Source organism: Nocardia sp. NPDC059236 (assembly GCF_042754085.1).
GTDB lineage: Bacteria > Actinomycetota > Actinomycetes > Mycobacteriales > Mycobacteriaceae > Nocardia.
This window is the reverse complement of the sequence record NZ_JBHZAF010000015.1, coordinates 56,615-114,285: the sequence shown is the minus strand read 5'-3', so window position 1 is coordinate 114,285 and position 57,671 is coordinate 56,615. Positions and strand designations below refer to the sequence as shown.

At 69.6% G+C, this 57,671-nt stretch carries 50 protein-coding genes (2 of these 50 running past the window's edge); 26 read left to right on the top strand and 24 right to left on the bottom strand.

The features are described from left to right. Positions 1 to 946 carry the 5' portion of a hypothetical protein gene (locus ACFXIV_RS32725; RefSeq protein WP_379401202.1) on the bottom strand. The gene continues 398 nt to the left of window position 1, outside the view, so 946 of the gene's 1,344 nt are visible here — the first part of the coding sequence; its start codon is at positions 944 to 946; its stop codon lies off the left edge, out of view. A gap of 75 nt (positions 947 to 1,021) precedes the next feature. Here ACFXIV_RS32725 and ACFXIV_RS32720 point away from each other — a divergent pair, with 75 nt between their 5' ends. Then, positions 1,022 to 1,570 carry a helix-turn-helix domain-containing protein gene (locus ACFXIV_RS32720; RefSeq protein ID WP_379401203.1) on the top strand — a complete coding sequence of 183 codons (549 nt, stop codon included), beginning with the start codon at positions 1,022 to 1,024 and terminating at the stop codon, positions 1,568 to 1,570. Here ACFXIV_RS32720 and ACFXIV_RS32715 read toward each other — a convergent pair. Further along, entirely contained in the window at positions 1,486 to 1,968 is a 483-nt protein-coding gene (locus ACFXIV_RS32715; protein WP_379401205.1) for a DUF6596 domain-containing protein, read from the bottom strand. The two genes, ACFXIV_RS32720 and ACFXIV_RS32715, sit on opposite strands and share 85 nt — an antisense overlap. Positions 1,969 to 2,009: 41 nt before the next feature. On the opposite strand from ACFXIV_RS32715, the gene ACFXIV_RS32710 reads away from it, so the two are divergent. From ACFXIV_RS32710 to ACFXIV_RS32690, 5 genes are all read left to right on the top strand, one after another. After that, complete coding sequence (locus ACFXIV_RS32710) at positions 2,010 to 2,351, top strand: YidH family protein (RefSeq protein WP_379401206.1); 342 nt, start codon at positions 2,010 to 2,012, stop codon at positions 2,349 to 2,351. After that, positions 2,348 to 2,677 carry a DUF202 domain-containing protein gene (locus ACFXIV_RS32705; protein WP_379401207.1) on the top strand — a complete coding sequence of 110 codons (330 nt, stop codon included), beginning with the start codon at positions 2,348 to 2,350 and terminating at the stop codon, positions 2,675 to 2,677. Before ACFXIV_RS32710 ends, ACFXIV_RS32705 begins: the two co-directional genes overlap by 4 nt. A gap of 44 nt (positions 2,678 to 2,721) precedes the next feature. After that, positions 2,722 to 3,402 carry a DUF3159 domain-containing protein gene (locus ACFXIV_RS32700; protein ID WP_379401208.1) on the top strand — a complete coding sequence of 227 codons (681 nt, stop codon included), beginning with the start codon at positions 2,722 to 2,724 and terminating at the stop codon, positions 3,400 to 3,402. 147 nt (positions 3,403 to 3,549) lie between these two features. Next, positions 3,550 to 4,881, top strand: a complete 1,332-nt coding sequence (locus tag ACFXIV_RS32695) for a hypothetical protein (protein WP_379401209.1) — start codon at positions 3,550 to 3,552, stop codon at positions 4,879 to 4,881. Positions 4,882 to 4,926: 45 nt separating this feature from the next. After that, positions 4,927 to 5,589 (top strand): DedA family protein, encoded by a 663-nt coding sequence (locus tag ACFXIV_RS32690; protein WP_379401210.1) that lies wholly within the window; start codon positions 4,927 to 4,929, stop codon positions 5,587 to 5,589. A 28-nt stretch (positions 5,590 to 5,617) separates the two neighbouring features. On the opposite strand, the gene ACFXIV_RS32685 is transcribed toward ACFXIV_RS32690, so the two are convergent. Then, positions 5,618 to 7,789, bottom strand: a complete 2,172-nt coding sequence (locus ACFXIV_RS32685) for an MMPL family transporter (RefSeq protein WP_379401211.1) — start codon at positions 7,787 to 7,789, stop codon at positions 5,618 to 5,620. Positions 7,790 to 7,889: 100 nt separating this feature from the next. On the opposite strand from ACFXIV_RS32685, the gene ACFXIV_RS32680 reads away from it, so the two are divergent. From ACFXIV_RS32680 to ACFXIV_RS32660, 5 genes are all read left to right on the top strand, one after another. Further along, on the top strand, positions 7,890 to 8,585 hold the full coding sequence (locus tag ACFXIV_RS32680; RefSeq protein ID WP_379401212.1) for a TetR/AcrR family transcriptional regulator: 696 nt from the start codon (positions 7,890 to 7,892) through the stop codon (positions 8,583 to 8,585). Positions 8,586 to 8,698: 113 nt separating this feature from the next. Beyond that, positions 8,699 to 10,384 carry a metallophosphoesterase gene (locus tag ACFXIV_RS32675; RefSeq protein ID WP_379401213.1) on the top strand — a complete coding sequence of 562 codons (1,686 nt, stop codon included), beginning with the start codon at positions 8,699 to 8,701 and terminating at the stop codon, positions 10,382 to 10,384. A gap of 90 nt (positions 10,385 to 10,474) precedes the next feature. Then, positions 10,475 to 11,434: a cytochrome c oxidase assembly protein gene (locus tag ACFXIV_RS32670; protein WP_379421371.1), complete on the top strand. Its 960-nt coding sequence runs from the start codon at positions 10,475 to 10,477 to the stop codon at positions 11,432 to 11,434. A gap of 66 nt (positions 11,435 to 11,500) precedes the next feature. Beyond that, complete coding sequence (locus ACFXIV_RS32665) at positions 11,501 to 11,794, top strand: hypothetical protein (RefSeq protein ID WP_379401215.1); 294 nt, start codon at positions 11,501 to 11,503, stop codon at positions 11,792 to 11,794. Between the two features lie 259 nt (positions 11,795 to 12,053). After that, positions 12,054 to 12,740, top strand: coding sequence for a hypothetical protein (locus ACFXIV_RS32660; RefSeq protein ID WP_379401216.1), 687 nt, complete (start codon positions 12,054 to 12,056; stop codon positions 12,738 to 12,740). Positions 12,741 to 12,971: 231 nt separating this feature from the next. On the opposite strand, the gene ACFXIV_RS32655 is transcribed toward ACFXIV_RS32660, so the two are convergent. Next, entirely contained in the window at positions 12,972 to 13,256 is a 285-nt protein-coding gene (locus tag ACFXIV_RS32655) for a DUF2631 domain-containing protein (protein ID WP_379402439.1), read from the bottom strand. 93 nt (positions 13,257 to 13,349) lie between these two features. Here ACFXIV_RS32655 and dxr point away from each other — a divergent pair, with 93 nt between their 5' ends. Further along, entirely contained in the window at positions 13,350 to 14,489 is a 1,140-nt protein-coding gene (dxr, locus tag ACFXIV_RS32650) for a 1-deoxy-D-xylulose-5-phosphate reductoisomerase (protein WP_379386583.1), read from the top strand. 22 nt (positions 14,490 to 14,511) lie between these two features. Continuing rightward, positions 14,512 to 15,714, top strand: a complete 1,203-nt coding sequence (locus ACFXIV_RS32645) for a M50 family metallopeptidase (RefSeq protein ID WP_379402440.1) — start codon at positions 14,512 to 14,514, stop codon at positions 15,712 to 15,714. Here the strand turns inward: ACFXIV_RS32645 and ACFXIV_RS32640 are convergent. Next, complete coding sequence (locus ACFXIV_RS32640; RefSeq protein WP_379421370.1) at positions 15,689 to 16,363, bottom strand: endonuclease V; 675 nt, start codon at positions 16,361 to 16,363, stop codon at positions 15,689 to 15,691. The two genes, ACFXIV_RS32645 and ACFXIV_RS32640, sit on opposite strands and share 26 nt — an antisense overlap. A 256-nt stretch (positions 16,364 to 16,619) precedes the next feature. On the opposite strand from ACFXIV_RS32640, the gene ispG reads away from it, so the two are divergent. From ispG to ACFXIV_RS32625, 3 genes are all read left to right on the top strand, one after another. Beyond that, the gene (gene ispG / locus ACFXIV_RS32635; protein WP_379402519.1) at positions 16,620 to 17,753 is read left to right on the top strand and encodes a flavodoxin-dependent (E)-4-hydroxy-3-methylbut-2-enyl-diphosphate synthase; all 1,134 of its coding nucleotides are present in this window, start codon (positions 16,620 to 16,622) and stop codon (positions 17,751 to 17,753) included. 233 nt (positions 17,754 to 17,986) lie between these two features. Continuing rightward, positions 17,987 to 18,850, top strand: coding sequence for a GNAT family N-acetyltransferase (locus tag ACFXIV_RS32630; protein WP_364623910.1), 864 nt, complete (start codon positions 17,987 to 17,989; stop codon positions 18,848 to 18,850). A gap of 87 nt (positions 18,851 to 18,937) precedes the next feature. Further along, a complete protein-coding gene (locus ACFXIV_RS32625) occupies positions 18,938 to 20,737 on the top strand; it encodes a penicillin-binding transpeptidase domain-containing protein (RefSeq protein WP_379402443.1) in 1,800 nt (599 codons plus the stop codon). Positions 20,738 to 20,756: 19 nt separating this feature from the next. Here the strand turns inward: ACFXIV_RS32625 and ACFXIV_RS32620 are convergent, their stop codons facing one another. From ACFXIV_RS32620 to ACFXIV_RS32585, 8 genes are all read right to left on the bottom strand, one after another. Then, positions 20,757 to 20,954, bottom strand: coding sequence for a hypothetical protein (locus ACFXIV_RS32620; RefSeq protein WP_379402444.1), 198 nt, complete (start codon positions 20,952 to 20,954; stop codon positions 20,757 to 20,759). 223 nt (positions 20,955 to 21,177) lie between these two features. After that, entirely contained in the window at positions 21,178 to 21,687 is a 510-nt protein-coding gene (locus tag ACFXIV_RS32615; protein ID WP_379421376.1) for a peroxynitrite isomerase, read from the bottom strand. Between the two features lie 75 nt (positions 21,688 to 21,762). Further along, on the bottom strand, positions 21,763 to 22,584 hold the full coding sequence (locus ACFXIV_RS32610; RefSeq protein WP_379402446.1) for an ABC transporter permease: 822 nt from the start codon (positions 22,582 to 22,584) through the stop codon (positions 21,763 to 21,765). Between the two features lies 1 nt (position 22,585). After that, complete coding sequence (locus ACFXIV_RS32605) at positions 22,586 to 23,419, bottom strand: antibiotic transporter (protein WP_379402447.1); 834 nt, start codon at positions 23,417 to 23,419, stop codon at positions 22,586 to 22,588. Further along, a complete protein-coding gene (locus ACFXIV_RS32600) occupies positions 23,416 to 24,456 on the bottom strand; it encodes an ATP-binding cassette domain-containing protein (RefSeq protein WP_379402520.1) in 1,041 nt (346 codons plus the stop codon). Before ACFXIV_RS32600 ends, ACFXIV_RS32605 begins: the two co-directional genes overlap by 4 nt. A gap of 65 nt (positions 24,457 to 24,521) precedes the next feature. Beyond that, the gene (locus tag ACFXIV_RS32595; RefSeq protein WP_379402449.1) at positions 24,522 to 37,730 is read right to left on the bottom strand and encodes an amino acid adenylation domain-containing protein; all 13,209 of its coding nucleotides are present in this window, start codon (positions 37,728 to 37,730) and stop codon (positions 24,522 to 24,524) included. A 37-nt stretch (positions 37,731 to 37,767) separates the two neighbouring features. After that, a complete protein-coding gene (locus ACFXIV_RS32590) occupies positions 37,768 to 38,175 on the bottom strand; it encodes an AMP-binding protein (RefSeq protein WP_379402451.1) in 408 nt (135 codons plus the stop codon). Between the two features lie 147 nt (positions 38,176 to 38,322). Beyond that, positions 38,323 to 39,186: a helix-turn-helix domain-containing protein gene (locus tag ACFXIV_RS32585; RefSeq protein ID WP_379386563.1), complete on the bottom strand. Its 864-nt coding sequence runs from the start codon at positions 39,184 to 39,186 to the stop codon at positions 38,323 to 38,325. Between the two features lie 262 nt (positions 39,187 to 39,448). On the opposite strand from ACFXIV_RS32585, the gene ACFXIV_RS32580 reads away from it, so the two are divergent. Together ACFXIV_RS32580 and ACFXIV_RS32575 are read left to right on the top strand one after the other, a co-directional pair. Further along, positions 39,449 to 39,808 (top strand): DUF4254 domain-containing protein, encoded by a 360-nt coding sequence (locus ACFXIV_RS32580; protein WP_040859778.1) that lies wholly within the window; start codon positions 39,449 to 39,451, stop codon positions 39,806 to 39,808. A gap of 321 nt (positions 39,809 to 40,129) precedes the next feature. Continuing rightward, positions 40,130 to 40,492 (top strand): hypothetical protein, encoded by a 363-nt coding sequence (locus tag ACFXIV_RS32575; RefSeq protein WP_379402452.1) that lies wholly within the window; start codon positions 40,130 to 40,132, stop codon positions 40,490 to 40,492. 132 nt (positions 40,493 to 40,624) lie between these two features. Here the strand turns inward: ACFXIV_RS32575 and ACFXIV_RS32570 are convergent, their stop codons facing one another. Beyond that, a complete protein-coding gene (locus ACFXIV_RS32570; RefSeq protein ID WP_379402453.1) occupies positions 40,625 to 41,260 on the bottom strand; it encodes a LysE family translocator in 636 nt (211 codons plus the stop codon). Between the two features lie 277 nt (positions 41,261 to 41,537). Here ACFXIV_RS32570 and ACFXIV_RS32565 point away from each other — a divergent pair, with 277 nt between their 5' ends. After that, the gene (locus tag ACFXIV_RS32565) at positions 41,538 to 42,020 is read left to right on the top strand and encodes a hypothetical protein (RefSeq protein WP_379402454.1); all 483 of its coding nucleotides are present in this window, start codon (positions 41,538 to 41,540) and stop codon (positions 42,018 to 42,020) included. After that, positions 42,017 to 42,370: a hypothetical protein gene (locus tag ACFXIV_RS32560; RefSeq protein ID WP_379402455.1), complete on the top strand. Its 354-nt coding sequence runs from the start codon at positions 42,017 to 42,019 to the stop codon at positions 42,368 to 42,370. Before ACFXIV_RS32565 ends, ACFXIV_RS32560 begins: the two co-directional genes overlap by 4 nt. Positions 42,371 to 42,382: 12 nt before the next feature. Here ACFXIV_RS32560 and ACFXIV_RS32555 read toward each other — a convergent pair whose 3' ends face one another. From ACFXIV_RS32555 to ACFXIV_RS32520, 8 genes are all read right to left on the bottom strand, one after another. Beyond that, on the bottom strand, positions 42,383 to 44,083 hold the full coding sequence (locus ACFXIV_RS32555; RefSeq protein ID WP_379402457.1) for a hypothetical protein: 1,701 nt from the start codon (positions 44,081 to 44,083) through the stop codon (positions 42,383 to 42,385). 173 nt (positions 44,084 to 44,256) lie between these two features. Next, entirely contained in the window at positions 44,257 to 45,054 is a 798-nt protein-coding gene (locus ACFXIV_RS32550) for an ABC transporter permease subunit (RefSeq protein ID WP_379402458.1), read from the bottom strand. Between the two features lie 3 nt (positions 45,055 to 45,057). Continuing rightward, on the bottom strand, positions 45,058 to 45,951 hold the full coding sequence (locus tag ACFXIV_RS32545) for a 2-aminoethylphosphonate ABC transporter permease subunit (protein ID WP_379402459.1): 894 nt from the start codon (positions 45,949 to 45,951) through the stop codon (positions 45,058 to 45,060). Next, positions 45,948 to 46,121, bottom strand: coding sequence for a hypothetical protein (locus ACFXIV_RS32540; protein ID WP_379402460.1), 174 nt, complete (start codon positions 46,119 to 46,121; stop codon positions 45,948 to 45,950). Before ACFXIV_RS32540 ends, ACFXIV_RS32545 begins: the two co-directional genes overlap by 4 nt. Next, the gene (locus tag ACFXIV_RS32535) at positions 46,118 to 47,299 is read right to left on the bottom strand and encodes an ABC transporter ATP-binding protein (RefSeq protein WP_379402462.1); all 1,182 of its coding nucleotides are present in this window, start codon (positions 47,297 to 47,299) and stop codon (positions 46,118 to 46,120) included. The genes ACFXIV_RS32540 and ACFXIV_RS32535 overlap by 4 nt, the downstream gene beginning before the upstream one ends. Before the next feature lie 41 nt (positions 47,300 to 47,340). Continuing rightward, the gene (locus tag ACFXIV_RS32530; RefSeq protein ID WP_379402463.1) at positions 47,341 to 48,405 is read right to left on the bottom strand and encodes a 2-aminoethylphosphonate ABC transporter substrate-binding protein; all 1,065 of its coding nucleotides are present in this window, start codon (positions 48,403 to 48,405) and stop codon (positions 47,341 to 47,343) included. A 109-nt stretch (positions 48,406 to 48,514) separates the two neighbouring features. Beyond that, entirely contained in the window at positions 48,515 to 49,201 is a 687-nt protein-coding gene (locus tag ACFXIV_RS32525; RefSeq protein ID WP_379402465.1) for a phosphonatase-like hydrolase, read from the bottom strand. Between the two features lie 25 nt (positions 49,202 to 49,226). Continuing rightward, on the bottom strand, positions 49,227 to 50,342 hold the full coding sequence (locus ACFXIV_RS32520) for a TIGR03364 family FAD-dependent oxidoreductase (RefSeq protein ID WP_379402466.1): 1,116 nt from the start codon (positions 50,340 to 50,342) through the stop codon (positions 49,227 to 49,229). Between the two features lie 160 nt (positions 50,343 to 50,502). Between ACFXIV_RS32520 and ACFXIV_RS32515 the strand changes: the two genes are divergently transcribed. Continuing rightward, positions 50,503 to 51,234, top strand: coding sequence for a GntR family transcriptional regulator (locus tag ACFXIV_RS32515; RefSeq protein ID WP_379386890.1), 732 nt, complete (start codon positions 50,503 to 50,505; stop codon positions 51,232 to 51,234). Positions 51,235 to 51,240: 6 nt separating this feature from the next. Here the strand turns inward: ACFXIV_RS32515 and ACFXIV_RS32510 are convergent, their stop codons facing one another. Then, positions 51,241 to 52,254 carry an LLM class flavin-dependent oxidoreductase gene (locus tag ACFXIV_RS32510; protein ID WP_379402467.1) on the bottom strand — a complete coding sequence of 338 codons (1,014 nt, stop codon included), beginning with the start codon at positions 52,252 to 52,254 and terminating at the stop codon, positions 51,241 to 51,243. A 128-nt stretch (positions 52,255 to 52,382) separates the two neighbouring features. On the opposite strand from ACFXIV_RS32510, the gene map reads away from it, so the two are divergent. The 4 genes from map to ACFXIV_RS32490 all read left to right on the top strand — a co-directional run bounded on the left by map (position 52,383) and on the right by ACFXIV_RS32490 (position 55,764). Then, positions 52,383 to 53,246, top strand: a complete 864-nt coding sequence (gene map / locus ACFXIV_RS32505; RefSeq protein WP_379402468.1) for a type I methionyl aminopeptidase — start codon at positions 52,383 to 52,385, stop codon at positions 53,244 to 53,246. Positions 53,247 to 53,254: 8 nt separating this feature from the next. Beyond that, positions 53,255 to 53,596: a hypothetical protein gene (locus ACFXIV_RS32500; RefSeq protein ID WP_379402469.1), complete on the top strand. Its 342-nt coding sequence runs from the start codon at positions 53,255 to 53,257 to the stop codon at positions 53,594 to 53,596. Beyond that, on the top strand, positions 53,593 to 55,134 hold the full coding sequence (locus tag ACFXIV_RS32495; protein ID WP_379402471.1) for a cobyric acid synthase: 1,542 nt from the start codon (positions 53,593 to 53,595) through the stop codon (positions 55,132 to 55,134). Before ACFXIV_RS32500 ends, ACFXIV_RS32495 begins: the two co-directional genes overlap by 4 nt. A gap of 66 nt (positions 55,135 to 55,200) precedes the next feature. Beyond that, positions 55,201 to 55,764: an alpha/beta fold hydrolase gene (locus tag ACFXIV_RS32490; RefSeq protein WP_379402472.1), complete on the top strand. Its 564-nt coding sequence runs from the start codon at positions 55,201 to 55,203 to the stop codon at positions 55,762 to 55,764. Here the strand turns inward: ACFXIV_RS32490 and ACFXIV_RS32485 are convergent. Beyond that, positions 55,744 to 56,682, bottom strand: a complete 939-nt coding sequence (locus ACFXIV_RS32485; RefSeq protein WP_379402521.1) for an alpha/beta hydrolase — start codon at positions 56,680 to 56,682, stop codon at positions 55,744 to 55,746. The genes ACFXIV_RS32490 and ACFXIV_RS32485 overlap by 21 nt on opposite strands. A 263-nt stretch (positions 56,683 to 56,945) precedes the next feature. On the opposite strand from ACFXIV_RS32485, the gene mqo reads away from it, so the two are divergent. Next, positions 56,946 to 57,671 carry the 5' portion of a malate dehydrogenase (quinone) gene (gene mqo / locus ACFXIV_RS32480; protein WP_379402473.1) on the top strand. It continues 807 nt past the right edge of the window, so the window shows 726 of its 1,533 coding nt (coding positions 1-726); the start codon lies at positions 56,946 to 56,948; the stop codon falls past the right edge of the window.

Below are 57,671 nucleotides of genomic sequence, written 5' to 3'. Positions count from 1 at the left end.
GGTCCGCGGCCGGGGTTTCGGTTGACAGCGCGGGACTTTCGGTCCGTGCCGCCCGGGCACGCATGCTCTCCAGCAACTCGCCGATGTCCTGCTCGGGCTCGACCGCCGCGATGTGCCGCAGCGCGCGCAGGATGGACCGCGGCAGCGGCACGGTATCCCCGGCCAGCACCGCCACCCCGGCAATGCCCGGGTCGGCGGCCGCGATGCGCGGCGCGGCCTTGCCGCCGCCACTGTGCCCGGCCACGAAGATCCGGGCCGAGTCGACCCCGGGCTCCCGGCGCAGCACCTCGACCGCCGCCAGCGCATGCGGCAGGTACTCCTCGACCATGGTGAACCCCGCCGCACTCTCGATTTCGCTGTGCGCGTGGGTCAATTTGTCGAAACGCAGCACGGCGACACCGCGACTGGCGAGCCCCCACGCCAGGTCCTTGAACGGTTTGTTGGGTCCGGTGGTGAGGTCCCGGTCGGCGGGCCCGGAGGCCACCAGCACCACGGCGGGCCGGGATCCGCTCCCGACCGGCACGGTCAACGTGCCGGTTACCGCGGTATCTCCCGCGCCGAGGGTGACGTCCCGTTCGCGGAATCGGCGTGGCACCGCGTAATCCGGTGGCGTCCAGCCGGATTCGGCCGGTGCGGCGAGCCGGAGCCCGTGCAGCCGGCCCGCCGCGTCCACCGCCAGGTGTACCGCGAGCGCACCCCGCTCGCAAGTGACCGGCAACTGCACCGGCGTCAGCCCGTCGGCGGCGGGCCGGGTGACTGCGGCGCCGACCGACCGGACCGCGCCGATCTTGGCGATCTCACCGGTCCACCCGGCCCGGACGGTCGCCGCGGACACCACGGCCGCCAGTCGCGGCGCGAACAGCTCCGCCAGCTCGTCGAATCGCTCGTTCCGCAGCAGGTCGGCCACGGTGGCGGCCAGGGTCTCGGGATCGATGTCAACGGTCATGTCCCCGAACCTTTCTCAATCAGTGCAAACATTCTTATGATTGAGAAAGGTAGCAGCCTATGAGAAGGTTGGGAAGTGGAAACCTTCGAGCTGCTGGCACATCCGGCGCGGCTGCGCATCGTGCACGCCCTGCGCGGCGACCGCACCCTGACCACCGGCGACCTCTGTGCCCGCCTGCCGGACACCTCGAAAGCGACCGTGTACCGCCACGTCGACGCCCTCACTGCCGCCGGCATTCTTGAGGTCGCCGAGGAGCGGCGGGTGCGCGGCGCGGTCGAGCGCCGCTACCGGCTGCGTCAGGAGAACGCGGCCATCAGCGCCGAGGCCGCCGCCGCACTGCCCGCCGACGGCTACCGTCCGGTCTTCGCCCTCGCGATGGCCGTGCTCGTCGCCGAATTCAATGCCTACCTCGACGGCGAGAACGCGGATCCGGCAGCCGATCTCGTCGGTTTCCGCCAGCACGCGCTCTGGCTCGACCGTGACGAACTCGAGCAGCTGATCGCGGAGCTGCGCGCGGTGATCCTGCCGCGCCTGGCCAATCAGCCCGGCTCCGGGCGCGACCAATACCTGTTGAGCCCCATCCTTTTCCCGATCGAACAGGCGCCCGCCGACCCGGCCGGCTGAATCAGCCTCCGACCTCGCCGATCCCGGTGGGCCGTGCGGCGCAGCTCGGCCAGCCCGGCCGCGATCAATTGCCGATCCCAGCGGCCGCGATCCTGTTCCTCGAGCGGAACCAGCGTCCCGCCGGCCCCGGTCCGCGCGACGGCACGCGATTGCTGCAGCAGGACAAGGGCATTCAGCCCGCCCGCCTCCGGATCATCGGGCATGAGCTCGACCACCAGCGCGGCCAGCCGCTGCGCCTCCGCGGCGGCGGGCGGTGGTGAGCAGCCGAGCAGATCATCCAGCCACACCCGGAACGCGCGCAGGCCGTCCTCGTCGACGACGTCGTCGACCCGGCTCTCATCGGCGCGCGGCCGTGGAACTGATGCAGCTCGAGGGCATCGGCCTGTCCGAGTGCTCACACTGTGCTGCTATTGCAGTTATTACGCAATAACTTGGAGGGGTGGCTTCCGAAGAGCAGACCGAACTCGACTACCGATTCACCCTCGCGAACGAACGCACCTTCCTGGCCTGGATCCGCACCGCGCTGGGCCTGCTCGCGGGCGGCGTCGCCGTCCACACGCTGGTCGAAGGCTTCCGCATCCACGGCGTGCGCGCGGCCATCGCCATGTCGGCCATCGTGCTGGCGGTGGTGCTCGCGGTCGGGGCGTACGGGCAGTGGCGCAAGGTGGAACGGGCCATGCGGGCGGGCGAACGGCTGCCGGGCAATGCGCTGATCCCGGTACTCGCGGCCGGTGTCGCGCTGATCTCCGCTATCGCCGTGGTCGGCGTGCTCAGCCTGTGAGCACGCCGGCGATCGCCCGCGATCCCGGACTGGCGACCGAGCGCACCGCGCTGGCCTGGCGGCGCACCGCCATTTCCGCCATCGCCAATGCCGCACTGTTCACGAAGGTGGCCGCCGAGGGCGGGATCGGCTGGCGGCCGACCGGTCTGCTGCCGCTGAGCGCGGCCGTGGTCATGATGCTGGTGGCGGCAATCGCCATGGCGCGCAGCCGAAGTCTGCACCGCGGCGCGCATCGCGGCACCGGGCCGCTGCTGCTCCTGGTGTCCGCGGGTGTGGCGGCGGTGGGGCTCGCCGCGATGGCGATGGTCCTCGCGCACCGGGCCTAACGGGATTTCGCCCGCCGCACGGCATTTTCCCGGACCGTTCGTGATTGCAGTACTTCTGCAGTAGGTTCGGCCGCATAAGTGGTACAGGTCACCGGCGCACCGACCTGAAGGACGCGTGGAGCAAGTTCCTCGAGCATCACGGGCCGCGGCACGTCGCCGACGGCGCGGCGCCCGCGGTCGGATTCCTGCTCGGATACAAGCTTTTCGACCCGTGGATCGGGATCGCGGTCGCGCTCGTGGTGGCCGTCGCGCTGGGCGGCTACCGCCTGGTCCGCGGCGATTCGGTCAAGGTGGTCGGCGGATCCATCGCAGTGGTCGCGCTGTACTCCGTGTTCGTCATGTGCACAGGTCGCGGCCGGGACTTCTATCTGCCCGATCTCCTCGGCTGCGTCCTGCTCTCGGCGGCGTTCGGCGCGAGCCTGTTCGCGCGCCGCCCGCTGAGCCTGTGGATCACCCAGCGGCTGCGCCTGGAACCGGCCGGCCCGCCCGCCGAGCACCTGGCCCTGCACCGGCGAATCACTCTGGGCTGGCTGATCTTCTGGCTGGTGCACCTGGCGGTGATCGTCCCGTTCTACCTCGCAGACCAGGTGGTCCTGCTGGGCGTGGCCACGCTGATCCTGGGCAAGCCGTCCATCATCGTCATGATCCTGGTGACCTGGCTGCTGCTGCGCCGGTCGGCGCAGGGCCGCCTCGCGCCGCAGCGGACAGCGGTCGAAACCGCCTGAGCCGGGCATGCTCACCGGCCCGGAGTGAGCGAATCGCGGGTGGCAGGACGCGGCCGCCGACCTCCCGGATCGATAGCGTGATGATTGCTAATCTGGCGCCATGAGTGCTGGTCAGCGGCTGGACGGATCTCGGTCCACCGGATCCCGATGAGGGTCCGGGGCGGCCGCGACGCCATCGAGGCGGGCACCGCGTTCCTGGCGGCGCTCGTCGCCGGGCTGTCGCTCATGGTGCCCATCGACTTCGCGTGGACCTCCCGCAGTTCGGCGCTGCACCTGGATCTGCTGGTCTTCAGTCTGCCGCAGGCGATTGCGGCGGGGGCGCTGGCCGCGATCGTGACCGCGGTGCTGTCCACCGCGCTGGGCGGGCAGAGCCTGCGCTGGGGCGTGGCGCTGGGCGGCGCGGCGCTGCTGTTCGTCAATCACCTGCTGGGGGGCCACGCCGTGCTCGGCACCTCGCTGGCCACCCTGAACTTCCTGGATTCCATTGCCGGCGGGCTCATTCTCGGCGGTTCGGGGGCCGGGGTGCTGTCCCGCTCCCGCGTCGAATCCCGGTACACCTGGGCGACGTCGGCGTGGCTGCTGGGCGCGCTCGGCAGCGTGGTGGTCGCCCAGGACCTCATTCCGGAACCCCAGTCCAAGCTGGCCGATCCGCACTTCCCGCAGAACTGGCCCGCCCTCGACGCGCCCCCGCTGTGGCTGATCGCGCTGGCCCTGCTCGTCATCGGATTCCGGTTCCTGCGCGAGCCGGGCGCGCATCCGGTGGAAGCGCATTCGATCCAGCTGCCCATCGTCCCGATCATCGCGGGCGCCTTCATGATCGGCGTCGACCTGGTCGGGTCCGGGGTGCTGGCCCGCCACGGCGACAGCCCGCTCGCGATCGCGGCGACGGCCGCGGCGACGGCGTCCGGGGCCCTGCTCACCGCGCTCATGCTGCCCAAGCGGGACGGCGTCCAGGTGCTGCTCGCGGTGGCGCTCGCCGGGACGGGCAGCGCCGTCCTCGTGACGAGCATTCCGGGATGGTCGATCTGGGGTCTCTTGGTGCTGGTCGCCGGCGGGCTGGTGGCGGGTATCCGCTGGCCCGGTGTGCGGGCCGCCGCGGTCGGCATCATCGGCCTGTCCGTCTATGCGGTGCTGACGGTCGTGGCCGGGCATCCCGTCGTCCTCACCGTGCTCGGGCACGCGCTGCTCGCCCTGCTGGCGGGCTACTGTTTCGGCGCGGTCACCCCGCGCTACGGCTCCACCCGGGTGCTCGGCATCGCCCTGATCTACGTGCCTTCACCGGTGCTCGCGCTGCGCGACTACGCCCGGCGCGGGCACTGCCTGCTGATCGACCCCGGAAAGCCTTGCACCATCGCCGATTTCACCTCGTTCGCACCCGGCTGCGCGGCCATCGCGCTCGCGGTGGGCTGTGCGCTGGGCCTGTGGGCGCTGCTGCGGCGGCGGCCCGAACAGGCTCGGGTGGCGGCGTCCGCGAGCTGAGCGTCCCGAGCACCCGGGTCGAGCGGCCTGGGTACCGTGGCGGACATGAATTCGCTGCTGCACCGGATATTGGATATCGCGCCGATCTGGGTGTACCTGGTCGTCACCCTGCTGGTGTTCGCCGAGGACGCGATCTTCGTCGGCTTCGTGATCCCGGGTGAGACGGCGGCGGTGCTCGGCGGTGTGGCCGCCAGCCAGGGACATGTGCTGCTGTGGCTGATGATCCTGCTGGTGGTGGCCGCCGCCATCCTCGGCGACAGCGTGGGCTACGAGGTCGGCAAGCACGTGGGCCCGCGGCTGCTGCAGGCCTCGATGCTGGACCGGCATCGCGGCCGCCTCGACCGCGCCCAGGACTATCTGGCCCGGCGCGGCGGCTGGGCGGTGTTCCTCGGCCGGTTCACCGCGTTCTTCCGGGCCATGATGCCCGCGCTGGCAGGCACCTCGCGCATGCCCTACCGGCGCTTCCTGCTGTTCAATGCCGCGGGCGGAATCGTCTGGGGCACCACGTTCGTGGTGCTCGGCTTCGTGGCCGGGCAGTCCTACGAGGCGGTGGCCAAGACGGTCGGCCGGGATCTGGCCATCGGTGTCGTCGCCATCGTCGTGCTCGCGCTGATCGGGTGGAAGCTGCGCGAACGTCGCCGCGAGCGGGCCTTCGAGACCGAGTACGAGGCGACCCACCAGGGACTGATGACGCCCGAAACCGATTGAGCCCAACCGGTTTCGGGCGTCGCCCGGCTCAGACCGCGGCCAGTTCGCGCTGCGGCTCCGGCTCGCTGTCCTCCTGCGGCCCTTCGATATTCAGCGTCGGCAGCACCCGATCCAGGCGGCGCGGCAGCCACCACGCCCGGCGGCCGAGCAGGGCCAGCACCGCGGGGACCAGCGTCAGCCGGACCGCGAACGCGTCCACCAGCACACCCACCGCCAGGGCGAAGGCGATCGGCTTGATCATGGCGTCGTCGGTCGGGATGAAGGAGGCGAAGACCGCCACCATGATCGTCGCCGCGGCCGTCACCACCCGGGCGTTGTGACGGGTGCCCTCGATGATCGACGCTCCGGCGTCGCTCCGGTGCAGCCACTGTTCGCGAATCCCGGACACCAGGAACACCTGGTAGTCCATGGCCAGCCCGAACAGCACGCCCACCAGGATGATCGGCAGGAAGCTCACCACCGGCCCGACCTTCGAGACACCGAACAGGTCCGCGGCCCAACCCCATTGGAAGACCGCGACCGTGGTGCCCAGCGCCGCCGCGACCGACAGCAGGAAGGTGACTGCCGCCTTCACCGGTACCGCGATCGACCGGAACACCAGGACCAGCAGCACCAGGCTCAGGCCGACCACGATGCCCAGGAACGGCACCAGGGACGCGGAAAGCCGTTGCGAGACATCGATGGTGACCGCGGTATCGCCGGTGACGGCCACGTCGGCCCCGGGGACCGCGCCGGGCGCCCGATCGCGGATGGCGTGGACCAGATCGGTGGTCTGCTGCGACTCCGGCGCGCTGGCCGGAATCACCATGATCAGCGACTGGCCTGCCCGCTGGGTCGGCTGCGGCGGTGCGACATACGTGACGTCGGGCAGTCCGCGCACCGTGTCGGCGACCGTCGCGGCAGCGCGGGTGTCGCCGTTCGGCGCGTCCACGACCACCACCAGCGGGCCGTTGAAGCCGGGACCGAACTTCTCGGCAATGGCGTCGTAGGCCTGCCGCTGACCCGTCGACGCGGCGGCGGAACCATTGTCGGGCAGAGCCATTCGCAGCGAGGCGGCGGGCAGGGCCAGCAGGATCAGCGCCCCGGCCACGGCCAGCACGGTGACGAGCGGCCGCGCGGTGACCAGCCGTGCCCAGCGCGCGCCCATGCTGTCGGCTCCGGTGGCGGTTGCCTGCCGGTGGGCGCGCGAGCCCGCCCGCGGCGTCAGCCGGGCGCCGGCGAATCCGGCCAGCGCGGGCAGCAGTGTGAGCGCCACCGCCACCGCGATCAGCACCGCGCCGGAGGCGGCCAGCCCCATGACGGTCAGGAACGGAATGCCGATCACGCTCAGCGCGGCCAGCGCGATGATCACCGTCGTACCCGCGAAAACGACTGCGCTGCCCGCGGTCTCATTGGCCCGCTGCGCCGATTCCCGGGGCGTCAGCCCGGCGGCCAGCTGGGACCGGTGCCGGGACAGGATGAACAGCGCGTAGTCGATTCCGACCGCCAGGCCCAGCATGAGCGCCAGCGTCAGCGCGGTCGACGACACCGGCACCACCGCGCTCAGGGCGGACAGCCCGCCCACCGTGACGGCGATGCCGAAAACCGCTGACAGGATCGGCATTCCGGCCGCCACCAGCGAACCGAACGTGATCAGCAGGACCAGCACCGCGACCCCGAGCCCGAGGATCTCGGTGACGCCTGGCTGCATTTGCCCGGCCCCGTACGCGGAGCCGCCGACCGACACGTCCAGCCCGGCCTCGCGCGCGGTCTCGCCCGACCGTTCGACCGCGTCCCGGGCGGCGCTGGTCACCTTGGACCGGTCGCCGTCGAAGTGCACGACACCGATCGCGGTGCGCTGGTCCTGCGAGACGGCTCCCGCCTGCTGGGGCGTGGTCACCCCGATCGCTCCCGGCGCGGTTCCGGCGACCTCGAGGGTGTGCTGGATCGCCGTGCGATAGGGCGCCTCGGTGATGAGGTGTCCCTCGGGTGCGGTGAAGACCAGTTGCGCGTTGGCTCCCGCCGCGTCGGGCGCGGTCTCGGACAGGGTGTCCAGTGCCCGCTGGGACTCGGCCCCGGGCACGGTGAAGCGGTCGTCGAGGCGGCCGCCCGCGAGCACGGCACCGCCGACGACGGCGATCAGCAGGATGGCCCAGATCGAGACGACCAGGCCACGGCGCCGGAAGGCGAAGTCGCCGATCCGGCCCAGTAATGCGCTCATCGGTGATTCCTCTCGGAGGCGTGCGAATTGATGTTGACGGGCGTGAACTTTATGGGTGTTAACTTGCCTCGCGATCTGTATAGGTGTCAACATCAATGTCGTGGACATCACCGACGATGTGGCGAAGAAGCCCACACGCGAGGGTCCCTACCACCACGGGGACCTGCGCAATGCCCTGGTGAGCGCGTCCGCGCAGCTCGCCGAGATCGGCGGGCCCACCGCGGTCACCGTCCGCGCCGCCGCCCGGGCGGTCGGCGTCACCGCCACCGCCGCGTACCGCCACTTCAACGGTCACGAGGAACTGCTCGCCGCGGTGCGCGAGCAGGCCGAGGAAGCCCTGTTCGAGGTCCTCGACGGCGCGATGAAAAACGTTCCGGCGCAAGCTGATCCGACCGCGACCGCGATCGCCCGGCTGGCCACCGCCGGGCGCGCCTACATCGAATACGCCCAGCGGGAGCGCGGCCTGTTCCGGACCGCGTTCTGCGGCAGTGATGTCGACGTGAACAAAGAGGTGTTCGAGGATCCCATCTTCCAGCTCATCGGGACCGCCATCGATGCCCTGGTCGCGACGGGATTCATGGATCCGCGTCAGCGTCCCGGCGCGGAGTTCACCGCATGGGCCGCCGTACACGGGCTGGCGAGCCTGATCGTCGACGGCCCGCTGGCCGACGCCGAGCCGGCCGATCGCGAGGCGGCCATCGACCATGCCGTCGCCACCGTGCTGCGCGGCTGCGCCACCGGCCCGCGCGCCGAGCCGTACCGCTCGACCGACCCGCACATCGCGCTGCCCGCCTGATTCCGACGACTCGCCGGGCGAATTGTCCTGTGTTCACCGCCATGTCGCGAGTCCGTAAGCTTGCGGCGTTTTGATAACCGCGCAAACGGACTCACGGTGACAAGGTTTTCTCGATGCTGAATCCCCTCGGCACGGTGCCCCGCACGGGCATTCCGGCACAGCTCGCCGCGCAGATGACGATGGACGAGCAATACGACTGGCACCGTTCGTATCTGAAACGGCATCGCGTGAGCCGGCGCACCTTCCTGCGGGGCAGCGCCGCCGCGGCCATGGCCGCCGGACTCGGCTCCGCCTTCGGCGGCCGCGGCGTCGCCTACGCCGACGACGCCCCGCTGACCGTCGGCGGCCGCCGCGTCGGGTACGGCACGGACGCGGCCAGCCAGCTGCGCTTCTCCGCCCAGCTGTCGCGAAACCCGGGCGCCACCAAGGTCTTCCTCGACCACGGCCCGACCCCCGCCCTCGGCAGCACCCTCGAGGCCGAGGTCCGCAACCTGGTCACCCAGCTCCCGCGCACCGACGGGGGAGTGTTGTCGGCCGAACAGTTCTACGTCCACGCCCCCGTCGACGGACTGCCCGGCCGCCTGCCGCACTTCTACCGCTGGCGCACCGTCGACGGCTACAGCAGCGACGTGCTCTCCGCGAACACCGCCATGCCGAGCTCGCGTGCCGCGCTGCTGCCGTTCCGCTTCACCATGATGGGCGACCAGGGCGTCGACGACACCCCGGCACTGCCCGCGGGCATGGCGGCGGGCGCGTACCGCAACAAGTACGGCGAGGGCGACGCCCCCAGCTCCCGCAATGCCGAGAACATCCAGCGCCAGATCGTCGCCAGCAACCCGGAATTCCACATTCTGGCCGGCGACATCTGCTACGCCGACACCTCCCACGGCGGCGGCCCGGACTGGTTCGTCCCCAACGGCAAGGCCGACACCGACGCCATCGACGCCTACAACCCGTTCGTGTGGGACACCTACCTGCAGGCCATCGAGAGCAGCGCGGGCCACGTGCCGTGGATGTTCGCCACCGGCAACCACGACATGGAAGCCGTCTACGGCACTCACGGCTACGGCGGCCTGATGGCGCGCATGGACTTTCCGGACAACGGGCCCGCGGGCTGCCCGTCGGTGTACTCCTTCACCTACGGCAATGTGGCGGTGCTGTCGCTGGACGCCAACGAGGTGAGCTGGCAGGTCCGCGCCAACCTCGGCTATTCCGGTGGCGCACAGAACAGTTGGGTGGAATCCACCCTGGCCGGCTACCGCGCGAACCCGAGCATCGACTTCATCGTCTGCTTCTTCCACGAGTGCGCCTACGCCACCGGCATCGGCGGCGCCAGCGACGGCGGCGTGCGCGGGGCCTGGGCCGACCTGTTCGACAAGTACCGGGTCGATCTGGTGCTGCAGGGCCACAATCACAACTTCGAGCGCACCGACCCGATGCGCGGCGGGCAGCCGACCAAGGCCGCACCCGACAACTCGATCGTCTACCCGGACACCGACGGCACCGTCTACTACGTGGTCGGCGGGGGCGGCGCGGCGCACGGCACCTTCGCCGCGGGCGACACCTATCGCGGCAACGAGCAGCCCGACACCTTCGTGCCGGAGAGCACCCTGTGGGGCTCCGACGGCAAGGAGGGCAAGGAGGCCGTCGCCTGGTCGCGGGTGCGGTTCAGCCGCTACTCGTTCATTCGCGTGGATGTGCGGCCCGGCGTGTTCTCCAGCGAGATGGAAGTGGTCGCGGTCGACGAGCACGGGCGCGAATTCGACACCGTGACCTACCGCCGCCTGGTCTCCCGCTAGCCGCGCACCGCCTTCCCGGGAGCCGTGCCGTCCCCCGCGACGGCACGGCGCATACTGGGTCCCGTGCTACAGACCCGAACACCGCTGCAGTTGAGCAGTTTGGTGAGCTCCTGGCGGTGGGACACCTCGACCGTGCTGGTCATCGCGCTCCTGGGACTCGCGTACGCGGCCTGCTTCCTCAAGGGAAGACAGCGCGGCGAACAGCTTCCGTTGAGCCGGGCCCTCTACTTCGGGCTGGCCGGACTGGGGGTGTGGCTGTACACCGGCGTCGGCATGATCGGCGTCTACTCCGACACCCTGTTCTGGGTGCGCGCGCTGCAGGTGCTCCTGCTGCTCTACCTGGTGCCCTTCGCGCTCGCGGCCGGTGCGCCGTTCACCGTGCTGCGCGCGGCGCTGGGCCCGGCCGGCCGGAAACGCCTGGACGCCATGCTCTCCGGCAGTGTCGCCCGGCTGCTCACCCACCCGGCCACCGCCTCGATGCTGATCCTGCTGCTGCCCTGGGCGTTGTTCCTCTCGCCCTGGTACGAGTCGGTGCTGCGGCACGGGGGCGTCGACGCGGTCACCCGAATCATTGTGGTGGCCATCGGGTTCCTGTACTTCTACTCGCGCCTGCAGATCGATCCGGTGCCCAAGCACTTCACGCAGGGGCTGTCGCTGCTCATCACCATCGCGGAGTCCCTGGCCGACGGCATCCTCGGCATCGTGCTGTGGCTGGGGCCGCTGGTCGCCGCCGGCTACTACGGTTCGCTCGGCCGCACCTGGGGTCCGGACGCGCGCCTGGACCAGACCATCGGCGCGGGCATCCTGTGGCTGCTCGGCGATTTCCTCGGGCTGATCTACTCGCTGGTCGTCATGCGGGCATTCGCCGCCGACGAGAAGCGCCGCGCCGGGGAGATCGATGCCGAGCTGGATGCCGCCGAGGCGCCGCGGCCGCGGCGGAAGGCGGTGTCGCGCACCGCGACCCGGGACACGGAGGCCGACGACGAGCCGGTGTCCACCGGACTGTGGTGGGAGAACGACCCGCAGCTGCGCGAGCGCTTCCGCCGCTGATCCACTGAAAAGTGACCTGGCTCACGATGTTTGGGAGTCAGTGATATCGGCTATCAATATGCTCTCATGGCTACCGCTCAGCTTCTGGCTGCTGGACACTTGGTCACCGCTGTCGGCACGCTGGTCGGCACCATCGTCGGCGCGGGCATCGGCTGTGTCGTCGGCATCGTCGGCGGCGCGACGCTGAGCCTGCCGGTGCTCGAGGGCATGGGATTCGGCCCGGTGCTCGGTTGCCTGGCCGGTGCGGGCATCGGCATTCCGCTGGGCGCGGCGGCCGGGTTGATCCTGACCGGGGTGCCCGCGGCCATCATCATCGGCATCGGATTCGCCCAGCGCATCAATGATCCGGCGAACCAGTAGTTATCGGCTTGCGAAGAAAGGCCCGTCTCGACGCTCCCAATGGGGGTGTGAGGCGGGCCTCTCTATGCGCCGAAAGGTTGCCTGGGTCACTCACAAAGGCTCGGCGAACGCAGTCTTAACGCAAAACATACTTTAAGAAGCGGTTTCGCTACGGTTTGGCAACAAGTAGGCAACATTTGCTGGCTTATTCTGATCCGGGTGCTCGATGAGGACCTCGCTCCCAGGAGGGAAGCGCCCGATCAAGAAAGCGACGAGAAGTATGCGTTACACGAAGTTTGCCGCCACCTCGGCTCTGGCCATCGCGGCACTCGGCATCTCCGCCGGGACCGCCTATGCCGATCCCGCGGCCGCCGCTACTCCCGGGATCCACTGGGACACCAAGATCGACGGCGCTTCGGTGGTGCTGAAGACCGACGCGGGCTCGCTGACCACCCAGGACGGCCAGTTCCAGGTGCGTGACAACAACGGCGGCCTGGTCACCCAGTTCCCGCTCAATATCATCACCGGTGACGTCGCCCACCCGGTCGCCGCCGAGATCGACGGCAACACCGCCACCTTCACCCCGAACATGGACCCGGCCGCGAGCTTCGCCGCCCCCGCCCTCCCGGCCCCCGTGATCAAGGACGTCGCCAGCCAGGCCGACCAGGACGCCGCGTTCGGTGCCGCGGTCAACCAGTTCGGCATCGCCAGCTCCATGGGCACCCTGCTGGGCACCGTCGTCGGTGGTGTGGCCGGCTGCGCCATCGGCGCGTTGGGCGGCGCCATTGCCGGTGTCGTGATCATGTCGGTTCCGACCGGCATCGCGGGCTGTGTCGCCGGCGCCGCGATCGGCATCCCGCTGGGCGCCGCGGCCGGTCTGGTCGGTGTCGGCGGCCCCGCCGCCATCGCGGTCGGCATCGGCCTGTTCAACCGCCTGAACGCGCCGGACTCCACCCCGGCCAGCTAGCCGCTGAACGACTGCCGGACCGGGACCACCACGGTCCGGCCGGGCCGCGGCGGGCGGCGCGCCCGCCGCGGCGAGCCGCAGTGCCGGTGCAGGAGACATTGCGTGACAACAGAATTCGGGCCGGATCGCTTGGGGGCGATCCGGCCCGAATTCGTTGGTGCTGCCGGAAGAAGCCGACAAAACCCGAATGCCCCACGGACATGTCCGTGGGGCAAGGGATTTCGTGTCGAACTAGCGCGGGCGGCGCGACACGATGGAGTCGCGGATCAGCACGAAGGCGAGACCGACCGCGAACAGCACCAGGAAGATGTAACCGACATTGCCGGTGCCCGAGGAGCTGCCCTGCTGGTTCTCGAACAGCATGGCCAGCAGGATCACGACGACGACCCACCCGGCGGCGCGAGCGGTACGGCGCGACTCGCCGCTCCAGCCCCACGCGGCGGACGGAACCTCGGCGGTGTCGACCTTGGTGACAACCTCAGAGGGGTGCGCGTGTTCCAGTTCCGTGGCGGCCACTGTGGCTCCTTTACGGCTCGAATCGATTGCTGGCCAATATCGTGACATACGACCCAGCGTCGTAGCGAGCAGGGGGCAGGGGACAATGGATCCGTGTCCGACGTTGTGAGAGTTCTGCTGCTGGGCAGCACCGGTTCGATTGGTACGCAGGCACTGGAGGTGATCGCGGCCAATCCCGACCGCTTCGAAGTGGTGGGTCTCGCGGCGCGTGGGGGCAATGCGGACCTGCTGGCACAGCAGATCGCGGCCACCGGGACCGGCAACGTGGCGGTGGCCGATCAGGCGGCGGCCGCGAAACTCGGTGTGGCGCTGTCGGGTCCGGACGCCGTGACCGAGCTGGTCCGGCGCACCGACGCGGACGTGGTGCTCAACGCGCTGGTCGGCTCGCTGGGCCTGGAGCCCACCCTCGCCACGCTGGAATCGGGGCGGCGACTCGCCCTGGCCAACAAGGAGTCTCTGGTGGCGGGCGGCTCGCTGGTGACCCGGGCGGCCAAGCCGGGACAGATCGTGCCCGTGGACTCCGAACATTCGGCGCTGGCCCAGTGCCTGCGCGGCGGTAGCGCGGGCGAGGTCGCCAAGCTGGTGCTCACCGCTTCCGGCGGACCCTTCCGCGGCTGGACCACCGAGATGCTGGAGTCGGTGAATCCGGCCGAGGCCAAGACCCATCCGACCTGGTCCATGGGGCCGATGAACACGCTGAACTCGGCGTCGCTGGTGAACAAGGGCCTCGAGCTGATCGAGACGCACCTGCTGTTCGGCATCGACTACGACCGCATCGACGTCACCGTGCACCCGCAGTCCATCGTGCACTCCATGGTCACCTTCACCGACGGCTCCACCCTGGCCCAGGCCAGCCCGCCCGATATGAAGCTGCCCATCGCGCTCGCCCTGGGCTGGCCGGACCGCGTTCCCGGCGCGGCCGCCGCGTGCGACTTCTCCACCGCCTCCACCTGGACTTTCGAGCCGGTCGACAACACGGTCTTCCCGGCCGTCGAGCTGGCCCGGCAGGCCGGTAAGGCCGGCGGCTGCGTGACCGCGGTCTACAACGCCGCCAACGAGATCGCCGTGCAGGCCTTCCTCGACGGGCTCATCCGATTCCCCGACATCGTGCGCACCGTCGCGCGCGTCGTGGAGTCCGCCGACCGCTGGAGCGCCGAACCCGGTAGCTTGGACGAGGTGCTCGCGGCCGATACGTGGGCGCGCGACACCGCACGCACGATCGTGCGCGGCTGACAGCAGGAGGGCTCGGAACCGGATGGTCTACGCGATCGGCTTCGTACTGTTCGCCCTCGGGATCACGGCCTCGGTCGCCCTGCACGAATGCGGCCACATGTGGACCGCGCAGGCCACGGGCATGAAGGTGCGGCGCTACTTCATCGGTTTCGGGCCCAAGGTCTTCTCCTGGCGGCGCGGCGAGACCGAATACGGTCTCAAGGCGCTGCCGCTGGGCGGGTTCTGCGATATCGCGGGCATGACCGCCCTCGACGAGCTCGAACCCGAGGACCTCGACCGGGCCATGTACCGGCAGGCCACCTGGAAGCGGCTGCTGGTGATGTCCGGCGGCATCCTGATGAACTTCCTCATCGGCTACCTGCTCATCGTGCTGCTCGCGGTGGGCTGGGGGCTGCCGCGTTTCGATCAGCCACCGGCCACCCAGCTCGGGGCGATGAGCTGTGTGGCCAATATGGGCCCGGACCAGAAGGCACTGCCCTGCACCGGCGAGGGCCCCGCGCAGCTGGCCGGATTGCAGCGCGGCGACCGGGTGACCGCGGTCAATGGCGTCAAGATCAAGACGTGGAACGACTTCCGCGCCGAGACGGAAAAGCAGACCGGCACCTTCACCTACACCGTCGAGCGTGACGGTCAGACCCTCCAGGTTCCGGTCACCCCGCAGATGGCCGTGGTCTACCAGGAGAAGAACGGCACCCCGAAGACGGTCGCCAAGGTCGGTGTCGGCCAGGACTATTACGCGCCGGTGCAGCACAACATCCTGTCCGCCATCCCCGCGTCGGGCGCGTTCACCGGCCAGATCGCGGTGCGCACCGTCGAATCCCTGGCCCAGATGCCCTCCAAGGTGGTCGACCTGTGGCACGCCGTCACCGGCGGCACCCGCGACCCGGAGACCCCCGTCAGCGTCTACGGCGCCTCCAAGATCGGCGGCGAGACCGCCGAGCACGGCCTCTGGTCGATGTTCGTCCTGACCCTGGCCAGCCTGAACTTCTTCCTCGGCGCCTTCAACCTGCTCCCGCTGCTCCCCCTCGACGGCGGCCACATGGCCGTGGTCATCTACGAAAAGCTCCGCAACCTCTTCCGCAACCGCAAGGGCCTCCCCGACGGCGCCCCGGTCGACTACCTGAAGCTGCTCCCCGCAACCTACGTCGTGGTCGTCATAGGCGGCGCCTACATGATCCTCACCCTGGTCGCCGACATCGTCAATCCGGTGAAACTGTTCCCATAGCCGTTGGCGCGCTTGTGGATTCGATCGCGATGTCGCGCAGCAGCCTGCGGCAGAGCCGATCCGCCCGGCGGGTGGTTTCGGGCTGACGGTACTCCGGGGTCAGGGCCAGGACGTGTGCGCAGGCCGTTTCCAGGTCGATCAGGTGGCCGACCGAGACGAAGACCGGTTTGACGTCGGTGCGGGTGCGGAGGGCGCGGCCGACCGGGTCGCCGTCGATGGTGATGACGGTGGAGGCGCCGCGCTCGGGGGCGGGCTCCTCGAACTCGCCCCAGGCGTTCTTGGCGACCCCGATGGTCGGCACGCCGGTCAAGAGGCCGAGGTGGCAGGCGAAGCCGAAACGTCGCGGGTGGGCCAGGCCCTGGGAATCGCAGACGAGCAGATCCGGTGTGACGGTGAGGTTTTCGAGGGCGGCCAGGGTGGTGGGGAGCTCCCGGAAGGCGAGCAGGCCCGGCACGTACGGGAAATCGGTGGTGCCGCGCGCGGTGGCGGTCTCGACGGTCTCGAGCGTGGTGGCGTCCAGCACCACAATGGCGGCGGCCACATTGCCGTCGTCGTCATAGGCCGAGTCAAGCCCCGCAATCGTCCGGAATTCCGGTGGCCGGGGGTTGGCGGCGATCACCCGCGCGCGCAGCCGATCTTGCAGTGCCACGGCCTCTTCCGGTGTCGCCGGCCACGGATCTGGATTCGCTACCTTCACTTTTCGGAGCGTAAACCTTCGCGTCGATTGCAACGAATATGAACAGTAGGCCCCGGGCCGATTCCGAGTCCTGCAGCCGGCGCGGGTACCCTTGTCGCCGCCGTCACAGGGCGACCGGTATTCGAGTCTCGGTAAGCTCGGAGCCGGTAAGGGTGAGGACTTAGTCGAAAGTAGGCAGCCGATCGTGAGCAGTGCCATCGCTTTGGGGATGCCGGCCGCACCGGCGGCCGTCCTCGCACCACGGCGCAAGACGCGCCAGCTGATGGTGGGCAATGTCGGAGTGGGGAGTGAGTTCCCCGTCTCGGTCCAGTCGATGACCACCACCAAGACCCATGACGTCAACGCCACCCTGCAGCAGATCGCTGAGCTGACCGCGTCCGGCTGCGACATCGTGCGCGTGGCCTGCCCGCGTCAGGAGGACGCGGACGCGCTGGCGACCATCGCCCGCAAGTCGCAGATCCCGGTGATCGCCGACATCCACTTCCAGCCGCGCTACATCTTCGCCGCCATCGACGCGGGCTGTGCCGCGGTGCGCGTGAACCCGGGCAACATCAAGGAGTTCGACGGCCGCGTCAAGGAGGTCGCCAAGGCGGCCGGTGACGCGGGCATTCCGATCCGCATCGGCGTCAATGCCGGCTCCCTGGACAAGCGGATGCTGGAGAAGTACGGCAAGGCCACCCCCGAGGCGCTGGTCGAGTCCGCGCTGTGGGAGGCGGGCCTGTTCGAGGAGCACGGCTTCGGCGATATCAAGATCTCGGTCAAGCACAACGACCCGGTGATCATGGTCGAGGCCTACCGCCAGCTCGCCGCGCAGTGCGACTACCCGCTGCACCTGGGTGTGACCGAGGCCGGCCCGGCCTTCCAGGGCACGATCAAGTCGGCCGTCGCCTTCGGTTCGCTGCTGAGCGAGGGCATCGGTGACACCATCCGGGTGTCCCTCTCCGCCCCGCCCGCCGAGGAAATCAAGGTCGGCACCCAGATCCTCCAGTCCCTCAACCTGCGCCCCCGCAAGCTGGAGATCGTCTCCTGCCCGTCCTGTGGCCGCGCCCAGGTCGACGTCTACACCCTCGCCGACCAGGTCACCGCGGGCCTCGAAGGCATGGAGGTCCCCCTCCGCGTGGCCGTCATGGGCTGCGTCGTGAACGGCCCCGGTGAGGCCCGCGAGGCCGACCTCGGCGTCGCCTCCGGTAACGGCAAGGGCCAGATCTTCGTCAAGGGCGAGGTCATCAAGACCGTCCCGGAGCACCTCATCGTCGAGACCCTCATCGAGGAGGCCATGCGCCTCGCCGAGGAAATGGGCGATACCACCGAGTCCGGCGCCCCGGTCATCACCGCCGGCTAGCCACACCCCAGCCCCGGCCCGGTCCGCATCGGCATCACCGCCGCTGCCGCCCGGGCCGTGCGTCATTCGCGCCTCGGCCCGGGACCCGTACCTGCCGCCGCGTTCGGAGTGGTGTGGGGCGGATGTCGTACCGAGGGGTTGGATTGGGTTGGGGGTTGGGGCTTTTGCCTGATGGGTGGGCGGTTGGGGACAATCGTGCGGCGCGGGGCGGGAAGTTCTGGCAGGCTGTGAGCGTGCGGAGTGTGCTGGAGCCGACTCGCAGGGGCCGGACGTCCGGGACCCGTCAGCTCGCGAACCGTGATCTGACGCAGGTCTTGCGTGTGCTCGACACCGATCCGGTGGCGACCTGTATGGTCGCCGCGCGCCTGCAGGAGTACGGGCTGGACCCGCGCGGGGTGTACGGCGAACTGTGGACCCGGGGTGGGCCGGCGGAGTCGCTGTGTTTCTCGGGCGCGAATCTGGTTCCGCTGCGCGGTGGTCGCGACGATATGAAGGCCTTCGCGGAGCGCGCGATCAAGGGGCCGCGCCTGTGCTCGTCGGTGGTGGGGCGGCGCGAGCTGGCCCTGCCGCTGTGGGAGTTGCTGGCCGAGCACTGGGGGACGCCGCGGGAGGTGCGCGAGGATCAGCCGCTGCTCGCGCTGGAACGGCCCGCGAGTATTGCGCCGGATTTGCGGGTGCGCCGGGTGCGGCCCGAGGAGATCGACCGGTATCTGGTCGCGGCGGTCGCGATGTTCACCGAGGAGATCGGGATCGATCCGCGCACGGGTGACGGCGGGCGCAGTTATCGCCGCCGGGTGTCGGGGCTCATCGAATCCGGCCGGGCCTGGGCACGATTCGAGGACGGTGAGGTCGTCTTCAAGGCGGAAGTCGGCGCGTTGTCGCGACGCACCGGGCAAATTCAGGGCGTATGGGTCCATCCGGACAAGCGCGGCCAGGGCTACGGCACGGCGGGGACCGCGGCCGTGGCCAATGTGGTGGTCTCCTCCGGGCGCACGGCCAGCCTATATGTCAACTGCTACAACAAAATTGCGCGCCGCGCGTACAGCAAGGTGGGGTTCCGTCAGGTCGCCACCTTTGCGACCGTGCTGCTGGATTGAGCCACATGCTGTGATGTGAGCATGAAATCCGTTCCGGTGCAGTGTGTCGCGCCGGTTTGCCGGTAGTTGGCTCTAGCATCTGAGCCGATGTCAACACGGGTCTTCACCACGCTGATCGCCGCCGCGGTCGCCCTCCCGGTCACCGTCGCCGCGGCCGGTTGCTCGTCGGGTCCGCAGGGCCCCGCGCAGGCGGCCGAGGCCTTCGTCTCCGCCTTCGCCGACCATGAGGTGCAGGCGGCGGCCGACCGCACCAGCCAGCCCGAAAAGGCCGGTGCCGCACTGGCTTCGGCGTGGGACCAGCTGCAGGCGGAGAAGCTGGTGGCCACCACCGGCGCCGCCCGCGTCACCGGCGATACCGCCATCGTCGACTACACCTACGAATGGCATCTGCCCGAGGACCGCGTCTGGACATACCAGGGCCAGCTGCAGATGGGCCGCGCCAACGGGCAGTGGCAGGTGCGCTGGTCCTCCGCCGACATCCACCCGCAGCTGGGCAATACCCAGACGCTGCAACTGCGTTCGAAGCCCGCGCCCCGGGCGCGGGTGAACGAACGCTCGGGCAGTGACGTGATGGTGCCGGGCACGCTGTACCGGGTGCTGTTCAAACCGTCGGCATCCTCCGACCCGACCAGGGTCTCCGCGGCGCTGGCGAACGCCCTGCACCGCTTCGACACGCGGCTCACCCCGGACTCGCTGTTGCGCGCGGCCGGCAAGGCCGACGGCGCCTACACCGCGGCGCTGCTCTCGGAATGGGAGTTCGGCGAGGTGAATTCGCAGCTGCTGGGGCTGTCCGGGGTCACCTTCAGCAAGGAATTCGATCTGGTCCCCACCGACCGCCACTTCGCCCCCGACCTCATGACCGAGGTCCGCAAGACCGTCATCGACGAGGTGGACGGCAAGGCGGGATGGAGTGTGGTGACCGTGAATGCCAATGGCGTCGACACCGATGTGCTGCAGGAGGTCGATCCCCAGACCTCCCCGTCGTTCTCGCTCAGCGTCGACCGCTTCATCCAGAACGCCGCCCAGAGCGCGGTGGATGCCCGCACCGAGCAGACCATGATGGTGGTGCTGCAACCGTCCACCGGCGCGGTGCTGGCCATCGCCCAGAACGAGGCGGCCGATGCCGACGGCCCGGTGGCGGCGATCGGCCTCTATCCGCCGGGCTCGACCTTCAAGACGGTGACCGCGGCCGCGACCATGACCGCCGGCCACGCCACCCCGGACACCGTGGTGCCGTGCCCGAGCCAGATTGTGGTGGGGGAGCGCACGATTCCCAACTACGACCTGTTCAGCGTCGGCAATGTGGCCATGTCGACCGCCTATGAGCGTTCCTGCAACACCTCGTTCGCCAAGCTCGCCTCGGAGCTGGGCGGCCAGGATCTGCGCACCGCCGCGGCCGCGCTGGGGCTGGGGCCGGACTACACGATGGCGGGCCTGCCGACGGTGTCGGGTTCGGTGCCGCCCGACGATGATCCGGTGCAGCGCGCCGAGGACGGCATCGGTCAGGGCAAGGTGCTGGCCAGCCCGTTCGGCATGGCGATGGTGGCGGCGACGGTGGCGCACGGTTCGACGCCCGTGCCGTATCTGATCGCGGGCCATCCGACCCAGGTGTCGGGTGATCGGCCGCAGCTGAAGCCGGAGGTCATCGACGGGTTGCGATTGATGATGCGCAAGGTGGTGCTCGGCGGTACGGCCGAGCGCATCGTCGATCAGGGCGAGGTCTACGGGAAGACCGGTGAGGCCGAGGTGGACGGCGGTTCGCACTCGTGGTTCATCGGCTACCGCGGTGATCTGGCCTGGGCGACCCTGCTGGTGCGCGGTGGCAGTTCGGACAATGCGGTGGCGGTGACGCGGGACATGCTCGCGGCCCTGCCTCCGGGCTACTGAGGACCACCGCCCGGCAGGGTCAGCGCTCGCTGTAGGTGTCGAGTCGCGAGCAGGCGACGGGATGGATCGCGCCGAAGTTGTCGGTCACGAAGCGTTGGTCGGCAAGAGCTTGGACGGGTGGTCCGTCACTGGACGCGTCGCCGAGGATCTCGGTGACGCCCGCACCGGCGAGGATCATGCCTGCGGTGGTGATCAGCAGAAGGGCCGAGCGCTTCATGTCCCTCTCCCTTGTTTGGGGATGAGTTGGGAGACCCGAACGTTCGCCGCCAGCGGCGAACACGGTGATGATCCGATGCTCATTAAGGGTTGGCTGACTGTTTGCCAATGGAAGAAACGGTAATCGGTCACTTATGCCGAGGCAACCCGCAAGTGTGCTGCCGCATTCCGGTTGGACGGAGATGCGGCAGGCTACGGGCCGGGTTGGAACCCGAAGTTCACTGTCAGTTTTCCCGCTGCATGGTCGCCGCGAGGTGATGGGTCAGCGGTTGCTCGACTGCGGCCATGCGCAGCGAGTACTCGAGGGTGTCGCCCGCGACGGTGATGGTGCGGCCCAGCGCGGTCACCGATTTCGCGGTGCTGCTGAGGCCGATCGAGGTGGATTCGAGTTCCAGGCGCAGCTCGCCGTCCTCGGTCACCAGGCTGCCCTCGCAGATCTCGGTGATGCCGGTGGGATGGGCCAGGATCAGCTCGATGCGGTCGGGGCTGATCGCCCGCAGGTATCCGGTCTCGCTGTGCATGGGCCGGCTGCCGTCGGCGGCGCGGGTGCGCTGCCGGTAGGTGAGGAAGGGGCGGCCGACGTGGCCGAAGTGCACTTCCTCCAGGTACTCGAACGGTTCGATGGTCGGGTATTCGCCGCGGCCGCGGCCGCGCCAGGTGCCCAGCAGCGGGGCCAGGTGGGCGATGTCGGGGTGCGGCGCGACGGTGGATTCGGGTTCGAGCACGGCGGACAGCTTAGTCGGCCCGGCCCGTAGCTGCGGGAGGTAGCCGCGCTCGGGCGCCGACATTCCCGGATAGGGGCATTGATCTCAGCGGCGGCTGGCCCGGCGGTAGCCGTAGGCGGAGGGAATGGCGAACACGATGATCAGGCCGGCGGTCCAGGCGAGGGTCCGGATGAGCGGGCCCGCCACGGGTCCGCCCTCGGCCAGCGCACGCATGGTGTCGACGGCGACCGACATGGGCTGATCGCGGACCACGGGCTGAATCCACTGGGGGTAGGCCGGGAGCGGCACGAATCCGGTGCTGAAGAACATGAGCAGTGACGACAGCAGCGCGACGGCTTCGACCAGGGTGGACTTGGCGGTGAACACGGCGATGGCGGTGACCATGGTGGCGAAGGCCAGCCCGAACAGCACCGGTATCCACAGGAAGGCGAAGGCCTGCAACGGTCCCTGCTGGAAGCGGAAGCCGAGCGCGGCGCCGAAGCAGATGATCACAACGGTTCCGGCGAAGATGCGGCAGCCTTCGGCGATGATGCGCGCGGCGAGCCCGGAGGCGCGGTGCACCGGCAGCACCCAGAAGCGGGACAGGATGCCCGCCTCCCGTTCCCGGCCGAGCATGACGCCGCTGGCCACGGTTCCGGAGAGCGCGCCGACCAGGGTCACCATGGGGGTGGATCCGTAGAGGGCGCTGTGGCCGGAGAACTTCTGGATCTGCGAGCCCACCACGATGTCGAGCATGAGCAGCAGCAGGCACGGCACGATGAGGGTTTCGAGCAGCGTGATCGGGTCGCGGACCCAGCGCAGCAGCAAGCGCTGGGTCTGAATCCAGGTGTGCCGCAGCAGAGCTGGGGCCGAGCCTTCGCCGAAGACGATGGTGTCGGCGAGTTCGGGGTGGTCGAGGGTGGCCATATCAGGACCTCTTCAGGTTCTGCCGGGCGATGAAGTAGCAGGCCAGCGCGGTGCTGCCCACGAGCCACAGCAGCGGCGGCATCATGAGGGACCAGGTCACCGGGTGGGCCTTGCCGAGGGTGTCGCCGCCGAACGCGCGCAGCCCCTCGGCGTATTGGGAGACCGGCTGGTTGCGGACGAAGAACTGGACCCAGTGCGGGAATTGGTGGGCGGGGGCGAGACCGGTGGAGAGCATGCCGAGGATGAGCGGCGGCAGAACCAGCACCTGGGTGGTGGCCTCGGGGCTGTGGGTGGCGGTGCCGATGGCGTCCGCGCCGAGACAGAACGCGATGCCGATGGCGAGTCCGAGGGCCAGGAAGCCCAGGGTATGCACCGTGCCGCCGACGAACCGGAACCCGATCACGTGGGTGCTGACCACGGCCGAGGCGAGCCCGATGAGCAGCCGGAACACATTGGAGGACATGCGCGCCGCGGTGGGGACGAGCGGGTGCATGGGCATGGCGTCGAAGCGCCGGTCGAGGCCGGAGACCGCGTCGGTGGCGGCGCGGAAGGCGGCGGAGACCGCGGTGAAGGCGCACGCCTGCAGGATGACGATGGGCGCCATGAACTGCGCGTAGCTGCTGAATCCCAGTCCGGCGAAGGACATCACGCGGTTGAGCGGGATGTAGAAGCTGGCGGTGAAGGTGACGGGTGCCAGGATGGCGGTGATGATTTCGCCGGTTTTGACCGAGGGCACGATGAGCCGCACCGTGAGCACCCACCACTGGGCGAGGGTGGCGGGGGTGGCGCGGACGTTGGTGAGCCACCCGGCGGGTGCGGCCTCGACGGCGGTCATGCCCGGTTCCGATCCTCGGCGCTGAAGCGCCCGTCCGTCGTCCGGAACCGGACCGACGGCGAATCGTCGTCGGCCTCTTCGGATTTGGCGATGTGCCCGGTGAGCTCGAGGAAGACGTCGTCGAGGGAGGGCCGCCGCAGCGCGATGTCGACGAGTTCCATTCCGGCCGTGTCGAGCCGGCGCAGCGCCTCCGCGAGGGTCTTGGCGCCCTCCGGCGCGGGGATGGCGATCCGGTCCGAATCCCCGGTCAGCGCTTCGCGATTGGCGGCGGGCAGCAGGTCGCCGAGGGCGCGGGCGATGGCGGGCAGGTCCTCGATGCGCAGCGGCACGATCTCGCAGTAGCTGCCGCCGGTGCGGGCCTTGAGTTCGTCGGCGGTGCCGTCGGCGATGACCAGGCCGTGGTCGATGACGATGATGCGGTCGCAGAGCGCGTCGGCCTCTTCGAGGTACTGCGTGGTCAGCAGGGTGGTGATGCCGTGTTTGCGGAATCCGCCGACCAGGTCCCAGACGCCCTGCCGGCTGCGCGGATCCAGGCCGGTGGTGGGTTCGTCGAGGAAGACCACCTCGGGCCGCACCACGAGTCCGCAGGCGATGTCGATGCGCCGTCGCATGCCGCCGGAGTAGGTGCCGACACGGCGTCCGGCGGCCTGCACCAGGTCGAATTCCTCGACGAGTTCGTCGGCGCGGGCGCGGGCGGCGCGTTTGCGCAGGCCCATGAGGCGGCCGAACATGACGAGGTTCTCGTACCCGGACAGGGCGTCGTCGAGGGCCGCGAACTGCCCGGTCAGCATAATGGATCGGCGGACCGCGGCGGCGTCGGTGACGACGTCGTGCCCGGCGACCAGGGCGCGCCCGCTGTCGGGGGCGATGAGGGTGGACAGGATATTGACCGTGGTGGTCTTGCCCGCGCCATTGGGTCCGAGGATGCCGAGTACCTCGCCGGGCGCGGCCTTGAAGGTGATGCCGCGCAGCGCCCGGACCGCGCCGAAGGATTTCTCGACGTCTTCGACGACCACGCCGTCGACGCCGGTGTGCACGCTGCTCGGGGGTGCGAGGGTCTTGGTTTCCACGTTTGTTGTATCGGTTTTGCCACTGTCGGTGTTCACGGCGTCCCTCCCAGGTGTGCGTCGAGAATGCGTGCGATGGCCGCGAGCGCGTGCGGTGCGGTGAGTTCGTCGTGGCTGACGTCGATGTCGTGGTTGCTGATGGTCCCGGTGATCCAGGGTCGCCAGCCGGCGGGCCCGAAGATGTCGGAGGTGTGCACGGTGGCGCTGAAATACAGTGTGTCGCCGTGGAATACGGGCCGCTGGTAGCCGGTGCGGGTGGCGGCGGAGGCGTTGTAGGAGGCCGCCATGCGTTCCAGGGTCTGCGCGTCGACCAGGCTGACACCGCCCATGCGGTCGCGGATCATGGCCGCGGCCTGTTCGGCGCTGGTGTCGGCGGGGATGTCGGTGATCCCGAAGACCGAGCCGAAGGCCGCGACGAAGGAGCCGGCGGTGAGTTTGTCGATGCTGTCACCGTCGATATCGGTGCTGTCCGCGTCGAGCAGGGCCAGGGTGCCGACCTCGTCTCCGGTTGCCTCTAGCTGGGCGGCCATTGCGTGGGCGATCAGGCCGCCGAAGGACCATCCGAGCAGATGATAGGGGCCGCGCGGTTGCAGTCGGCGAATTTCGGCCACGTAGCGCGCGGCGAAGTCGGCGATGCTGCGGGCGTGCGGTTCGCCGGACAGGTCGGGAGCCTGCAGGCCGTAGATGGGACGGCCGGGGTTCAACGTGTCGGCGAGGCCGAGGTAGGTCCAGGCGATGCCGGAGGACGGATGGATGCAGAACAGGGCGGGCTCGTCGCCGCCGGCCCGGATCGGCAGCAACACGTCCAGGCCGAGCCCCGGCGGCGAATCCGCCCGGATGGCAGCGAGTTCGGCCGCGGCCTGCTGGTCGCGCAGATACTGGCGTTCGGCCTCGGCGGCGGGTTCGGCGGCCGGTGAGGTGGCGAAATAGGCTGCGGCGGCGAGCGCGTCGGTCCACAGGTGGGCCAGCATGGTGATCTCGTGGCGGGGCAGCAGGGTTTCGGGGAAGGTGAAGGCGGCCTGCAGGCGGTCCGCGGCCACAACGGCGTTGATCTCGATCTCGGCGGTGACGGGCACGTCCGCGTGCTCGGTGGCGTGCAGGTCGCCGAACTCGTCGGTGGGCAGCCAGCCGAGATCTTCGAGCCCGGCCGGAATGTCGGCGGTGGCGTAGCGGCCGAGGTAGTTGAAGCCGATGCGGCCGGGCACCCGGTCGGGCAGGTCGGCGGCGGTCTCGGGGTTGAGGTAACGCAGCATGCCGTAGCCGATGCCCTTGTCCGGCACGGACATCAGCTGGTGCTTGACCGCCCGGATGGCCGTGCCCATGGCCGGTCCGCCGGCGAAGGCGTCGCGAATCGGGATGTCGGACAGGGCGAGTCGCACCGGGTACACGGTGGTGAACCAGCCGATGGTGCGCGACAGATCGGCTCCAGGAACGATTTCCTGTTGTCGCCCGTGCCCTTCGAGCCGGATCAGCACCGCCGCGCCGGGTTCCATGCGCCAGCGCATGACGGCCAGCGTGAGCGCGGCCAGCAGGGCGTCCTCGACGGTGCCGTCGAACAGCGCGGGCAGGGTGGTGAGCAGGGCGGTGGTGACGTCCACGTCGAGCTCGATCTCGACGGTGCGGACGGCCGGCACCCGGTCGACGGCGGGATCGAGCTCGCGCGGCCCGATCGGCGGGTCGGGGGTGGCGGCCACCTCGCGCCAGTAATCCAGTTCGGCCGTGCGGGTTTCGCGTCGCGCGGCCTCCTCGAGCGCGTGCGCCCAGCGGCGCAGGGAGGTGCCGGTCTCCGGCAGGATCGGTGGCGTGTCCCCGCTGATCTGCGCCCAGGCGGCGATCAGGTCCGGAATGAGGATGCGCCAGGACACGCCGTCGATGACCAGGTGGTGGGCCACCAGGATGAGGCGGCCGCGGCGGTCGGCGGGGCTGCCCGGGGCCGGGTCCAGCCACACCAGCTGCAGGACGGTCCCGGTGGCCGGGTCGAGGCGGCCGAGCGCGGAATCCAGTTCGGTGACGGCGTATTCGCGCAGTTCGACCGCGTCGGCGGTGTCGAATTCGATGCGATGCAGGAGCGTGTCGACATCGACCGCGCCGGGTTCGCGGATGCTCATCCGCCAGTCGCCGTCCGCGTAGGCGAGCTGGGCGCGTAGGGCGTCGTGGTGGTCCACGACGGCGGTGACGGTGGCGACGAGCTGGTCGCGCCCGATGCCCTGCGGCAGTTCCAGCACCGCGGTCTGCGCGAATCTGCGGTGGTCGCCGCCGCGTTCGAGCATCCAGCGCACGATGGGGGTGAGCGGCAGCTCGCCGACTCCGCCGCCGGGCAGCTCCTCGAGGACGACGGTCTCGCCCGCGGCCGCCGCGAGCGCGGCCAGCGCCGCGACGGTGCGATGCTCGAAGATCTGCAATGGCGTGAGTTCGATGCCGCGCAGCCGGGCGCGGGAGACCAGCTGGATGGCGAGAATGCTGTCGCCGCCGAGGGCGAAGAACGAGTCGTGCACGCCGACCCGGTCGCGGCCGAGCAGTTCGGCGACGAGCTCGGCGAGCACGGTTTCCAGCTCGGTGCTCGGTGCCCGGTATTCGGTCGCGGCCTCGAACACCGGCGCCGGCAGCGCCTTGCGGTCGAGCTTGCCGACGGCATTGAGCGGGATGGCGTCGAGCACGACGAACGCGGTCGGCACCATATAGCCGGGCAGCCGGTCGGCGGCGTGGGCGCGCACGGCGGCCAGGTCGACCTCGCGCCCCGGCTCCGGCAGCAGATACGCCGCGAGCGCGGTGGCGCCGCCGGGTCCGGGAACGCCCAGGGTGACGGCGAATTCGACGCCCTCGGCGGCGGACAGCGCGGCATCGATCTCGCCGAGTTCGATGCGCTGGCCGCGCACCTTGACCTGGAAGTCGGTGCGGCCCAGGTATTCCAGGCGCGGTTCGTCGAGGTAGCCGGTCCAGCGCACCAGATCGCCGGTGCGGTAGAGCCGTTCACCGGGCCGCCCGTACGGGTCGGCGACGAAGCGGGCCGCGGTGAGACCCGGGCGCGCGTGATAGCCGCGCGCCAGGGCCGGTCCGGCCAGGTACAGCTCCCCGGCCACACCCATCGGCACCGGGCGCAGGCGGTCGTCGAGGACGAGGGTGCCCGCACCGCGGATCGGAGTGCCGATGGTGACCGGTTGCCCGGCGGTCAGGGGTTCGGAAGCCGTTGCCCAGATGGTGAATTCGGTGGGCCCGTAGAGGTTGATCAGCGTGCGCCCGCTCGACCACCGGGCCACCAGGTCCGGGCCGATGGCCTCGCCCGCCACGGCCAGCACCCGCACGCTGGACACCGCCTCCGGGTCCAGGGTCGCCAGCGCCGAGGGCGTGATCACCAGGTGTGTGACACCCTGCGCCGCAATGAGATCCGACAGCGCCTCGCCGCCGAACACCTCGGGCGGGGCGACCACGGCGGTGCCGCCGGACCCGAAGGCCATGAGCGCCTCGAAAGCCGAGGCGTCGAAACTCGGTGAGGCGACCTGGAGTACGCGGCAGTGCTCACCGAGGCCCAGGAGTTCCCGCTGGGCCCGCACGAGGTCGGCGATGCCGCGATGCGAGACGGAGACACCCTTGGGTGTGCCGGTGGACCCGGAGGTGTAGATGAGCCATGCGGGCTGATCCGGGTACGTGGCCATGGCGCGGATCCGGCTCTGCCCCACTGCGATCCGCACGCTGGAGGCGGCGGGATCGTCGAGTACGAGCCAGCCGACGGTGTCGGGCAGCAGCGGCCGGTGTGCGCTCGTGGTGAGCCCGAGCAACGCACGCGAGTCGGCCAACATGTGATCGATGCGGTCCAGGGGGTGACGCGGGTCGATGGGCAGGAAGGCCGCCCCGGCCTTGGCGCAGGCCCAGATCGCGGTGATCAGCTCGACGCCCCGCGAGAGGGCCAGCGCCACAATCGTTTCCGATCCGGCTCCGGCGGCCGAGAGCTGCATGGCCAGCCGCTGGGAGGCGGTGTCCAGCTCGCGATAGGACACCGCACGCCCGTCGGCGATGATGGCCGGGCACAGGCGGTGGGCGGTGGCGGCGGCCCGGAAAACCTGGGCGAGTGTGGTGATCCGCTGGTGCCGCGGGCCGCGCAGCGGCACCAGCGCGGTCCGTTCGGCGGCGTCGAGCAGGTCGATATCCGACAGCCGGACCCCGGGGTCGGCGGTGACGGCGGTGAGGATCCGCTGCCACCGGGTCACCAGCCGCGCGGCGCTGGCCTCGTCGAACAGGTCGGTGGCGAAGGTGAGCGTGCCGTCGAGTCCGGCTGCGGTGCCGGGCAGGGGGGTGCGCAGATCGAAGGTCAGGTCGAACTGCGAGGCGTCCCGCTCGATGGGTTCCACCGTCACCTTCAGCCCAGGGAATTCGACCGTCGGCGGCTGGAAGTTCTGCAGCGACAACGACACCTGGAACAGCGGATGCTGTGCGGTCGACCGCGGCGGGTCCAGGACCTGCACCAGCCGCTCGAACGGCACCTCCGCGTGCGCGAAGGCGTCCAGATCGGTGGCCCGCACCTGTGCCAGGAACTCCCGGAACCCGGTGGCGGGATCCACGGGTGTGCGCAGGGCGAGCGTATTCACGAACATGCCGACCAGGTCGTCGAGGGCCGCCTCCCCGCGCCCGGCCACCGCGGTCCCGATCAGAATGTCGGGCGTGCCGGACAGCCGCGACAGCAGCACCGCCAGCGTCGCATGCAGCACCATGAACAGGCTGGTATCGGTCGCGGCCGCCAATTCGGTGAGCGCAGTGTGCAATCCGGCGTCGAGCCGGAACTCCAGATCCGTGCTCCGCAGGCTCTGCACCGCCGGCCGCGGCCGATCGGTCGGCAGCTCCAGCACGTCGGGCGTCGCCGACAGCCGTTCCTTCCAGTACCGAATCTGCTGCGCGGCGCGCGATTCCGGATCCGCCTCGTCGCCCAGCAGTTCCCGCTGCCAGATCGAATAGTCGGCGTACTGCACCCGCAACGGCGGCCGCTCGGCCTCCGCGCCGCCACTGCGCGCGAGATACGCCGTCACCAGGTCGGTGGCCAGCGGTGCCATGGAGGCCCCGTCCGCACTGATGTGGTGCACCACCAGCACCACCACGTGCACCTCGGCCGGGCCGATCAGCCGGAGCACGCGGACCCGCAGCGGGGCTTCGCGGGTGAGATCGAAGCCCGCCCCGGTGCTTTCGGCAATGGCCGCGCGCAGGTCCGGGCCGTCGTCCGTCTCGGCGAAGCTGATCTGCGGCGCGGCCGCTTCGGCGCTGAGCACCACTTGGCGGGGGCCGTCGGCGTCGGCGGGGTAGATGGTGCGCAGCGATTCGTGACGGGCGACCACGTCGGCGACCGCCGCGCGCAGGGCCGCCATATCCAGCTCGCCGGTCAGGCGCAGGGCCGCGGTGATGTTGTAGGCGGCGGAGCCCGGGTCCAGGCGGTTGAGGACCCACATCCGTTGTTGTGCCGGGGACAACGGGATTCGGTCCGGGCGGATGCGCGGGGCCAGTGCCGGCAGCCCGGGAGTCTCGGTGCCGGGGACGATGCGGGACGACAGTTGCGCGACGGTGGGCGCGTCGAAGAGGTCGCGCAGGGCGATGGTCGCGCCGAGGGCGGCGTTCACCCGGGCCACCACGCGGGTGGCGGTGAGCGAGTTGCCGCCGAGGTCGAAGAAGGAGCGGTCGATGCTGACGTGCTCGGCGTCGAGGACGTCGGCGAAGACCTGGGCGACGGCCGTTTCGACGGCCGTGCGCGGGGCCAGGTAGCGCTGGTCGAGGGTCGCGAAATCCGGTGCGGGCAGCGCATTCCGGTCGAGCTTGCCGACCGGGGTCAGCGGCACATCGTCGAGTGCGATCAGGTAGCTCGGCACCATGTAGCCCGGCAGCGCGGCGGCGACGCGGGTGCGCAGCAGTTCGGTGTCGAGGGCGTGCCCGGCCGCGGCGACCACGTAGGAGACCAGCACCGTCTGCCCGCCCGGGCCGGGGCAGCCCAGGGTGGCGGCGTAGTCGACCTGCTCGTCGGCGGCCAGCACCGCGTCGATCTCGCCGAGTTCGATGCGCAGGCCGCGGATCTTGACCTGGAAGTCGCTGCGGCCCAGGTACTCCAGCTCCAGCTGCGCGCCGTCGGGTGTCTTGACCTCCACCCAGCGCACCATGTCGCCGGTGCGGTACATGCGCGCGCCGGGGGCGGTGTACGGGTTGGCGACGAAACGGGCGGCGGTGAGCCCGAATCGGTTGAAGTAGCCGCGCGCCAGCGCGGGACCGGCCAGATACAGCTCCCCGGTCACCCCGATGGGCACCGGCCGCAACCAGCCGTCGAGCACCAGGGCGGCCGCGCCGCGAATGGGTGCGCCGATGGTGATGGGTTCGCCCGCCAGCAGCTCACCCGGCCCGGTGGCCCACACGCTGAATTCGGTGGGGCCGTACAGGTTCACCAGGCGCCGCCCGGCGGACCAGGCGGCCACCAGTTCGGGTCCGGCCGCCTCACCGGCCACCGAGAGGCAGCCGAGTTCGTCGAGTCCCGCCGGATTCATGGTGGCCAGTACCGACGGCGTGATGACCGCGTGTGTCACCCCTTCGGTGCGCAGCAGTTCCTCGAGTGCGCTGCCGCCGTACACATCCGGCGGCGAGATGACCAGCCGCCCGCCCGCGCCGTGTGCCATGAGCAGTTCGTGCACCGAGGCGTCGAAGCTGGGGGAGGCCACCTGCAGGGTGCTGGAGGTCTCGTCCAGGTCCAGCAGACTCTGTTGCGAGGCAACGAGGTTGGCGAGTCCGCGATGGCTCAGCAGCACCGCCTTGGGCTTGCCGGTCGAGCCGGAGGTGTAGATGAGGTAGGCGGTCTGGGCCAGGTTGATGGGCCCGCCGCGCTCGGCGTCGGTGATGTGCGCGTCGGACACCGTCATGACCCGGCGGATGGTGTTGAGGTCGTCGAGCAGCAGCCAGTCGATGCTGCCGGGCAGGGTCTCGCCGACCGCGCACACCGTCACACCGATGGGCGCGCGGGAGTCGCTCAGGATGTGCTCGATGCGCTCGACCGGATAGCTGGGGTCCAGCGGCAGGAACGCCGCCCCGGTCTTGGCCAGCGCCCACACCGCCACCACGGATTCCACCGACCGGGTCAGGGCCAGCACCACGAAGCTCTCGCGGCCGACCCCGCGCCGCAACAGGACTCGCGCGAAGCGGTTGGACCAGGCGTCGAGGTCGCGGTAGGTCATGCTGAGGGCGCCGGAGCTGAGGGCGATGCCGTCCGGATTGACACGCGCGCCCGCGGCCAGGATGTCGGGCAGGGTGCGCAGGGGGGTGGGCGGGCCGCCGCGGACGGGCAGCAGCTGGGTGCGTTCGATCGGATCGCAGTGCTGCAGTTGCGCGGTGCGGCGCTCGGGATGGTCGGCGATCTGGTCGAGCAGCAGTACGAACCGGTCGAGCAGCCGGCGCGCGGCGGCCTCGGGCAGTTGGTCGGCCATGAATTTGACGGTGATGGTGAGGCTTTCGCTGCCGTCGGGGGCGCGCTGCGGGATCACCATGAGGTTCAGCGGGTACGGGGTGGCGTCGGTGCCGGACACGTCGAGGATCCGCATGCCCGCGATATCCAGTGCGCGCGAGAGGGTTTCGCGGTCGATGGGATAGGACTCGAAGACGGTGAGGGTGTCGAACAGCTCCGGCAGCCCGACCGCCCGGTGGATGGCGGCCAGCCCGACGTGCTGGTGGTCCAGCAGCCGCGCCTGCTCGGCCTGCACCCGGGCCAGCAGATCGCCCACGCGCTCACCGGGATCCAGCCGCACCCGCACCGGCAGGGTGTTGATGAACAGCCCCACCATCTCCTCGACCCCGGCCAGCTGCGGCGGCCGCCCGGAGACGGTGCCGCCGAACACCACATCGGTGCGGCCGGTGAGCATGGTCAGCAGCAGCGCCCACGCGGCCTGCACGGCGGTGTTCACCGTGGCCCCGGCGGTGCGCACGGTGTCGGTCAGCCGTTCCAGTCGCGCCGCGGTGAATTCGGCCGAGACCATGCCGGATTCGGTCGAGGTGATGCCCGCGAGGGTGGGCACCGCGCGGGTCGGGGCGTCGACCCCGGCCAGCGCCTCGGTCCAGGCCGCCAGGGACGCGGCGTCGTCCTGCTGATCGAGCCAGGCCAGGAATTCGCGATACGAGTGTGCCGGAGCCTGCGCGATCTCGTGCCCGGTGACCGCGGCCAGGTATCCGGCCAGCAGCTCGCGCACCACCAGCGGCGTGGACCAGCCGTCCAGGGCCAGATGGTGATTGGTCATGAGCAGCGTGTACGCCTCGGGTTCGGTGCGTACCAGGCTGAAGCGCAGCAGCGGCGGCCGGGCGAGGTCGAAGCGGGTGCCCGCGTCCACGGCGATCAGCCGGGCCAGTTCCCGCTGCCGTTCGGCCGGTTCCTCGATGGTGGTGAGATCGATGTCCTGCCAGGGGATCTCGGCCTCGCCGAGCACCAGCTGCCGGGGGCCGTCGGCGGTCTCGGCATAGGCCACCCGCAGCACCTCGTGCCGGGCCGTCAGCGCCGCCGCGGCCGTGCGCAGCCGCCCGGCATCGACCCGGCCGGCCAGCGACAGCCGGGTCTGGACGGTGTACCCGTCGGCGGTGTCGGTGTCGTAGCGGGCGTGGAAGAGCAGGCCGTACTGCAGCGGCGACAGCGGCCAGACCTCGGTGAGGTCCGGGTACTCCCGCTCCCAGGCGTCGATCTGCGCCTGATCCACCGTGACCAGCGGGAAGTCCGAGGGCGTGTGCCCGCCGGCTCCGGCGTGCCGGGCATGGGCCACCAGCGCGGTGACCGCCCGCCCCCACAGCCGTGCGAAGTCCCGCACCTGCCCGGGCGTGAGCAGCCGTGAGGCATAGGCCCAGGTCACCTCGAGGCCGGCGGCGGTGTGGAAGGCATTGATGTCGACGACCGCCGCCAGCGGTGCGCGATCGTCCTGGGTGGCGGCGAATCTGACCGGCACCCACGGGGTTTCCGCGCCGCCCGGATGCTCCACCCCCGCGCCCGTGCGGCCGAGATAGTTGAAACTGATCTGCGGCGTGGGCGAATCGTCGAGTCGGTTGGGTCCCGTACCGAGGTAGCGCAGCATGCCGAAGCCCACGCCCTTGTCGGGAATCGCCCGCAGCTGCTCCTTCACCGCCTTCAGTGCCGCGCCCGCCGCGGGCCCGCCCCGGAAGGCGTCATCGAGGTCGAGGTCGCCGAGGTCGAGCGCCACCGGGAACACGCTGGTGAACCAGCCGATGGTGCGTGAGATGTCCGCACCCGGCAGCACCGATTCCTCGCGCCCGTGGCCCTCCACGGTGAGCAGCGTCCGGTGGGTGCGCCGCCAGCGGCTCGCCGCCAGCGCCAGCGCGGTGAGCAGGGCGTCGTCGAGTCCGCAGTGGAAGCGCGCCGGAATGAGTTCCTGTGCGGCCGTGGCGGTATCGCTGTCGATGACGGTCCGCAGCTGCCCCATGGTGGCCACGGTGTCGAGCTCCGGATCCAGGGCCCGGGTGCCCAGCCGCGGGTCCGGTGTGGTGAGGATCCGCCGCCATTGCGGGATCTCGGCCGCGCGTGCCGGGGTCTGCTCGACCTGCCCGTGCGCCCAGCGCCGGAACGAGGTCCCCACCGGTGCGAGCGGTCCGCCCGCCCAGGCGGTGACCAGATCCGGCAGCAGGATGCGCCAGGACACACCGTCGGTGATCAGATGGTGCAGCACCACCCACAGCAGTGGCGGGGCGTCCTCACGGTCGATGAGCACGAAGCGGGCCACGATCCCGGCGGCGGGATCCAGCAGGTCGGCCGCACGCTGCAGTTCGTCCTCGCCGTCGCTGTCGGGTGCGGCGGTCACGGTTTCGATGAGGGCCCCGGCCTCGATCGTGCCGGGCGCGCCGACCCGCCACTCCCACGGGCCGCTGCCGTTCGCGGGCCGGTGGGTGAGGGTGCTGCGCAGCAGGTCGTGCCGGTCGAGCAGGGCCTGCACCGCGACCGTGAGACGGGATCGGTCGGCTTCGCCGGAGGCGGAAATGTCTACAGCGCCGGGGAGCGGAATCAGCACGGCCTGAGCGAATCTGGGCCAGGTCTCGCCCTGCTCGAGCATGGCGTGCACGATGGGAGTGAGCGGCACCGGGCCCACCGCGCCGCCGGGCAGTTCCTGGACCACCGGGGCGGTCACCTCGGTGGCGACGACGGCCAGCGCCGCGACGGTCTTGTGCTCGAACACGTCCCGGGCCCGCAGCCCGAGTCCGGCCGCCTTGGCGCGCGCCACCAGCTGGATGGCCACGATGCTGTCGCCGCCGAGGGCGAAGAAATTGTCGTCCGCCGCAACCGATTCCACCCCGAGCACCGCGGCGAAGACCTCCGCGAGCGCACGTTCCCGCTCGGTGGCGGGCGCGCGACCGGCGCGGGGGCCGGATCCGAAATCGGGTCTGGGCAGCGCGCGGCGATCCACCTTGCCCGCCGGGGTGAGCGGCAGCGAGTGCAGCACCATCACGACCGACGGCACCATGTGCGCCGGAAGCAACTGGGCCACCGTGGCTTTCACCTCCTCCGGCGCCACCACCGAATCGGCCGCCAGCACGTAGGACACCAGCGCGGTCGCACCGCCGGGCGTGTCCGCGCCCACCGTGACCGCCATCTCGACCCCCGGATACCGCGCCACCGCGGCGTCCACCTCACCGAGTTCGATACGGAAGCCGCGCACCTTCACCTGGGTGTCGCCGCGGCCCAGGTACTCCAGTTCCCAGCGACCGCGCCGGCGCCACCGCACCAGGTCGCCGGTGCGGTACATGCGCGTGCCCGGGGCGAACGGGCTGGCCACGAAACGCTCGGCGCTCAGGCCGATGCGCTGATGGTAGCCGCGGGCCAGACCAGGCCCGCACAAATACAGTTCACCCGTCACGCCCGGCGGCACCGGACGCAGCCACGGATCGAGGACGACCGCCCCCATGCCCCGCGAGGGCGCGCCGATCGTAATGGGATCGCCGGGGGCCAGCGGGGCGCTCAGGGTGGCGGTGACGGTGGCCTCGGTCGGGCCGTAGCCATTGATGACACACCGCCCGGCCCAGCGGACCGGCAGCTCGGGCGGGCAGGAGTCGCCGCCCACCACCACGGTGCGCAGCCGCGGCAGCGTGTCCGGTTCCAGCGAACCCGCTACGGCCGGTGTCACATTCAGGTGGGTGACCTCCAGGTGCCGCAGCACCCGCGCCAGCTCTTCGCCCGCGTAGGCGGCCGGCGGCACCACCGCCACCGTCGCGCCGACCGCGAGGGCGACCAGCAGCTCCTCCACCGAGATGTCGAAACTCGGCGAGACCGCGTGCGCCACCACGGCATCCGATCCGACGCCGAACGCGGCTCCGGAACCGGTGACCAGATTCGTCAGGCCGCGATGGGTGACCGCGACGCCCTTGGGCAGCCCGGTCGAGCCGGAGGTGTAGATGAGGTAGGCGACCTGGTCCAGGTGCAGGGGCGCACGCCGGTCGGCGTCGGTGATCGGACCGGAATCGCTTGCGGCGACGATCTTCTCGGCGGCCGGGTCGTCCAGCACCAGCCACTCGACCCGATCGGGCAGGGCCGCCCGGGAACCCGCCACCGTCACGCCCGCGACCACGCCGCTGTCGGTGAGCATGTGCTCGATGCGGTCGATCGGATAGCCGGGGTCGACGGGCACGAACGCCGCGCCGGTCTGGGCGACCGCGCACATGGCCAGCACCGACTCCGCGGAACGCGGGATCGAGATCGCCACCGTGCGTTCCGGTCCGGCCCCCGCCGCGATCAGCACCCGGGCCAGCCGATCGGTGTACTCGGTGAGCTCACGGTAGGTGAACGCGGTCCCGTCCACCCGCAGGGCGATGGCCGACGGGTCCCGGCCCGCCCCCGCCGCGAGGATCTCGGGCAGCGTGCGCGGATCGGTGCCGTCGTGGCCCTGTGCGGGGGCCAGTTCGGCGCGTTCCGTTTCGGAGAGCGCGGTCACCGCCGCCAGCGGTTGTTCGGCGCCACCGGCCAGGAAGCGGTGCAGGAACTCCAGGAAGCGCGCGTGCAGCACCGCGAGTTCGGGCTCGTCGTAGCGGTTCGGATTGGCCTGGAAGTCGATGTGCGTGCGTTCCGCGCCGCCGCCCGGATAGACGTTCACGAACAGGTCGTCGATGAGTCCCGAGGTCAGCACGTGCAGCTGCCCGGTGACCCCGCCCAGGCGGATGCGGGTGTCGGCGAGCATGAGATTGACCGTCGGGCCGAAGCCCGCCACCTCGTCCATGGCCCAGCCGAGGTCGCGGATGATGTCCTCCTGCCGGTACCGCTGGCGGCGCAGCGCGGCGGTGAGCTCACCCTGGGTGGCGCGGACGAGATCACCGACCGTGGCGGTGGGGGAGGGACGCAGCCGCAGCGGCACCACATTGGCGACCATGCCGCCGGAGCGGCGCAGGACGGCGGTGGTGCGGCCGGACACCGGCAGGCTCAGCACGATCTCGCCCGCCCCGGTCATGGCGCCGACATAGGCGGCGAAGGCGGCCACCACAACCGGCGCTGGACTAGTGGACAGAGAGGTGGTGAGCGAATCCAGAAGGGCCGCCGTGGATTCCGGCAGTGTGCCGCTGAGCAGGCGGGGGTGGGCGTCGACCGCGCCGGTGCGCTTGCCCAGCTGCGCCGGTTCGGGCAGGCCCGCCAGATGCGCGCGCCAGTACTCCCGGTCGGCCTGGAGCTTGTCCGAATCCCGGTATGCCGCATCGGCTTCCACGATGCGCTGCAACGGCTCGGCCCGGCCGGGCGGAATCTCGTGCCCAGCGGCGGCCTCGTTGTAGATCTCGGAGGTGCGCTGCAGCATGGTGAGCGCGCCGACGCCGTCGATCAGGATGTGGTGGAACCGCGAGTACCAATACCAGTGGTCCGGTCCCAGGCGCAGCATGGCGATCAGGCACAGCCGGTCGCGGGTCAGGTCCAGGGGCGCGGTGTATTCGGCGTGCATCCACGCCCGCGCGGCGGCCACCGGATCGGGCGTGCCGCTCAGGTCGACGGTGTCGATCGCGTCGTCGAGCGTGGTGTCCACCAGCTGCCAGGGCAACTCGTCGATTTCTGTCAAACGCAGGTATCCGGTGCCGAACTCGCGCCCGGCGCGGCGAATCGCGTCGGCGAGCAGCTGCACGTCGACGGGGCCGGTGAGCTCCACGTACTGGGCAATCGAGACAGGCGTGTCACCCGCCAGCTGCTGGGCGAACCAGATGCCGCGCTGGGCCGCCGAGAGAGCGAAGGCCGCGGACGAATCAGGGGTGGATGTGGACAGGGTGCTGAAAACCATTCTGAAACATCCTGCGGGCGATGATGATTCGGTACGGTCAGGCTGCAGCCTCCCGTGCCGGCGGCAGTTCCGCCGCGGTGAGCGGGGCGTCCGAGCCGGTGAGGTACTGCACCAGCGTGGACCGGTCGTCGAGCACCAGCCAGCGGCTCGGATCGGTGATCCGCTCCCGGCCGTCCTTGGTGGTGACGCCGAAATCGGCACGGGCCACCGTGGTTTCGGTGGTGAGCGGCACCGGAATCGCGCCGATCTTGGTGATGGCCAGACGGGCCACCGCGGCCTCCAGCTGCGGGGTCTCCGCGATCGCGATGCGGGCCCCCGGGTGGGCTCCGAGCCGCAGCAGCATGCGCGCGAGGCGGTTGCTCCAGCGATCCAGTTCGGCGTAGCTGAGTTCGCAGTCGGCGGCGGTCATCGCGATGGCGGCGGGCGATTCGACCGGCTTGCACATCGAACATCATCCTCTCGGAGGGGCGCTTGCGGTGGCGTTCGGTATGTATCTACTGTCGCCGCCGCACGCCGTGGCCGATAGCGACCACAGTGCTGCCGGAACCCGCTCCGAGGGTGCGGGTGAACCCACCCTGGGGTGGGTGGAAGATCAGCCGCCCAGGCCCTCCATGGTCTGGGAGATCATGGCGATGGAGTCGCGCGGGCTCAACGCCATGGCCCGGAGCTGGTCGAACATCACGCCGTAGCGGCGCACCTCCGGGTGGCCCTCGATCAGCTCGTCACTGGCGATGCCCTCCACGTAGACCAGCTCTGGGTCCGCGGGGTCCGGGAAGTCCAGCAGCGTGAAGGAGCCGAGCATGCCCGGGTGCGCGCCGGCGTCGAAGGGCAGGATCTGCAGGATCACATTGCGCTTCTCGGTGTGCTCCAGCAGCAGGGTGAACTGCTGGAACATCACCTCCGGGCCGCCCACCAGCCGGCGGATGACGGCCTCGTCCAGCACCACCCACAGCTCCAGCGGATCGTCCTTGGTGAGCACCTTGGCCCGCTCCTGGCGCGCCCGGATGCGTTGCTCGATAACCTGATCCGAGATCTTGGGCATGGTGGTCTGGTAGACCGCGTTCGCGTACGCCTCGGTCTGTAGCAGGCCGGGGATATAGGTGGACTGGAAGAACCGAGCCGAGAGCGCCTCGGCTTCGAAGTTGATGTAGGCGCCGTAGACCTCCGACACCGCATCCTCGAAAGACCGTGCCATGCCTGGGCGGAGCGCATCCACCAGCAACTGCAAGGCATCTGAACGTTGCGGCTCGCCGATGCCGTAGAGGTCCAGCATGGCCGTCAGGGTGCGGCGCTGGGGCCTGGCCTGAGCGGTTTCGATGCGGTAGAGGGTGGTCACGTTGATGCCGGTCTTGGCGCTGACCACTTCTTTGCTGAGCTGCGCGTTCTCGCGCATCTCGTGCAGCATCGCGGCGAGCCGCCGCAAACGGACAGTGAGCACGGTGCGCTTGCCTGCCATGACAACCCTTTCCCTTGTCGCACTTGCTAGAACGCAGTATTGCGTTCTTGCATTTGTAAGAGCATGATCCAGCTAGCCTATTCGTGAACAACCGATCCGATGACCGGTATAGCTGAATCCGGAGACCAATCATGTTGGTGCGATTAGTGATGCTGTCGGGTGCGTATAGGGAGTCTCGATGACCATGTCGATAGCCGGCGTCCTGCCGACCGCTCCGCAATTGCTCTGTGCCTTCCAGGGGAGGCGATTTCAAGATCGAGTGTTGCTACGGTCGGCGCACGCTCTCGCCGAACTGCACGAACGTCGCGGCCAGGTACGGGATCCCATGATGGTCAGCGAGATCGATTGTCGCCGCAGCGAACTCGTTGACGATATCAATGATTGGGTGGAACAGGAACTGCCGCAACACCGCAACGGCGCCACGCTGCACACCGAGAGCCTGGGCGCGGTCGTCGACCGCATGGCCCGGAGCTGGGTGGAGGCCAATCAGGTGATCGATCACGAGGGCGCGGCCAGTGATAACACCCATAAACACTGGTACCACCTGGCCGAACTGGTGGACGGCTACACTGATCTCGTAATCGACGTGGCCGGTGGCCGCCGCCGTTTACCAGAACAATGATTCCAAATGCATTGACACAATTGATGTATTGCCACCGAATCGTTGATCGTCAGCGGTGACGTCAGCCGAGTCGTGCTATCGGACCAATAGGTCGCTCGAACTGTAGGACGTCGCCCGCCCGATACGGCGGGCGCAACGGGGCGCCCCGCCCGGCGTGCCGCGTGGTCGACTGGCGCGGCACGCCCGCCCTGGATAAATCGCGGAGCGCCCCAAAACCATCCGCGCGGTTTTTGTTCACGCCATGTTTCATTCACATGGCGGCGGATTCACAAAATCGCGGGTGTAATACGGCGTTTCACATTTCGAGGGAGGGAGTTCGTCATGAACACGGGCGAGGGCACGGCCACCGAGCTCTACCGGCGGGCCCAGGACGGCACATTCCGCCTGGAGGTGGGGGCGGCGCGTAACTGCGCCGCACACTTCCTGCGGTTCGCAGACGCACTGGACCCGCAAATCGAGCACAGCCACGATACTCACACCCTCACCGGCTTCGGGGATTTCGACTCCGCCCACCAACTCCGGCGCGGCTTCGAACACAAGGGCCGCCAGCTCACCGAGGCCCTGACCGCCCTGCAGCACTCCGCCCTCGACATGGCCGCCGCCTACCTGCTGGCCGCCGGCCTTATCGAGGCCACCGACGCCACCTGTTCGCGCACCCTGCTGGCCGCCTCCGCCGGCCTCTGAGACTTCGGGTCTTGTTGATCCCTCACCCGGAGAAGGTTGGGCCGGTATCCGTCGAACGGGTACCGGCCCAATTCTTGTCGTCCGGATCCGGCGCCGTCGGTGGACCGCCAACCCGTTCCGCCGCAGCCGATCTCATCCGTTCCCGGAGAACGCCACCGTCGTCCCCACCCCGATGATCATCGCGCCGCCGGTGGCCCCCACCGCCTCCAGCCGCCGCGGTGAGCGCACGAACCACTCGCGCGCCGACGCCGCACCGAGCGCCCACACCACATCCGAAAGCACCTGCAGCACCGGGAAGATCGCCCCCAGCACCAGGAACTGCACCGGCAGCCACCCGTTGGCGGGCACCGCGAACTGCGGCAGCACCGCCGCGAAGAACACCACCGTCTTCGGATTCGTCGCCCCCACCACGAACCCCTGCCACACCACCCGCCGCTCCGCCCCCTCCGGCACTCCCGCCCGCAAACTCTCCCCGAGCTTCCGCCGTCCCCGAATAGCCATGCCCCCCAACCAGATCAAATACACCGCCCCCGCGATCTTCACCACCAGAAACAACATCGCCCAGGCCATCAACAACGCCCCCAACCCCACCGCCGCCCCCACCAAACACACCACAGTCCCCGCCCCTGTCCCCACCACCGACAACACCGCCGCCCGCCGCCCCAACACCAGCGCCCGCCCCACCGCGAACATCACATTGGGCCCCGGAATCACAATCAGGATCACCGCCGCCACCCCGAATGCCACCACATGCGACACAGGCACCATCACCCCAGGGTAACGGCCCGCAACGGCCATGAGTGCCGAAAACCGTTGCCCCGCTGATGATCTATCCGTCGAGCTCCTCCGGTAGTAGCCACGCTCGACCGCCGCTCGGCAGCCCACCGCTCTCCACTCCGAGGCCTGCGCGTGCACGCGAATGAACTGGTCCCGCCGGCGCCCCGCCGCAGAGACTTGCGGACATCCCGTGGTGGCGTCGCCGATCCAGGTCGCATTTCACCTGATCAACAGCCGATTGTCAGACATCCGAGGTAGTGTGGATGTTATGAGCGCTGCCTATGACGTGGTTCCCTTCAGCGATTTGCTACACAAGCCGGCGGTGACCGCCGGCCGGTTGGAGCGGGTCCGCGCGCTGCGGTTGCGGCGGCGCGATGCCGGTGATCTGGCGCTGATGCGGGTGGAGCAGTTGGATGCCGAGGGAGCGGTCGTCGATTTCACGTCCCGGTTGCTGGCCGGGCTGGTCCGGCGTCTGGGTGCGGACGCGGTCCGGGAGGTGCTGCCCGACGCGTTGCCGTGGGTGACATTCCTGCCGGATTCGGACGTCGATCGGTTTGTGACCGAGCTGGTAGCGGTGGCGCAGGGTGCCGCGTCGCTGGAGAACCTGGCCCCCCTCGCCACCCTGCTGAATCAATGGCGGCACACCGCGGAAATCCATGCGGACCCCGCCCTGCTGGCGCTCCTGACTCGCGAGCCCGAAGGCGATCTGGGTGCGGTCGAACCGCCGGACCTTCCCGGGGGCGACGAGTGAGTCCCAAGCGAGGTGATCGCGCCGCCCCGCCTGCCATCGACCCGGAATATGAAATCCGTTTCGCCACAACCGAAGCCGTTGCCGGATGGGAGGACCTTACTCGACAGGCCGCGGCCAACCTGCGCCGTGCATTCGACACGATTCGCGACGATCCGCGGTCCACTGCGAATCCGGACCGGCACCACCGTCTCAAGGGCGCACTGGGATCAGCGCTGTGGAAGGGGGCTACCTTGGAGCGCTGGCAGTACGAGGTGACCGGCGGTGGCCGCATCTGGTACCTGATCGACGATGACAAGCGGACCGTTTGGATCATGCACGCCGGCACGGGGCATCCCAAGCTCACCGATTGAGATGGGTTGGGGTTAGCGGTCTTTCCAGTAGTTGTCGGGGCCTACCAGGTTGAGGATGGTGCGGGAGGGGGCCTCGAGGTTGGGTTCGAGGGAGGAGTCGACTGCGAGGTTGATGTAGAGGGAGTAGGACTCGTAGAGGTAGCGGTATTCCTGGCTGCCCCAGCTGGAGTAGGTGGCCTTGAAGAGGGTGTCGGTGTTGGCTTGGCAGACGCTGGAGCCGACGCCCTGGGTGGGGCACCAGACGTCCCAGATCTGGTCCTGGCCCTTGAGGCCGTTGTAGAGGGTTTCGGCCTCGGTGTTGGAGGGGAAGGCGAAGACCTCGATGGAGGTCAGGATCTTCTCGGAGGCGTCGAGGTAGACGCCGGTCATCATCTGCTGGCACTTGTTGTTCTGCAGCGCCGTCTTCACGTTCTGCGACATATTGCTGGAGACGCAGTCCTTGGGGCCGAACGAGTGACGGGTGAACACCACGCCCTTGCTGTCGGTGAAGCTCTGTGGCAGTAGGGCGTCCGCGGTGAACGGCGTCTTGTCGGTGGACTGCTTGTTGAGGGTGTTCTTGTCGAAGCCCGCGGTGGTGCTGGTCGGCGGCGCCGTCGTGGTGGTAGTGGTCGTGGAGGTGCCGGCGGCCGAGTTCTTGTTGGAGTCCTTGCCGGTGAGCACCACCGCGCCCACCGCGATGGCGATGACCAGCACCACCAGCAGGACGCCGAGGATCACCTTGAGTGCCGTGTTCGCCGAATTGGACTGCGGTGCAGTCGAATACGCCACCGGCTGCGGTGGCGTGGACCAACCGGTCGGCGGGCTCGGCGTGGTCGGCGGGCCGAACGCCACCGTCGGCATGGCGGGCGCACTGGCCGGCTGCCCGGCGTGCCGATCCAGCACCGCCAGCGCCTCGGGCACATAGTTCGCGCCGTCGGGCGTCAGATACACCGCCCGCAGCGTGTCGCTCCACTCCGTCGCGGAGGGCCGGGCGTCCGGCCCGAATCCGCCATTGCCGAAGGCCCGGTCGAACAGCGCCCGCACCCGCGGATCGAGATCGGCGGGCACCCCGGACGGCTGCCACGGCGCACCGGGCGCCCCCGCCCCGGCATCCGGCAGCAACGTCCGATACACCAGCACCGCCAGGTCGTACCGATCCTTGAACCGGTCGTGGGCCGCGTCGAGCGTCGCCGGCCCGGCCGTGTCGATGACGTACGCCAGCGGCGCGGCCGGCTGCCACAGCACGTTCTTGGCGGACAGGTCCCCGTGCACGAATTGCCGTTCCTCGACCACCCGCGCGATGTCGCTCAGCCGGATCGCCAGTCCGGCCCGGAAATACGACGCCACCTGCCCGGGCGCGGCCCACAGCTGATCCAGCGTGCGCGGCCGCCCGTCCGGCTGCAGGAAGTCCATGGGAATCAACGGCAGCACGGTCCCGGCCAGCATCCCCTCGTGCAGCACCAGATCGATCGGCCAGTTCACCGCCTCGGCGGCGTCCCCGGTGGATCCGCCCGCGGCCTCGGCGGCGAGGACCGTCTGCCGCCCGAAGAGCATGGCCTGCCGGGCCGATTCGATGGCGTCGGGACCGGTGACCGGAGTCCGGTACAGCTTGTAGAGCCGCTGCTGCCCACGCGGATCCCGGCACAGGTACTGCACCGACCGGCTGCCCGCTGTATAGAACGGTTCGTTGTCCACGTCATAGGACTCACCGGACAACCCTGCTACGACCACCATCGAACTACCCCCGCCCGAGCAGTAACTCCGACAACGCGAACGAACCCGACAACCCGGCGAGCCTAACCGTTCAACTGTCCGCCACGCCCGGCAATAAACGCAAGACACCGCTGACCGTCCCCTCATTCGCGGTCAGCGGTGTGGTGCGGTCGACCCGAAAGCTGACCCGGCAGTCAGCGCAGCGCCGCACGACCTTTCAAGCGGCCCAGGATCATCAGGGCGAGGAGGGTGACAAGAACCAGCAGCGTGGTACTGGCCGCGGCATCGAAGACTTCGCCGCGGTCGGTGGCCGCGAAAATGGCCACCGGCAGGGTTTTCCAGGTCGCGGGGTAGACCATGATGGTTGCCCCCAGCTCACCCATGGACAGTGCGATGGCCAGCCCCGCCGCCGCGCCGAGCGCGGGCAGCAGCAGCGGCAGCGTGATCCGGAACAGGACCCGCGCCGGTCCGGCGCCGAGCGATTCGGCGGCCTGCCGGTAGCCGGGGTCGAGCCGGTCCAGCGCCGCGGAGACCCCGCTGAAGGCGTAGGCCAGCACGAGCACCGTATGCGCCAGGATCACGATCCATTTGGTCCCGCCCAGCAGCAGCGGCCGCTCGTTGAAGGTGATGAGCACGCCCAGGCCGATCGCCACCGACGGCACCGCGACCGGTACGTGGAACACCGCGTCGGTGAGCCGCCGCAGCCAGCCGGGCGCCTCCATCGACGCCAGCGCCGCCCAGGTGCCCAGCGCCAGCGAGAGCAGTCCCGCCAGCAGCGCGGTCTGCAGGCTCACCGACAGGCTCGCGGACTCCTCGCCCGACAGCGCCCGGGAGAAGTTCGCGAACCCCAGCTGCGAGGGCAGCGGCCCGTTCCAGCGTCCGGCCAGTGCCGCCGCCACCACGGTCGCGATGGGCGCCACGAACACCACGGCCACCACGACCCCGAACACGGCGAGCACGGCGGCCCGCCCGCGCCTGGTCCACACCAGCATGGTTCAGCTCTCCTTCCGCGCACCGGTGAGGCGCGCGAACAGCAGTCGGTATCCGAGATACAGGCCGAGCGACAGCAATACCTGCACCGAGGCCAGCACCGCGGCCCCCGGCAGATCGAAGGTGACGATGCCGCGCGTGTAGATCAGCGCGGGCAGCGTGATGACACCCTTGGCCCCGGTGAACAGCACGATGCCGAATTCGTTGAGGGTCAACAGCAGTGTGAGGCTGCCACCCGCCGCCAGCGCGGGCCATGCCTCCGGCATCACCACCTGTGCCAGCACCCGCCACGGCGACGCGCCCAGACTGGAGGCCACATCCAGCTGTTCGCGCGGCAGCTGCGCGAACGCGGCCAGCAGCGGCCGCACCACGAACGGCGTGAAGAAGGTGACCTCGGCGAGGATCACGCCCCAGGGCGTGCTGAGGAAGTTCACCACCGGCCGCGTACCACCGGTGATCTGGTTGATGAGCGCGTTCACCGCCCCCGCTGTCCCGTACAGGAACGTGAAGGCCAGTGTCACGAGAAAGGACGGCAGTGTCAGCACCGAGTCGATGAGCCGACCCACCAGCTGCGAACCCGGAAACGGCACGAATGCCAGCACGATCGCCAGGAATGTCCCCAGCAGCAGGCAGCCGATGGTCGAGCTGACCGCGATGGTCACGGTGCGCAGCAGCGCATTCCGGAACGACTCTTCGGCCAGCACCGCCGACCAGGTCCCGACCCCTCGCCCGGACTTGGTCTCGGTCGACTCCAGCAGCACCCGCACGATCGGATACACCGCGATCAGCAGCACCGTCAGCACCGGCGGCAGTGTCCACAGCACCGGCTGCCACGACCGTCCCGGCTCGCGAGTCCCGGGAGCCTCTGCCGCGGAAGGAGATTCGAGCAGCGCGGTCACGACGGCCTCCCGTCCTGTGCTGCGGCCGACCCGGCGAACAGCTCGGACCCCTCGTCGGCGGTCACCGCGCGCCGTCGCGACACCGTCCGCCGTTCTTCCCGCAGCGGGCGCGATGTCACTGCGGCATAGGCGAATTCACCCGTCGCTTGACGGGTCAGCGGGGCGGTCATGCGCGGACCTCGCTGTCGGCGGCGGAGTCGGTGCCGATGCCCGGCGGGATGAGCACCCCGGCCGGGTCGGGGAAGCGCACGCCGATGTGGTCGCCGGGCGCGATCTCGGTGTGGCCCAGGACATCCGCGGTGAGCTCGGCGGGGATGCCCGCCACATCGAGGTGCAGCCGGGTCGAGGCGCCCTTCCAGACGCTGGTGATCACGGTGGCGCGCAGCGCATCTCGTTCCGTGAGCGGCACGATGCGCACGGTGTGCGGCCGGACGCACAACTGGGCGTCGGCATTCGGTTGCCAGTCCGGGCGTCCCACGCCGGGCGGCGGCGCGTCCGCGCGCAGCGTGTGCTCGCCGACGGTCACCAGCGCGGCGGTGCCGGAGACGTGTTTGACCGCGCAGGCCAGCAGATTCGCGCCGCCCAGGAAGGACGCGGTGAATTCGGTGGCGGGCTGCTGCCACAGTTTGTGCGCGGTATCGATGTCGACCAGCCGTGCGTCGCGCATGACCGCGATCCGGTCGGCCAGCGCGAGCGCCTCGGCCTGGTCGTGGGTCACGTACAGCATCGCCGTGTCCGGCAAGGCCTTTCGCAACTGCTGCAGCTCGCCGAGCATGTTCTGGCGCAATTGCGCGTCCAGTGCCGCGAGGGGCTCGTCGAGCAGCAGTACCCGGGGCCGGATGGCGAGCGCCCGCGCGATGGCGACGCGCTGCTGCTGCCCACCGGACAGCTCGCGCGGCAGCCGCTCGGCGTAGGCGCCCATGCCGACCATGTCCAGGGCCTCGGTCACCCGGGCCCCGATCTCGTTGCGCGGCACGCGATGTGCCTTCAGCCCGAAGGCCACATTGTCGTGCACCCGCATGTGCGGGAACAGCGCGTAGGACTGCACCACCACCCCGATGCCGCGCTTGGCGGGGGAGAGGTCGGTGACGTCGCGGCCGGCCAGCCGCACCGCGCCCGAGGTGGGCCGGACGAACCCGGCCAGCGCCTTGAGCGCGGTGGACTTGCCGGAACCGCTGGGCCCCAGGAGCGCGACCGTTTCCCCCGCGGCCACCCGCAGGTTGAAATCGGCCAGTGCCACAGTGGATTTACGGCCGCGGCCGTAGGTGACTCCGACCCGGTCGAACACGATGGCCGGTTCGTCGGTGGTCTCGCCGGCCACCGTCGATGTCGTCAACGCGGAGGACATGGTTGCTGCTCCTGGGGCTGGTATCGGACTGACGCCGTGCGCTAGCTACCGGTGGCCTTGGTGTAGGCGGCCACGTCGGCGTCGAGGTTGTCGAGCACGGAGGTCCAGTCGGGGTGCAGGACGGTCACGTCCTTGATGGTCGAGGCCGGGGACGGACCGTTGCCGGTGGCCGGGGCGTTCGCCAGATCCGTGCGGGACGGGATGGCGAAGGTGTCGGGCAGCGACTTCTGCACGTCGGCCGAGAGCAGGAACTCCATCAGCTTCTTGGCCGCGTCCGAATGCGGCGCGCCCTTGGCCATGCCCATCAGGTAGGGCAGCGAGACGGTCGACTTCTTGCCGTCGGCGGACGCCGGGAAGAAGACGTTGAACTTGGAGCCGCTCTTGACGCTCTGCAGGTTCATCTGCACATCGCCGTTGGCGATGAGGATCTCGCCCTTGTCCACCTTGGCCTGCAGCTTGCCGGTGGAGGAGGACGGGCCGACATTGTTGGCCTGCAGCTTGGCCAGATAGTCCAGCGCGCCCTGCTTGCCCATGAGCTGCTGCAGCAGCACCAGCACCGCGGTGCCGTCACCGGCCTGGCCGGGGGTGGAGTACTGCAGCTTGCCCTTGTAGTCGGGCCTGAGCAGGTCGTCCCAGGTCAGCTTGGTGGCGTCGACCGACGGGTTGGCGATGAAGCACAGGTAGTTGCCCGCCAGGGAAACCCACTTGCCGTTGGCGTCCTTGTCGGCGGCGGCGACCGCGCCGGTGTCCACGCCGCTGGCCTGCAGCAGCCCGGACTTGTCGGCCTTCTGCATGAACGGCGGCAGGGTGACGACCAGGTCGGCCTGCGGGTTGGACTGTTCCTTCTCCACCCGGCTGACGACCTCGCCGGAGCCGGCCTCCACCTCGTTGACCGAGATGCCGGTCTGCGCCTTGAACTTCTCGAAGACGGGCTTGTACCAGTCGCCGAGGCCATCGACGGAGTAGACGGTGACCGTCTTGCCGTCCTTCGAGTCGCTGCCGGTGCCGCCGCAGGCGGTCAGGCTGAAGGCGACCGCGGTGGCGGAGGTCAGGATGAGAGCGGTGCGGGCGATGTTGCGTGCGAGGCGGTTGTTCGAAATACGCACGGTGACTGCACTTTCGGTTCAGGGGACGGTCGAGTCGAAGACTGGGTGGAATTGAAGGGATGGGGGTACTCCGCCGCCCGGGCGAGGCGCGCCCGGGCGGCGGAATTCTCTAGCCGCGCTCGGCCAGCAGCAGCTGCGCGAATTCGGTGACCGACGGCACCACGTGGGTCGCTCCCGCGGCCCGCAGCTGCTCCTCGGTGTGCGCGCCGGTCAGCGTGCCCGCGACGATGCGCGCGCCCGCGGCCAGGCCGGTGGCGATATCGCTGGACGTATCACCCAGCACCGCAACGCGATCCACGGCATCGGCTTCCAGCCGCAGCACGGCGGTGAGCACCATGTCGGGGTAGGGGCGGCCGCGCCCGGCGTCGGAGGGGACCAGAGCCAGATCGGCGATGTCGTTCCAGCCCAGCGCGTTCAGCAGCCTGTCCTGGGTCTCGCGGCTGAACCCGGTGGTCAGCGCCACCTTGATGCCCGCCGCCCGCAGCGCCGAAATGGCCTCTGCGGCACCGGGAATCGGGCTCACGCCCGCCTCGGCGAATTTCGCGTAGGCGGCCTCGAAGGCGCGGTTGGCCAGCTGGGCGCGGTCCTCGTCGCCGAGCAGGGTGCGGAAGCACCAGATCTTGGACTGGCCCATGGTGTCCTGCACGAAGGTGCGGGCCGCCTCGCGCTCCGGGCCCGCGGCGGGCACGCCCGCGGCGGTGATGGCCGCCTCGAACGCCCGCTCGACCAGCCCGTCGTCGGCGACGGTGGTGCCCGCCATATCGAGGACAGCGAGTTCGATCTGCTTGTCGGACACGGTGATTCCTTTGGTCGAGGAGGTCTCAGAGCGAGAGGAGGTCGGCGGTCTCTTCGCCGAGGGCGGGGCCGAGGGTCATGCCGCGGCCACCCGGACCGGTGACGACCCAGACGCCGTCGGCCGCCTGTGCGCGGGTGACGATGGTGCCCGGATCGATGGACTGGCTGTACACGCCCGCCCAGCGCCGCACGATCGGCGGCAGCTTGCGGCCCAGTAGTTCCTCCATCACGCCGGTGAGGTGCTCGTAGGGGGCCTCGTCCACGTCGAAGGTGAACGGTTCGTCGTACTCGTGGGTGTCTCCGATGGTGAGCCCGCCGTGCAGGCGCTGCACGGCCAGCAGCTGCATCTTGTGCTGGGCGGCCGTGAACGGCTGCGCCTGTTCACGATTGAGCCGGTCCAGCTCCGGTCCGGCGAAGGCCGGGTAGTAGCGGAAGCTGTCGCCGTCGGCGATGGCGGTGGTGAGCGGTTCGCCCAGGGGAGCGGTCTGCATCATCTGCAGTCGCACCCGGCGCACCGGAATGTCGCCCACCAGTTCGCGGGTCAGGCCGGTGTGCGCGGCGCCCGGGCAGACCAGCACCAGATCGCCCTCGTGGCGGCGGCCGCGGTCGTCGATCACGGTGGTGCCGGTGACGGCGCGGGCCTCGGTGCCGGCGAAGAAGGCGTAGCGTTCGCTGGCCTCCATGTAGCGCCGCAGGGCGGGCAGCGCCTGCCGGGACTCCACGGCGGCATCGGTCGAACAGTGCAGGCCTGCAACGAATTTGCCGCGCAGCGCGGGGTTCAGCGCGCGCACCCGGTCGACGTCGAGCAGTTCGAAGCCGCGTTCGGCGGCCGAGGGGTGGGCCGCGGCGGCCTCGGCCACCGCGAGCTCGTTCTCCGAGCGCACCAGCGTGAGGGAACCGGCCGGGCGGAAGCCGACGCCGGGGACCTGGCCGCCGATCTCCTCCCACAGCTGCCGCGAGCGCAGGGTGAGCTCCAATTCGTGTGCGCTGCGCCCCGATACCCACACCAGACCGAAGTTGCGCACGGTCGCGCCGCGGGCTTCGACCTCGCGTTCGAGCTGGATGACGTGGTGGCCGCGCCGGATGGCGGCCAGAGCGTGGGCGGTACCGAGGATCCCTCCGCCGATGATGACCAATCGCATGGGAATCATCCTGAGCAATGGTCTAGACCTACGAGTGTTTCGTGTGGAAACGGTAGGTTAATAATTGGTATAGACCAATCGTGTGTAGGCTGGGGTCATGGACACGAGGGAGGCTGCCGGGGTGGAAGACCAGGTGGAGCCAGGCCGTCCGCTGGGCGAAATGCCCGGCGCCGGAACCGATTCCGCGCCGAACGCGCGCCTGCCGAAGTCGTACCGCGTGCGCGCGGAACTCGAGGCGCTGCTCACCGAACTCTCCGAGGGTGACCCGCTGCCCTCGGAACGCGAACTGGCCCTGCGCTGCGGCGTCGCTCGCGAAACCGTGCGTCAGGCCGTGCGAGAACTCTTGGTGGAAGGCCGTATTCGCCGTCAGGGCCGCGGCACGGTGGTCTCGCGCCCGAAGATGGTGCAGCCCCTGTCGCTGCGCTCCTACACCGAGGGCGCGATCAAGTTCGGCCGCAAACCCGGCCGTCTGCTCGTCGAATGGACCGATATCCCGGCGGACAAGGACACCGCCCAGGACCTCGCGCTCGAACCCGGCACGCCGGTCATGCATCTGGAGCGCATCCTGCTCGCCGACGGCGAGCGCATCGGCCTGGAGAGCACCTGGATGCCGCTGGACCGCTTCGCCGTGCTGCGCGAGTTCTACAACCCGGAGACCTCGCTGTACGCCGCCACCCGCGGCATGGGCGTGGTCTACGCGGTCGCCACCGAGCGCATCGAAACCGTGCTCGCCTCACCGCGCGAGGCCGCCCTGCTGGAATGCACGACAGCCCTGCCGATGCTGCTGCTGCACCGCCGCAGTGTGGACGGTGAAGGCGTGCCCATCGAACGCGTGCGCTCGCTCTACCGCGGCGACCGCATCGCGTTCCAGGCCAGGCTCACCGATTACTGACGCCGATCAGCGGAGCTGCGGGGCAACCTTTCCGCCCAGCAGTTCGATGGTGTGCAGCACCTTCTCGTGCGGCAGCGTGCCCACGCTGGCGTGCAGCATGAACCGGTCCAGCCCGAGCGTGTCGCGGACATCGGCGATCTTCTCCGCGACATGGTCCGGCGTGCCCACGAACAGCGAACCGCTCTGCGAGCGCAGCGCATCGAACTGCTGCCGGGTCATCGGACCCCAGCCGCGCTCGCGCCCGATTCCGGACATGGCCCGCGCGTACGGCGCGTAGAAGTCCTCGACGGCTTCCTTGTCGGTGTCGGCGACATACCCGTGTGCGTGCACCGCCACCGGCTGCGGCTCGTGCCCGCCTTCCTCCAGCGCCCGGTGATACAGATCCACCAGCGGCTTGAACCGCGCCGGCTGCCCGCCGATGATGGCGATGGCCAGCGGCAGGCCCAGCAGCCCTGCGCGCACGACGGATTCGGGGCTGCCGCCCACCGCGATCCACACCGGCAGCGGGCGATTCTCGGTGCGCGGGTAGACGATCGCGTCGGTCAGCGGTGCGCGGAACCTGCCGGACCAGGTGACCGGCTCCTCCTCGCGGATCTTGAGCAGCAGCGCGAGTTTCTCCTCGAAGAGCTCGTCGTAGTCGCTGAGGTCGTACCCGAACAGCGGGAACGATTCGATGAACGACCCACGCCCGGCCATCAATTCGGCCCGGCCGTTCGAAATCCCGTCCAGCGTCGAGAAGTCCTGGAAGGCCCGCACCGGGTCGGCGGAACTCAGCACGGTCACCGCGCTGGTGAGCTGGATCCGTTCGGTGCGTGACGCGATGGCCGCCAGCACGACGGCCGGCGAGGACGCGGCGAAGTCCTTGCGGTGATGCTCACCGACGCCGTAGACGTCCAGCCCGGCCTGCTCGGTGGCCACTGCCTCCTCGACCACCTGCCGCAACCGCTCGCCCGCGGTCGGCACCGGCCCGTCTCCGCCGACGGGATGAGTTTCAGCGAATGTCGTCAGCCCAAGTTCCACGGCCGGAACCCCTCTCGAGTCTTGTTTCCAAGTCAACCGAAAGGATAAACGGACCACGGTCCGGAAGAATTCCCCCGTACCTGGACCTGGGAATCTCGCGATCCGGACCGGCAGATAGTCTGGTACCCATGTCTGTGCGCACCCGCAAGCCCCTCGTTCCCGGCACGCAGTCGCCCATTCGCGAGGTCCCGAAAAACATCGAGCGACCCGAGTACGTCTGGAAGAAGACCGCCAAGGAGGGGCACGAGCCCTGGGTGCAGACCCCGGAGACCATCGAGAAGATGCGGATCGCGGGCAAGATCGCGGCCCGGGCCCTGGAAGAGGCCGGCAAGGCCGTCGCGCCCGGCGTCACCACCGACGAGCTGGACCGGATCGCGCACGAGTACATGCTCGACCACGGCGCGTACCCGTCGACCCTGGGCTACAAGGGATTTCCCAAGTCCTGCTGCACCTCGCTGAACGAGGTCATCTGCCACGGCATCCCGGACTCGACCGTGATCGAGGACGGCGACATCGTCAATATCGACGTCACCGCCTACATAGACGGCGTGCACGGCGACACCAACAAGACCTTCCTCGCCGGTGATGTGGACGAGGAGGTGCGCCTGCTGGTCGAACGCACCGAGGAGGCCACCATGCGGGCCATCAAGGCGGTCAAGCCGGGCCGCGCGCTCAATGTCATCGGCCGCGTCATCGAGGCCTACGCCAACCGCTTCGGCTACGGCGTGGTGCGCGACTTCACCGGCCACGGCGTCGGCCCGACCTTCCACTCCGGCCTGGTCATCCTGCACTACGACCAGCCCGCCGTGGAGTCGGTCATCGAGCCGGGCATGACCTTCACCATCGAGCCCATGATCAACCTGGGCGGCATCGACTACGAGATCTGGGACGACGGCTGGACGGTGGTCACCAAGGACCGTAAGTGGACCGCCCAGTTCGAGCACACCCTCGTCGTCACCGACGACGGCGCAGAGATCCTGACGCTCCCGTGAGAGTCGCGATGCCCCAGCGGGGTACCAGAACTCGGGCGATCGGCTCCCGCGGCCCGCGGCGGAAGAATTCGCGGGTCCTCCCGCCCAACCCCCGCGACGAGGGCCTGGGCGCGCTGCGCGCCACCATGCGACGCCACGTCGAACTCGCCGCGGGACGGCAGGTGCCGGAAGCGGACGACGCCCCCGGCGAGCAGCCCGACGTCGAAGTGACCAACGGCGCGGATGCCGAAGCGGACGACGGCCGCGACATCTACCCGAGCCGGGACGCCTACACGAGTAGCGGCCGAGACCCCTACCTCGGCCGGGACGCCTACACCAGCGGTGCGCGAGCGGGGAACAGCCCGCGTTGAAGGGTGCTCTGCTGGTCGCGGGGACCACCTCCGATGCGGGGAAGAGTGTTGTGGTGGCGGGGCTCTGCCGCATGCTGGCGCGGCGCGGGGTGCGGGTCGCACCGTTCAAGGCGCAGAACATGTCGAACAACTCGGTCGTCACCCTGGACGGCGGGGAGATCGGCCGGGCGCAGGCATTGCAGGCTCGCGCCTGCGGGCTGGAACCCAGCGTGCGATTCAACCCGGTGTTGCTCAAGCCCGGAAGTGATCGGCGCTCGCAGCTGGTGGTGCGCGGCAAGGCCGTCGACACCGTGGGGGCGAAGGATTACTTCCGGCATCGGCAGCAATTGCGTGCCGTTGTCGCCGAGGAATTGGCCTCGCTGCGAGCCGAATTCGATGTGGTGATCTGCGAGGGCGCGGGGTCGCCCGCCGAGATCAATCTGCGGGCAACGGATCTGGCGAACATGGGTTTGGCACGAGCGGCGGAACTGCCGGTCGTGGTGGTCGGCGACATTGATCGTGGGGGAGTGCTCGCCCATTTGTTCGGGACCGTGGCGATTCTGGAACCCGAAGACCAGCAACTGATTTCCGGGTTCATCATCAACAAGTTCCGGGGCGATGTGGACCTGTTGCGACCGGGGCTGGACCAGCTCGCCGAGCTGACCGCGCGCCCCACGCTCGGTGTCATCCCGTTTGCCGAGGACCTCTGGATCGACGCCGAGGACTCGCTCGGCACCGTCGCGGACGCCCCCGTCGGCCGTTCCCGCCCGCCGCTGGGCGGAGAGTGGCTGACGGTCGCCGCGATCCGGCTGCCGCGCATCTCCAATTCCACCGATGTGGAGGCCCTGGCCTGTGAACCCGGGGTGTCCGTGCGCTGGGTGAGCGACCCGTCCCGCCTGGCCGGAGCGGACCTGGTTGTCATTCCCGGCAGCAAATCCACCGTCGGAGACCTGGAGTGGTTGCGGCGCACCGGGATTGCCGACGCCCTGACGGCGCGTGCGGCGGCCGGTGGCCCCATCCTCGGCATCTGCGGCGGCTACCAGATGCTGGCCCGCACCATCGTCGATCCGGTCGAATCCGCCGCGGGCACCGTCCCCGGCCTGGGCCTGCTGGACCTGGAGATCGAATTCGCCGACCCCAAGGTGCTGCGCCGTTCCAGCGGCCGCGTCCCGGACAATGGTGTGCCGGGCCGTGACAGCGATCTCCCGGTGCACGGCTATGAGATCCACCACGGCCGCGTCACCCGGCAGGGCGACGACCCGTGGTTCGAACTCGACGGCGCTCCCGAAGGCAGTGTGCGCGAGGCGATCTGGGGCACCCATCTGCACGGGGCCCTGGAGTCGGACGAGTTTCGCCGCGCCTGGCTGCGGGTGGTCGCCGCGCGGGCGGGCCGCGCCGATTTCGTTGTCTCCGACACTGTTTCGGTCGCCAAGGTGCGCTCCGCCCAGCTGGATCTGCTGGCCGACCTCATGGAGAAACACCTCGACCAGGACGCGCTCGAACAGCTCATCACCGCTGGTGCGCCCGCGGATCTCCCCGTTCTGACCGTAAAGAAGTGACCGCCGTCACAATAATCCGCCCGACTCGCGTTCGGCCCCTCCGGCGCTCCTGTAGCGTGTTCGACCATGGAATCTCGGCGGATCACGGTCGGTGACCGCGAGTGGGCGGTGCGAATCGGCGGACCCGAAACCCGGCACCACGTCCTGCTGCTACCCGATGCGGGCGATCCGGCCGACATTTACGACCAGGTCTGTGCACGGTTGCAGACCTCGGACCTGCACACCATTGCGATCGAATCGATCGACGGTCTCGACGCCACCACCGTTTTCGCCATCCTCGACCAGCTGAAGGTCCCGTGGGCCAACCTGGTCGGCAGCGGCGCGGGCGCGGACCTGGCCTGGCAGCTGGCCGCCCGCGGCTTCGGCCGCTTCATGAGCCTCATCGTGGCCGGCGGCGGTCACCCGGCCGCGCCGGGCGCGGACGGCGCCGTCAAGGACTCTTCCTGCCCGCCGGTGGAGATCCCCACCACCCTGCTGGCCACCAAGCGCCTGCCGCGCCCGGTGGCCGAGGCTTCCAGCCGGTTCGTCTACGGCGAATTCCGGCTGGTCCCCATGGATGTCACCGATGTGGCCGCCGAAGCGGGCCACGAGCTGGCCACCGAAGTGGTGCTACGCACCAGCTTCTGGTGAGTCGGCCAGCCACTTCAGCCAGGAATCCAGCTCCCTGAACGCCTGGGTGCGCGGCGTCTCCGACGACAGGAACACATCGTGCCGCGCGCCCTCGATGGGCACGATATTGGTGCGCTCGCCCAGGCAGCCGGACCAGCGCTGGATCTGCTGGACGTCCAGCACCACATCCGATACGTCGGCGGCGGGCCCGTACTCGGCCATGAACTTGGTGACCTTCGAGCGCAGGATCAGCGCGGGCACCCCGATCTCGAGGCCCTTGTGCAGCCGCAGGTGCCCGCGCCGGATGGCGCGCAGCCAGCCGGCGTGAACGGGGTAGCCGCTCAACGGTTTCCAGTCCAGGTTGTAGTCCCACTCACCGGCCTGGGTGTGGTGCAGGCTGTCGCCGTAGGTGGTGGCCACGCCCAGCGGCAGCTTGGCGAAGGCGCGCAACCGGCCCAGGCCCTCGAGCAGCGGCGTGCCCACCGAGCGGTAGTAGCCGGGACCCTGCAGGTCGAACCACGGGCTGTTGAGCACCAGCCCGGTAATGCCCTGCGCGCGAACGCCTCCGGCTGCCTCCAGCCGGTTCAGCCACAGCGAGGTCACCAGGCCGCCGGTGGAGTGCGCCATGATCAGCACCGGCAGCTCGGTCTCCTCACGGATGACCTGCAGCGACCGGTTCAGCTCCCCGTCGTAGAGCGCCAGGTCGCTCACGTAGTGCGGGGTCTGCCCGGCCCGCTGCGAGCGCCCGCATTTGCGCAGATCCAGCGCGTAGAAGGCGTAGCCCTGGGCGGCCAGGTGCTGGGCCAGGTGCTCCTGGAAGAAGTAGTCGGTGAACCCGTGCACGTACAGCACGGCCCGGGTGGCGACCGGGGCGTCGGCCGGGGCATAACGGACCAGGGTGGCGACCACGTCGCCCTCACCGTCCGGATCCGGACCCATCGGAATGGTCAGCTGCTGGTAGTCGGCACCCAGTACATCGGGCTGCCAGGTGGTGGTCAACGACGTGGTGGATGACGTTTCGGAGGTCACACGCCCAACATAGACCGCGACTCAGCGATGTCCATTTGGGAGGGATCTCTCACATTCAGGGATTTCGAAGCGGGATTCGGGAATGGTCAGGGGCAGAATTGAGTCCAAGTGAACGACGGGTAACCTAACCCCCACCTGGTGACCCAAAAAAGACAAGGAAGTCGATCCCCGCCGTGTCGAACGCTGCCACGATTGAAAAGACCGATGTAGTACTCATCGGTGCCGGCATCATGAGTGCCACCCTCGGCGCCTTGCTCCGACAGGTGCAGCCGGACTGGTCGATCACCATCTTCGAGCGCCTGGAGGCCGCGGCCGCCGAGAGCAGCGACCCGTGGAACAACGCCGGTACGGGCCACTCCGCCCTGTGCGAGCTGAACTACACGCCGCAGAACGCGGACGGCTCGGTGGAGATCACCAAGGCGATCGACATCAACGAGCGCTTCCAGGTCTCGCGCCAGTTCTGGTCCTACTCGGTCGAGAACGGCGTGCTGGCCAACCCGTCGAACTTCATCAACCCCATCCCGCACGTGAGCTTCACCCACGGCCCGGACGGCGTGGAGTACCTGCGCAAGCGCCACGAGGCGCTGTCCAAGCACCCGCTGTTCGAGGGCATGGAATTCATCGACGACGCAGCCGAATTCAGCCGTCGCCTGCCCCTGATGGCCAAGGGCCGCGACTTCTCCGACCCGGTCGCCCTGAACTGGACCGAGGCGGGCACCGATATCGACTTCGGTGAGCTGACCAAGGAATTGCTGGCCTACCTGGGCGCGTCGGGTGCCGACATCGCGTTCGGCCACGAGGTGCTGAACCTGACCAAGCAGTCCGACGGCTCCTGGCTGGTCAAGGTCCGCAACCTGCGCAGCCACAAGGTGCGGGTCATCAACGCGAAGTTCGTGTTC

Bases quoted from the DNA above. Each gene is read 5' to 3' on its own strand.
- ACFXIV_RS32695 (WP_379401209.1), top strand. From the start codon at position 3,550: ATGAGGGTCCGGGGCGGCCGCGACGCCATCGAGGCGGGCACCGCGTTC.
- ACFXIV_RS32690 (WP_379401210.1), top strand. From the start codon at position 4,927: ATGAATTCGCTGCTGCACCGGATATTGGATATCGCGCCGATCTGGGTG.
- ACFXIV_RS32685 (WP_379401211.1), bottom strand. From the start codon at position 7,789: ATGAGCGCATTACTGGGCCGGATCGGCGACTTCGCCTTCCGGCGCCGT.
- ACFXIV_RS32675 (WP_379401213.1), top strand. From the start codon at position 8,699: ATGCTGAATCCCCTCGGCACGGTGCCCCGCACGGGCATTCCGGCACAG.
- ACFXIV_RS32665 (WP_379401215.1), top strand. From the start codon at position 11,501: ATGGCTACCGCTCAGCTTCTGGCTGCTGGACACTTGGTCACCGCTGTC.
- ACFXIV_RS32660 (WP_379401216.1), top strand. From the start codon at position 12,054: ATGCGTTACACGAAGTTTGCCGCCACCTCGGCTCTGGCCATCGCGGCA.
- ACFXIV_RS32645 (WP_379402440.1), top strand. From the start codon at position 14,512: ATGGTCTACGCGATCGGCTTCGTACTGTTCGCCCTCGGGATCACGGCC.
- ispG (WP_379402519.1), top strand. From the start codon at position 16,620: ATGCCGGCCGCACCGGCGGCCGTCCTCGCACCACGGCGCAAGACGCGC.
- ACFXIV_RS32625 (WP_379402443.1), top strand. From the start codon at position 18,938: ATGTCAACACGGGTCTTCACCACGCTGATCGCCGCCGCGGTCGCCCTC.
- ACFXIV_RS32620 (WP_379402444.1), bottom strand. From the start codon at position 20,954: ATGAAGCGCTCGGCCCTTCTGCTGATCACCACCGCAGGCATGATCCTC.
- ACFXIV_RS32610 (WP_379402446.1), bottom strand. From the start codon at position 22,584: ATGGCCACCCTCGACCACCCCGAACTCGCCGACACCATCGTCTTCGGC.
- ACFXIV_RS32605 (WP_379402447.1), bottom strand. From the start codon at position 23,419: ATGACCGCCGTCGAGGCCGCACCCGCCGGGTGGCTCACCAACGTCCGC.
- ACFXIV_RS32595 (WP_379402449.1), bottom strand. From the start codon at position 37,730: ATGGTTTTCAGCACCCTGTCCACATCCACCCCTGATTCGTCCGCGGCC.
- ACFXIV_RS32590 (WP_379402451.1), bottom strand. From the start codon at position 38,175: ATGTGCAAGCCGGTCGAATCGCCCGCCGCCATCGCGATGACCGCCGCC.
- ACFXIV_RS32585 (WP_379386563.1), bottom strand. From the start codon at position 39,186: ATGGCAGGCAAGCGCACCGTGCTCACTGTCCGTTTGCGGCGGCTCGCC.
- ACFXIV_RS32575 (WP_379402452.1), top strand. From the start codon at position 40,130: ATGAACACGGGCGAGGGCACGGCCACCGAGCTCTACCGGCGGGCCCAG.
- ACFXIV_RS32570 (WP_379402453.1), bottom strand. From the start codon at position 41,260: ATGGTGCCTGTGTCGCATGTGGTGGCATTCGGGGTGGCGGCGGTGATC.
- ACFXIV_RS32565 (WP_379402454.1), top strand. From the start codon at position 41,538: ATGAGCGCTGCCTATGACGTGGTTCCCTTCAGCGATTTGCTACACAAG.
- ACFXIV_RS32555 (WP_379402457.1), bottom strand. From the start codon at position 44,083: ATGGTGGTCGTAGCAGGGTTGTCCGGTGAGTCCTATGACGTGGACAAC.
- ACFXIV_RS32550 (WP_379402458.1), bottom strand. From the start codon at position 45,054: ATGCTGGTGTGGACCAGGCGCGGGCGGGCCGCCGTGCTCGCCGTGTTC.
- ACFXIV_RS32540 (WP_379402460.1), bottom strand. From the start codon at position 46,121: ATGACCGCCCCGCTGACCCGTCAAGCGACGGGTGAATTCGCCTATGCC.
- ACFXIV_RS32535 (WP_379402462.1), bottom strand. From the start codon at position 47,299: ATGTCCTCCGCGTTGACGACATCGACGGTGGCCGGCGAGACCACCGAC.
- ACFXIV_RS32520 (WP_379402466.1), bottom strand. From the start codon at position 50,342: ATGCGATTGGTCATCATCGGCGGAGGGATCCTCGGTACCGCCCACGCT.
- ACFXIV_RS32515 (WP_379386890.1), top strand. From the start codon at position 50,503: ATGCCCGGCGCCGGAACCGATTCCGCGCCGAACGCGCGCCTGCCGAAG.
- map (WP_379402468.1), top strand. From the start codon at position 52,383: ATGTCTGTGCGCACCCGCAAGCCCCTCGTTCCCGGCACGCAGTCGCCC.
- ACFXIV_RS32500 (WP_379402469.1), top strand. From the start codon at position 53,255: ATGCCCCAGCGGGGTACCAGAACTCGGGCGATCGGCTCCCGCGGCCCG.
- ACFXIV_RS32490 (WP_379402472.1), top strand. From the start codon at position 55,201: ATGGAATCTCGGCGGATCACGGTCGGTGACCGCGAGTGGGCGGTGCGA.
- ACFXIV_RS32485 (WP_379402521.1), bottom strand. From the start codon at position 56,682: ATGGGTCCGGATCCGGACGGTGAGGGCGACGTGGTCGCCACCCTGGTC.